The organism is Kitasatospora sp. NPDC023385, assembly GCF_055664045.1.
Genome location: NZ_JBVOOL010000004.1, coordinates 173,015 through 230,685 on the forward strand (window position 1 = coordinate 173,015; position 57,671 = coordinate 230,685).

Below are 57,671 nucleotides of genomic sequence, written 5' to 3' on the forward strand. Positions count from 1 at the left end.
CCTTCCTCGAACTCGCCCTCCACGCGGGCCGCCTGCTCGACTGCGGACAGGTCGACGAGCTGCTGCTGGAGAACCCGCTGCTGCTGCCCGAACAGGGCGGCGTCCAGGTGCAGTTGACGGTCGCCGCACCCGACGACTCGGGCCGCCGCACGGTGCAGGTGTACGCCCGCCCGGACGAGCCGGACGCCTTCGCCGTCGGCGAGCCGTGGACCCGGCACGCCACCGGCGTCCTCGCCCCCGCGGCTCCCATCACCCCCGTGCCGCTGGGCAGCTGGCCGCCCGAGGGCGCAACCGAGCTCGAAGTCGGCGACGTCTACGAGCGCTTCGCGGCGGCCGGATTCGAGTACGGCCCGGCCTTCCGGGGGATCCGGGCGGCCTGGCGCCGCGGCGACGAGGTCTTCGCCGAGGTCGCGCTGCCCGACCAGCTCCGGGCCGGTGCCCAGGGGTTCGGGATCCACCCGGCGCTGCTAGACGCGGTGCTGCAGACCATCCCGCTGGGTGCACTGGCCGGCGCGGACGGCGGCATCGAGCACGGCCGGATGCCGTTCGCCTGGCACGGCGTCTCGCTGCACGCCGCCGGTGCGGCCGCGCTGCGGGTCCGGCTCGCCCCGGCGGGCGAGGAGGCCGTCACGATCCGGGTCGCCGACCAGTCCGGACTGCCGGTGGCGACCGTCAAGTCCCTGGCGCTGCGCCCGGTGAAGACGGAACAGCTCGCGGCGGCGGTGCGACGGGCCGACTCGCTCTTCCGGCTGACCTGGGAGCGGCTCGCCGCCCCCCGGGCCGTGCCGCAGGCGTGGACCGTGCTCGGCCCGGACACCCCGGGCCCGGAGGGTGCCGAACGGCTGGACGGTTTCGCGCAGTTGCGCGCGGCGCTCGATGCGGGCAGCGGTGCGGGAACCGACGTCCCCGCCGACGTCCCCGCCGTCGTGCTGGCCTCGGTCGGGGCGACCGAGGTGCGCGCCGCGGCCGCCGCCGCCCTGGAGCTCCTCCAGGCCTGGCTCGCCGAGCCACGGCTGGCGGGCTCGCGGCTGGTGCTGGTCACCCGGGGCGCCGTCGCGCTCCCCGGCGACCCGGCACCCGACCTCGCCCAGGCCGCCGTGCTGGGCCTGCTCCGTTCCGCCCAGTCGGAGAACCCGGGCCGCTTCACGGTGGTCGACACGGACGGCGACCAGGCCTCGCGCCGGGCGCTGGCCGCGGCCCTGGCGGCCGACGAGCCGCAGCTCGCGCTGCGCAAGGGCGAGCTCCACGCGCCCCGGCTGGCCCGCGCGGCCCGCGCGGAGCCGGCCGGTGCGGCGTTCGCCCCGGACGGCACGGTGCTGGTGACCGGCGGCACCGGCGCGCTGGGCCGCGCCGTCGCCCGCAGCCTGGTCGCCGACCACGGCGTACGGCGGCTGCTGCTGGTCAGCCGGAGCGGGGGAGCGGCCGGCGGGCTCCAGGACGAACTCGCTGCCCTGGGCGCCTCGGTGACCGTCGCCGCCTGCGACGTCGCCGATCGCGAGGCCCTGGCCGCGCTGCTGGACTCCGTCCCGCGGGAGCACCCGCTGACCGGCGTGGTGCACACGGCCGCGGTCCTCGACGACGGGATCGTGCAGTCGCTCACCGCGGAGCAGTTCGACACGGTGCTGCGTCCGAAGGTGGACGCGGCGGTGCACCTGGACGAGCTGACCAGGAGCGCGGATCTCGCGGCCTTCGTGCTCTTCTCCTCGGCCGCCGCCCTGTTCGGCGCCCCGGGGCAGGGCAACTACTCCGCCGCCAACGCCGTCCTGGACGCCCTCGCACAGCGCCGCCGCGCCGAGGGCCGGCCCGCGGTGTCCCTCGCCTGGGGGCTGTGGGCCGAGTCGAGCGGCATGACCGGCCACCTGGACGGCGCGGGCATCGCCCGCATCGAACGGGACGGGCTGCAGGCGCTGTCGACCGCGGAGGGCCTGGAGCTGTTCGCCGGCGCGCTCGGGCACGAGGAGGCGGTGCTCGTACCGTTCCGGGTGGACCTCCGGCAGCTGCGTGCGCAGGCGCCCGGCGGCGTCGTTCCGCACCTGTTCCGGGCGCTGCTCCCGGCGCCGGTGCGCCGTGACGCCGCCGTCGCGGTGGCCGAGGCGTCGCTGCCGCGGCAGCTCGCCGCCGTGCCGGCGGCCGAACGCGGGCGGATCCTGGCCGACCTGGTCCGCACGAACGCCGCCGCGGTGCTAGGCCTGGCCGACGGGCAACTGGTCGACGAGAGCCGCGGGTTCTTCGACCTGGGGCTCGACTCGCTCACCGCGGTGCAGCTGCGCAACCGGCTGGGCGCCGCGGTCGGGGTGACCCTGCCCACCACCCTCGTCTTCGACCACCCGACGCCGACGGCGCTGAGCGACTACCTGCTGGCGGAGCTGGCGATCGAGGAGGCGCCGGTTCCGCTCATCGGCGAGCTGGACGGGATCGAGACGGCGCTGCGGGCCGTGGTCGCGGACGGTGACGAGGAGGTGCGCGGGAAGCTGTACGAGCGCCTCCAGGAGCTCGCGCGGATCTGCGCGGCTCCCGCGGCCACCGGTGCGGACGCCGGCTCCGGCGGGGGCCTGGAGGCGGCCTCGGCGGACGACATCTTCGCGTTCATCCAGCAGGAGTTCGGCAAGGCCTGACCGAGGCCTGCGGGCTGCGGCGGAAATGCGGCAAGGCCGTTGGTCTCCGATCCGGACACCAACGGCCTTGCCGGACAAGCTGTCAGTTCTTGTGCAGGCGCACCGGCAGGCTTTCCAGGCCCTGCATCATGAAGCTCTTCCGCCACTTCAGTTCGGAGTCCGGGACGGCCAGCTCGAGGTCGGGGAACCGGCCCAGCAGGTGGCGGAGGGCGATCTCCATCTCCAGGCGGGCCAGCGGGGCGCCGACGCAGTAGTGGATGCCGTGCCCGAAGCCCAGGTGCCCGGCGGTGGACCGGGTGACGTCGAGCTGGTGGGGACAGCCGAACTGGGCCCCGTCCCGGTTCGCCGCGCCCAGCAGGACGGAGACGTACTCACCGGTGCCGACCGTCACGCCGCCGAGCTCGAACGGCTCGGTGGCGTAGCGCAGCGTCGCGCGGTTGCCGGGGCCCTCGTAGCGGAGGAACTCCTCGTTGGCGGCCGGGATTCCGCTCGGATCGCGGCGCAGGGCCGCGAGCTGCTCCGGGTGGTTGAGCAGGGCCCGCAGACCGTGGCCGATCATGTTGACCGTGGTCTCGTAGCCGGCCACCACGAGCAGGAACACGGTGGAGACCAGCTCGAGGTCGGAGAGCTTGTCCTCCTCGTCCCTGGCGTGGATGAGCGCGCCGACCAGGTCGTCGGCCGGCTGGGCGCGCTTGAGCTGGACCATCTCCCCGATGTGCTGGCCGAACCGGGCCATGTTCGGGCCCGCGTTCTCGTTGTCGTTGGACATGATCGCGGAGGTGAGCCCGACCAGGACCGGGAAGTGCTCCTCGCGGATGCCGAGCAGATGCCCGAGCACCCGGACGGGGAACTGCGCCGTGTACTCCTCGACCAGGTCGACGACGCCGCCCTCGGCGGCGGCCTTCAGCTCGGCGGCGTCCAGGAGTTCGGTGCTGATGGCCTCGATGACCGGCTCGAGCTTCTTCACGCTGCGGGCCGTCAGGGCCCGGTTCACGAGCTTGCGCAGCCGGGTGTGGTCCGGCGGGTCCATGTTGAGCATGTGCCGGCCCACCGAGCTGTGCTCCAGGCGCGGCGTGCCGCCCTCGGACATCTCCCGGTCGAAGTATCCGAGTTGGACCGAGGTGTCGATGTCCTTGGACAGCGCCGGGTGCGAGAGCGCGATGCGCGCCTCCTCGTAGTTGACGACGGCCCAGACCTTCAGGCCGCTCGGTAGCAGCATCCGGTGCACCGACCCCGTGCTCTGCAGGGCGTCATAGGCCGGATACGGGTTGCTCAGAAACTCCTCGTCCATGATCGGCAGGGACACGGAAACTCCTTGAATCAGGGAACTTGTGGATTTCGCAAATGTCCGGTGTGTGATGCGGCCACCGGGAACGATTGGCGAGCGTACAGGTCGGGCGACGGAACTGACAGTGGGTAACGCCGTCGGCCGCTATTTCTGACGTGACGTCATATTTCCCGGTGGGGGTGAGAATACTGGCCGGTGTGACGCTCGCAACAAGGCCATTGATCTGGCCTTCCCTCTCCTATATCGTCGCCGACGAAAGATCATCAGCTCTACGCGATGCTGTACGGGGGAACGCGCTCTAGAGAGCCTTTCTTCGTGCCGTTCCGGAGTCATCGGCCGAGTCGCGTCCTTTCCTGAGTGGGTGTCAGCCGTGCCGGCTATCCCTGTTCGTTCCGTCGCGGATGTCCTCCGGGCGCACGCCAGTGAGCGTGGACATGCCATCGCCTACTCTGACCAGGTGCGCAGCACGACCTACGGGCAACTGGAGGCGTCCACCGGGCGACTGGCCGGCCACCTCGCCGAATTCGGAATCGCCCGGGGCGGACGCGCCGTGGTGTGCCTCGGCAACCGGGTGGAAATGGTCGAGAGCTGCCTCGCACTGACCCGCGCGGAGCTCGTCGTCGTCCCGGTCAATCCGCAGGCGAGCGATAGTGAGCTCGCGCATATTCTGAGCGACTCCGAGGCCGCACTCGTCATCACCGAAGAATCGAACTTCGAGCGGCTACGCCGGCTCGACGGGCTTCGGAATGACCTCCGTTTCGTCATTGTGACGGACGATCAGAAAAGCATCGCCGACGGCGAATACGTGCACGACTACCGGCGAATGAGCGCAGCCGAACCGAGCACATCCGCACCGGACGGCCTACGCCCCGACGACATCGCCTGGATGCTGTACACCTCCGGAACGACCGGCGCCCCCAAGGGCGTTCTCTCCACCCAGCAGGCGGGCATGTGGTCGGCCGTCAACGGCTACGCCGCCGTCCTGGACATCGGACCGGGAGACCGGCTGCTCTGGCCGCTGCCGCTGCACCACAGCTTCGCCTTCAACCTCTGCGTCCTCGGGGTGATGGCGGCCGGCGCGACCGCCCGGATCGCGGCCGACTTCGCCCCGGACGACATCGTCACCGAACTCGGCAGCGCCTCCTACACCCTGATGGCCGCCGTACCCACCATGTGCCACTACCTCCTGGACTCCGTCCCCGAGGGCGAACTCGACCTGAGCGGCCTGCGGGCCTTCCTGGTGGCCGGAGCGCTCACCAGCGCCGCCCTCGGCGCACGGTTCCGGGACACCTTCGGCGTCCAGCTGGTCGACAGCTACGGCAGCACCGAGACCACCGGCGTCATCACCTGCAACCCGCTCGGCGGCCCCCGGGTGCCCGGCTCCTGCGGCCGGCCCGTCCCCGGCGTGACCGTCCGCATCACCGATCCGGAGACCGGCCTCGAAGCGCCCACCGGCCACGAGGGCGAGATCTGGGTGCACAGCCCCAGTCTGATGACGGGCTACCACAACGCCCCGGAGCGGACGGCCGAGGCCTTCCACCAGGGCTGGTACCGCACCGGCGACATGGGCCGCCAGGACGCCGAGGGCTTCGTGAGCATCACCGGGCGCCTCAAGGAACTCATCATCCGAGGCGGGGAGAACATGCACCCCGTCGAGATCGAGGACGCGATCCGCGCGAGCGCCGACGTGGCGGACGTCGCCGTCGTCGGCCGCGAACACAGCGTGCTCGGCGAGGTGCCGGTCGCCTACCTGGTGCCGAAGGCGGACCGGCCGCTGCCGGTGGCCGAACTGGTCGCCCGGCTGCGCGACCGCCTCGCCTACTTCAAGGTCCCGGCCGAGCTGCACCTCACCGACCGGATCCCCCGCACGCCGTCCGGAAAGACCGTCCGCCGACTCGTCGGCGCCGAGGGCTCCCGACTGCTCGCGCACTCCGGCACCCACCACAGCCGGCTGCTCCTGCCTGCCGCCGGTTCCGCCGCAGCCGTTGCTCTGCCGGCCTCCCTGCCGGCGGACGACCGGAGCACCGTGCACGGCAAGCACGTCCTGCTGCTCGCCGACGGCGCGTCCACGCTGCGCGCCGAGGAGTTGGCGGCGCACCTCGTCTCCGCGCACGGCTGCGCCGGGACGGTGGTCGAACGCTGCGAGCCCGCCGACGGCGAGTCGCTGCGGCGCGCCACGGCGGGACGGGACGGGTACGTCCTCGTCCTGCTGGCCGGAGCCGACGAGGCAGGCCCCTTCGATGAGCTGGCGCTCGAACTCACCGGTGCGGGACGGATCGCGGTCTCGCTCGGCGCCGGGGACGAGGTCGGCGCGCAGAGGCTGCGCGACGCACTGGACGCCGCACTGATCGAGAACGCGCCTGTGGTGCGAGTGTCGGCCATCGACGTCCCGGGACCGCTCTGGGGCGTCGCGGCCGAGCCCGCCCCCGAGGTGGCCGCCCACCTGCGCGACAGCCTGCGCGGCTTGAGCGACCGGGACATCGAACTCCGGCTGCTGGCCCTGGTGGCAGCCGAGTGCGCAGCCGTCCTCGGCAACACCACTGCGGCCTCGCTCGACCCGCGCAAGCCCTTCCGCGCGCTGGGCTTCGACTCGGTCGCGTCCGTGGGGCTGCGCGTCCGGCTCCAGAACACGACCGGGCTGAGGCTGCCGGCTTCGCTCGCCTTCGACCACCCGACCCCGCAGGCCGTGGCCCGGTTCCTCCGTGACGGGCTGTTCGGTGCCCGCGAGGCGGCCGAGGTAGCGGTCGTGGGGGCGGGCGCGGTGGCGGACGACACCGATCCGGTGGTCCTCGTGGGCATGGCCTGCCGGTACCCGGGCGGCGTGCGGTCCGCCGAGGACCTGTGGGACCTGGTCACGGCCGGTACGGACGCGGTGGGGCCGTTCCCCGAGGACCGTGGCTGGGACCTGGCCGGGCTGTTCGACGAGGACCCGGACACGGTGGGAACCACGTACGCCTCGCAGGGCGGATTCCTCGACGGCGTGGCCGAGTTCGACGCCGGGTTCTTCGGAATCTCGCCGCGCGAGGCGCTGGCGATGGACCCGCAGCAGCGGCTGCTGCTCCAGACCTCCTGGGAGCTCTTCGAGCAGGCCGGCATCGACCCGGACACGCTGCGCGGCAGCCGAACCGGCGTCTTCGCCGGGCAGATGTACCACGACTACGCGATCCGCCTCACCGACGAGCCCGGGGCGGAGGGCTACCTGAGCACCGGGCTCGCCGGCAGCGTGCTCTCCGGCCGGCTCTCCTACTTCTACGGGTTCGAGGGTCCGGCGCTGACGGTGGACACCGCGTGCTCCTCGTCGCTGGTCGCGCTGCACCTGGCCGCGGACTCGCTGCGGCGGGGCGAGTGCTCGCTCGCGCTCGCGGGCGGTGTCGCGGTGATGGCGACGCCGACGTCGTTCGTCGACTTCAGTCGCCAGCGCGGGTTGTCGGCGGACGGGCGGTGCCGGGCGTTCGCGGCCGGTGCGGACGGTACGGGCTGGGGTGAGGGTGTCGGCCTGCTGCTGCTGGAGCGGCTGTCGGATGCGCGGCGCAACGGGCACCAGGTGCTGGCCGTCATCCGTGGTTCGGCGGTGAACCAGGACGGTGCGTCGAACGGTCTGTCGGCGCCGAACGGTCCGTCGCAGCAGCGGGTGATCCGTGAGGCCCTGGCGGGTGCGCGGCTGACGGCCGAGGACGTCGACGCGGTGGAGGCGCACGGTACGGGTACCCAGCTCGGCGACCCCATCGAGGCGCAGGCGTTGTTGGCGACGTACGGGCAGGGGCGGCCGGCGGACCGTCCGCTGTGGCTGGGGTCGGTGAAGTCGAATCTGGGGCACACGCAGGCGGCGGCGGGTGTGGCGGGTGTGATCAAGATGGTGCAGGCGATGCGGCACGGTGTGCTGCCGCGGACGCTGCACGTGGATGCGCCGTCGCCGCATGTGGACTGGTCGGCGGGTGAGGTGTCGCTGCTGACCGAGGCCCGGGAGTGGCCGGAGACGGGGCGTCCGCGTCGTGCGGGTGTGTCCTCGTTCGGCATCAGCGGCACCAACGCGCACATCATCCTCGAACACGCCCCGCACCACGATGAGCCGAGCACCGAGGCGGGTGCGGCCACGCTGCTTCCGCCGGTCTCGGTGCTGTCCGTGCTCTCCGCGCACAACGACGCGGCGCTGCGGGAGCAGGCCGCGCGCCTGGCCGCCCGGGTCTCTGCGGACAGCTCCCTGACCGTGGCCGACGTGGCGTTCTCGCTCGCGACGACGCGGGCTGTGCTGGATCGCCGGGCGGCGGTGGTGGCGGCGGATCGGGAGGGGTTGCTGCGGGGGCTCGGGGCTCTGGCAGAGGGGCGCCTGTGCCAGGAGGTGGTGGAGTCCGCTGCTTCGGGCGGGAAGCTGGCGTTCCTGTTCACCGGTCAGGGTTCCCAGCGGTTGGGCATGGGCCGGGAGTTGTACGAGGCCTTCCCGGTGTTCGCGGGTGCGTTCGACGCGGTGTGCGCGGAGCTGGACGGGCATCTGGGCGGTTCGGTCCGGGATGTGGTGTTCGGCGCCGATGCCGAGCTGTTGAACCGGACGGTGTGGGCGCAGGCGGGGTTGTTCGCGTTGGAGGTGGCGCTGTTCCGGTTGGTGGAGTCGTGGGGTGTGCGCCCGGACTTCCTGCTGGGCCACTCGATCGGTGAGGTGGCGGCGGCGCATGTGGCGGGGGTGTTCTCGTTGGAGGACGCTGCCGCGTTGGTGGCCGCGCGTGGCCGGCTGATGCAGGCGCTGCCTGCGGGTGGCGCGATGCTGGCGGTGGCTGTCACGCCCGAGACTGCCGCAGTACTCCTCGCCGGCTGCGAGGGCCTGGTCGATGTCGCCGCCGTCAACGGCCCCCGTTCAGTGGTGCTCTCGGGCCAGGCCAGGGCGATCGAGAAGATCGAGTGGGACGCAGTGGCAGCAGGCCACCGGGTCAAGCGCCTGTCGGTGAGCCACGCCTTCCACTCGCCGCTGATGGAGCCGATGCTGGCCGAGTTCGGTGCAGTGGTCAGTCGTCTGGCGGCGGCTGCGCCCCGGATCCCCGTCGTGTCCAACGTGACTGGCGCGCTCGCCACGGCGGAGGAGTTGACGTCCCCGGACTACTGGGTGCGGCATGTCCGTCAGGCGGTGCTCTTCCACGACGGCATCCGCACCGCAGCGGAGCTGGGTGCGACCCGCTTCATGGAGCTCGGCCCGGACGGCGTCCTGACGGCACTCGCCCAGGACTGCCTCACCGACACCGACGCCAACACCGACATCCACGCCTTCACCCCCGTTCTTCGCCGCGACCGCCCCGAGGACCAGGCGGTCGCCGCCGCCCTGGGCGCCCTGTACTGCTGGGGCACCGCCCCCGACTGGCAGGCCGTCTTCGCGACCACCGACGCCCGGCGGGTGGCCCTGCCCAGTTACCCCTTCCAGACCGAGCGCTACTGGCCGGCGACCCCGATGAAGGGCGTGGCCGGACGACCGTCGGAGCCGGGAGACCTGCTCTACCGCGTCAGTTGGGAGCCGCTCGCGCAGGTTCCCGCGCCGGAGCCGGTCGGCACCTGGATCCTGGTCACGGACACCGAGGACGCGCTCACCCAGGACTGCGTGACCGCTCTCGATGCCACGGCCGCCCGGGTGCTGCGCCTGTCGCTCTCCGACGGGGCAGCGGATCGTACGGCCCTCGGCGCCGCCCTCACCCGACTGGCCGCCGAGGCCGCGCCGACCGGGGTGTTCGCGCTGCTGCGCGGTGAACTCGCCCCGCTGAACGCCGTGGTGCTGCTGCAGGCGCTCGGGGACGCCGGTTCCGAGGCCCCCGTGTGGCTGGCGACCCGGGGCGCGGTCGGTGTCGGCGGAGCGGACGGTCCGATCAGTACGCGGCAGGCACAGCTGTGGGGTCTCGGACGCGTGGCCGCACTGGAGGCGGCCGACACCTGGGGCGGACTCGTCGACCTCCCGGAGCGGCTGGACGCCGAGGAGGCACGACGGCTCTCCGCCCTGCTCCTGCGCGCGGTGGCCGAGGACGAGGTCGCCATCCGGCCCGAGGCGGCCTACGCACGCCGCCTCGTCAGGGCGGGCTGGGACGACCAGGCGGCGCCGAGCCGGTGGTCTCCGTCCGGGACGGTCCTCGTCACCGGTGGTACCGGCGCCCTCGGTGCCCAGGTCGCCCGTCGCCTGGCCCAGGCCGGCGCCGAACACCTGCTGCTCACCAGCCGGCGGGGCCACCAGGCCCCGGGCGCCGCCGAGTTGGCGGCCGAACTGGCGGCGCTCGGCGCCCGGGTGACCATCGCCGCCTGCGACATCAGTGACGGGGAGGCGGTGGCCGCCCTGCTCGGCGCGATCCCGGCCGAGCACCCGTTGGACGCTGTCGTGCACACCGCCGGCGTCCTGGACGACGGCGTGCTCGCCGCTCTGACCCCCGACCGCCTCCAGCGCGTGGTCGCCGCCAAGACGGACGGCGCTCTCCACCTGGACCGGCTGACCCGCGATCTTCCCCTCTCCGCCTTCGTGCTGTTCTCCTCACTCGCCGGCGTGGTCGGCGCCGCCGGCCAGGCGAACTACGCCATGGCGAACGCGGCCCTGGACGCACTCGCCGAACAGCGCCGGCAGGCCGGGCTTCCGGCCACCGCCGTCGCCTGGGGCGCCTGGGCGGGCGAGGGCATGGCCGCCACCGACGAGGTGGTGCGCGAGCGGATGCGCCGCACCGGCTTCCGTCCGATGCGCCCCGAAATCGCGCTGCGCGTCCTCGACAGCGCGATCCAGTACGGGGAGACCGCTGTCCTCGCGGCGGACATCGACTGGGAGCGCTACGCGCAGGCCCACGGGGTGTCCGCCCAGCGCCCGCTGCTGCGCGAGCTGGTCGCCGCGCCAGCCGCCGAGCCGACCGGGCCCGCCAGGGCCCTCGCGGGCAGCACGTCCGCTGAGCAGCACTCCGCGCTGGAGCAGCTGATCCGCGGTCATGCCGCCGACCTGCTGATGCACCGGTCCGCCGATGACATCGACCCGCAGAAGTCGTTCCGCGCGCTCGGCTTCGACTCGCTCGCCTCGGTCGAGCTGCGCAACCGACTGGTCGCGGCGACCGGGCTGCGGCTGCCGGCCTCACTCGCCTTCGACTACCCGAGCCCGGCTGGGCTGGCGGACTTCCTCCGTGCGGAGCTGTTCGGCGCCGGCGAGGCGGCCGAGGCCGCCGTGGCGGGGGCGGGCGCGGTGGCGGACGACGCCGATCCGGTGGTCCTCGTGGGCATGGCCTGCCGGTTCCCGGGCGGCGTGCGGTCGGCGGAGGACCTGTGGGACCTGGTCGCGGCCGGAGCGGACGCGGTGGGGCCGTTCCCCGAGGACCGTGGCTGGGACCTGGCGGGGCTGTTCGACGAGGATCCGAGCGTTCCGGGGACGACGTACGCCTCCGGAGGCGCGTTCCTGGACGGCGTGGCCGAGTTCGACGCCGGGTTCTTCGGGATCTCGCCGCGCGAGGCGCTGGCGATGGACCCGCAGCAGCGGCTGCTGCTCCAGACCTCCTGGGAGCTCTTCGAGTCCGCGGGTGTCCTGCCGGGTGCGCTGCGCGGCAGCCGTACCGGTGTCTTCGTGGGATCCAACGGCCAGGACTACACCGCGCTCGTCGCCCAGTCCGCGGAGGACCTGGAGGGGTACCTCGGCACCGGTGGCGCGCTGAGCGTCGCCTCGGGCCGGCTCTCCTACTTCTACGGGTTCGAGGGTCCGGCGCTGACGGTGGACACCGCGTGTTCCTCGTCGCTGGTCGCGCTGCACCTGGCCGCGGACTCGCTGCGGCGGGGCGAGTGCTCGCTCGCGCTCGCGGGCGGCGTCACCGTGATGTCGACGCCGGGTTCGTTCATCGACTTCTCCCGCCAGCGCGGGTTGTCGGCGGACGGGCGGTGCCGGGCGTTCGCGGCCGGTGCGGACGGTACGGGCTGGGGTGAGGGTGTCGGCCTGCTGCTGCTGGAGCGGCTGTCGGACGCGCGGCGCAACGGGCACCGGGTGCTGGCGGTGGTCCGTGGCTCGGCGGTGAACCAGGACGGTGCGTCGAACGGTCTGTCGGCGCCGAACGGTCCGTCGCAGCAGCGGGTGATCCGTGAGGCCCTGGCGGGTGCCCGGCTGACGGCCGAGGACGTCGATGCGGTGGAGGCGCACGGGACGGGGACCTCGTTGGGGGATCCGATCGAGGCGCAGGCGTTGCTGGCGACGTATGGGCAGGGGCGGCCGGCGGAGCGGCCGTTGTGGTTGGGGTCGGTGAAGTCGAATCTGGGGCACACGCAGGCGGCGGCGGGTGTGGCGGGTGTGATCAAGATGGTGCAGGCGATGCGGCACGGTGTGCTGCCGCGGACGCTGCATGTGGATGCTCCGTCGCCGCATGTGGACTGGTCGGCTGGTGAGGTCTCGCTGTTGACGGAGGTCCGGGAGTGGCCGGAGACGGGGCGTCCGCGTCGTGCGGGGGTGTCCTCGTTCGGCATCAGTGGCACCAACGCGCACATCATCCTCGAACAGGCCCCGCAGCACGATGAGTCGGTCGAGTCGGTCGAGCCGACCGGGCCCCGGCCGTCGGCGGTGCCGTGGATCCTCTCCGCGAAGACACCCAAGGCGTTGAGGAGCCGGGCAGAGCGACTGCGCGAGCACCTCGCGGCTCGACCCGAGCTGAGTTCGGTTGCCGTCGCCCGCGCGCTGGCGGTCGGGTTGACCTCCTTCGAACACCGTGCCGTCGTCGTCGCACACGACCGCGCGCAGGCGCTGGCCGAACTGGCCGAGGTGGAGGCCCACGGCGTGGCGGCCGGCGGGAAGCTGGCGTTCCTGTTCACCGGTCAGGGTTCCCAGCGGTTGGGGGTGGGTCGGGAGTTGTACGGCGTGTTCCCGGTGTTCGCGGGTGCGTTCGATGCGGTGTGTGCGGAGTTGGACGGGCATCTGGGCGGTTCGGTCCGGGATGTGGTGTTCGGTGCGGATGCTGGGCTGCTGAATCGGACGGTGTGGGCGCAGGCGGGACTGTTCGCGTTGGAGGTGGCACTGTTCCGGCTGGTGGAGTCGTGGGGTGTTCGCCCGGACGTCCTGCTGGGTCACTCGATCGGTGAGGTGGCGGCGGCGCATGTGGCGGGGGTGTTCTCGTTGGAGGACGCTGCCGCGCTGGTCGCGGCGCGTGGCCGGCTGATGCAGGCGCTGCCTGCGGGTGGCGCGATGCTCGCGGTCGGGATGCCGGCCGAAGAAGCGGGGAAGCTGCTCGTCGGCTGTGAGGGCCTGGTGGATGTGGCCGCCGTCAACGGCCCCCGCTCGGTGGTGCTCTCGGGCGACGCGGAGGCGATCGAGAAGATCGAGCAGGACGCAGTGGCGGCAGGCCACCGGGTCAAGCGCCTGTCGGTGAGCCACGCCTTCCATTCGCCATTGATGGAGCCGATGCTGGCTGAGTTCGGTGCAGTGGTCAGCCGTCTGGCGGCGGCCGAGCCGAGGATCCCGGTCGTGTCCAACGTGACCGGCGCGCTCGCCACCACGGAGGAGCTGACGTCCCCGGACTACTGGGTGCGGCATGTCCGTCAGGCGGTGCTGTTCCACGACGGTGTGCGTACCGCAGCGGAGCTGGGCGTGACCCGTTTCGTGGAGCTCGGCCCGGACGGCGTCCTGACCGCCCTGGCTCAGGACTGCCTCACCGACACCGACGCCCACGCCTTCACCGCCCTCCTGCGCCGCGACCGCCCCGAAGACCAGACGGTCGCCGCCGCCCTGGGCGCCCTGTACTGCTGGGGCACCGCCCCAGACTGGCAGGCCGTCTTCGGGACCGCCGACGTCCAGCGGGTGGCTCTGCCCACGTACCCCTTCCAGACCGAGCGCTACTGGCCGCGCCCGCGTCCGGTCGGCGTGCCGCAGGGGCCGAACGCCCACCCCCTGATCGGGGGAGGCATTCCCCGCGCCGACTCCGAGGAGGTCCTGTACAGCTCGCGGCTGTCGGTCCGTACGCACCCCTGGCTGGCCGACCACGTGGTGAACGGCACGGCGATCCTTCCCGGGACGGCGTTCGTCGACATGGCGTTGCACGCCGGTCGTGCGGCGGGCAGCCCGACCCTTGAGGAACTCACCGTGCAGGCACCGCTCCGGCTGTCCGGCGGCTCGGCGGTGGACGTCCAGGTGGCCGTCCGGCCGCTCGACGAGCCGGGACGCAGGTCGGTGACCGTGTACGGCCGTCCGGTGGACGCGGACGGCGGCTGGACCACGCACGCGGCGGGTGTGCTCACGGAGGAACGCGGCGAGGAGGTCGTCGCCGACCTGACCTGGCCGCCCGTGGGCGCCGAACCGGTCGCGGCCGAGGACGCCTACGAGCGCGCCGTGGACATGGGCTTCGACTACGGTCCGGTCTTCCGGGGCCTGCGGGCCGCCTGGCGGCGCGGCGACGACGTCTTCGCGGAGGTGGCCTTCGCGGAGGCCTCCGTGCAGGAGCCGGAGCGTTTCGTCTTCCACCCGGCGCTGTTCGACGCGGCGCTGCACACCGGCTTCGTCGACTCGCCCGGCTCGTCGGACGCGGCCGGTCGGCTGCCCTTCGTCTGGCAGGGCGTCACGGTGTACCGCCCGGGGGCGGCCGAGGCCCGGGTCCGGCTGCGCCGGATCGGCGAGGACGAACTCGCGCTCCACGTCATGGATCCGGCCGGCCGCACCATCGCGGTGGTCGACTCGCTGACGCTGCGGCGGGTCCGCCCGCAGGATCTGGCGGAGTCCGGGGCCGAGCTGCTGGCCCCGGTCCTGGAGCCGGTCGGTGACGTCGGTACGTTCGCCGGGGTCGTCGCGGTCGTCGGCGAGGACCCGGCCGGTCTCACCCGGGCCCTCGACGGGAGCGGGGTCGCCGCCGAGCACCACGGGGACCTGGCGGCCCTGGAGGACTCGTTCCTGCTGCCGGAGGCCGTCGTGCGCTTCGTGGACCTCTCCGGTCCGCTGGGCACGGACGAGTCGGCCGAGCACGCGGTCGAGGCCGTCTGGCGCACCGCGACCCTGCTGCGGGAGTGGATCGACGGGGGCCTGTACGACGACGCCCGCCTCACCCTGGTGGTGTCCGGGGAACCGGGAACCACGGCCGGCGCCGTACGGGCGATGCTGCGCACCGCGCAGTCCGAGCACCCCGGCAAGTTCCAGGTCGTGGAGCTGGACGGCGACCCGAGGTCGCCGGCCGCGCTGGCCTCGGCGCTGTCGGTCGAGGCGCGCGAAGTGGTGGTGCGCGCAGGACAGTTGCTGACGCCGCGACTCGCCCCCGCCGAGGCCGCCGCCCCCGCCGAAACCGCCGAGCCCCGGACGACCGACGGAGCCGTCCTCATCACGGGCGGCACCGGCGGACTCGGCGCGGTCGTCGCCGAGCACCTGGTACGGCACCGGGGCGTGACCGACCTGGTCCTGCTGAGCAGGCGGGCGGGCGGCCCGGAGCACGGCCGGCTCGCCGACACCCTGCGCGCGCTCGGGGCCCGGGTCACTCTCGCGGCCTGCGACGTCACCGACCGGTCGGCGCTCGCGGAGGTCGTGGCGGGCCTGGGTGCCGACCGGCCGCTGAGGGCGGTGATCCACACGGCGGGCATCGTCGACGACGGCGCGCTCGGCACGCTCACGCGTGAGCAGTTCGCGCGCGTCCTCCGGGTGAAGGCGGAGGGCGTGCTCGCCCTGCACGCCGTCACCGCCGGGCACGACCTGGACGCGTTCGTGCTCTTCTCGTCGGCGGCCGGCGTGCACGGCAGCCCCGCGCAGGCCAACTACGCGGCGGCCAACGGCTTCCTGGACGCCTTCGCCGACCACCGCCGCTCGCTCGGACTGCCCGCCCTCTCGCTGCAGTGGGGCCCCTGGGCGGAGGAGCGCGGCATGGCCGGTCGGATCGGTGCCGAGGCCATCGCCCGGATGGCCCGCCACGGCACCGTCCCGATGACCAACGAGGAGGCGCTGGCGCTGCTCGACCGCGCGCTGGACGGGCCCGGCGCCCGGAACCTGGTGGCGGCCCGGCAGTCGCGGCGGACGGACGGTCCGGTCGCACCGGGGCCGGTGTCCCGGCAGCCGAGGACGGCCGGCGGGCCGTCGTCGGCCGGAAGCCTGGCCGGGAACCCGGCCGAGCGCCTGGCCGAGCGCCTCGCGGGCGCCGACCCGGCGCAGCGTCGGCGGCTGCTCACGGACCTCGTGGCCGCGCAGACGGCGGCCGTGCTGGGGCACCGTGGCGGCGACCAGGTGGCCGGTGAGCGGTCCTTCCGCGAACTCGGCCTGGACTCGCTCGCGGCCGTCGAACTGCGCAACCGGCTCGGCGCCGAGACCGGACTGAAGCTCTCGCCCACGCTGGTCTTCGACTTCCCCACCCCCGCCGCGCTCGCCGGGCACCTCGACGAGGAGCTGGGCGAGACCGAGGACGCCCCGGCGCAGCCGGTGATCCGCGGGCTCGACGAACTGGAGGCACACCTGCGCGCGGCCGAGCCGGACTCGGCGACCGGCCGGTACGCCGAACAACGGCTGCGCGCCCTGCTGGCCCGACTGGGCGGCACCACGAAGACGTCGGACGTCGGTGACGACGTCACCGACGAGGAGCTGTTCGAAATCCTGGACGGGGAGATCGGGATCTGACCGGCCCCGCCGGTCGTAACCCTGAGGAACACTGATGGCCCATATCGCATTTTTCAGTGTGGCCGCGCACGGCCACGTATCGCCGACCTTCGGCATCGTCGCGGAGCTGGTGTCCCGCGGCCACCAGGTCACGTACTTCACCACGAAGGAGTTCGAGGAACGGCTCGTCGGGCTCGGCGCGAGGGTGTGCCGCTACGACGTCGCCACCTCCTCCGGCCACTCGCCGCGCGCCTTCGCCCAGAAGGACCTGAGCGCGCTGCCGCTCTTCTTCCTGTACGGCAGCGCGGACCGGATCGCGCTCGCCGAGGAGCGGTTCGCCGACGGCCGGCCCGACCTGGTCGTGTACGACAACACGGCGCCGTTCGTCGGCCGGGCGCTGGCGCGCCGCTGGGGCTGCCGTTCCGTGCAGTTCTTCCCCAGCATCGCCTCCAGCCGCGGCTTCGCCCTGATGGACGCGATGCTCGCCCGGACCGGCCGCTCCACGGACCACGAGGCCAACGGCGCCGAATTCGACCGCCGGCTCGGGGAGTTCCTGACCGCCGTGGGGCTCGGCGACACCGCCACCGAGGAGTTCATGGACTTCGAGGAGGAGCTCAACCTGGCCTTCCTGCCCCGCGGGTTCCAGCCCGAGCCGGACACCTTCGGCCCGCACTACCGCTTCGTCGGCCCGAGCCTCGGCGACCGGGCGGCGCAGGAGCGGTGGCGGCGCCCCGACGACGGCCGGCCGCTGGTCCTGGTCTCGCTCGGCACCGTGTTCAACCAGGCGACCGGGTTCTACCGCAGCTGCCTGGAGGCCTTCGACGGCACCGAGTTCTCGGTGGTCATGTCGATCGGCGCGCAGACCGACCCGGCCGACCTCGGCCCGCTGCCGCCGAACGTCGAGGTGCACGCGAGCGTGCCCCAGCTGTCCGTGCTCGACCGGGCGTCCGCCTTCGTCACCCACGGCGGCATGGGCAGCACGATGGAGGCGCTGTCCTTCGGGACGCCCATGGTGGTGGTGCCCCAGATGGTCGAGCAGGAGATCATCGCCGACCGGGTCGCCGACCTGGGCCTCGGCCTGCGGCTCGACCCCTCGGCGGTGACCCCCGCCGGTCTGCGCGAAGCGGTGCGCACGGTCGCCACCGATCCCGCGATCACGGCCCGGATGGCCGGGATGCGGCAGCAGGTCCACGACGCGGGCGGCGCGGTGGCCGCCGCGGAGGCGATCGAGCGGCACCTGGGCCGCACGGAAGGAGAGGTGGCGGCGGTATGAGCACTCCCGAGGTCCTCATCGTCGGTGGGGGAGCGGTCGGTTCGCTGCTCGCCTGCGACCTGGTGCAGCAGGGCGTTCCGGTCCGGCTGATCGACAGCAAGCCCTCGCTGGAGGAGAGCGACCCGCACTCGCGGGCCGTCATGATCTGGCCGCGGGTGCTCGAACTCCTGGAGAAGACGGGCATCGCGGAGGTACTGGTCTCCCGGGGACGCCCCGCGACGGACGTCAGCTTCTTCTCCCGCGGCCGCCGGCTCGGCACCGTGCCCATGCACGGCATGGACACCGCCTACCCGTTCGGACTCGGCATCGTCCAGCGCGACCTGGAGGACCTGCTCTGGGCCCGCCTCGCCGAACTCGGCGGCCGGGTCGAGTGCGGTACGGAGCTCCACGCGCTCGACAACTCCGGGCCGCTGCCCCGGGTCACCCTCCGCCACCGGGACGGCACCCTGGAGGACACCGAGCCGCAGTGGCTGATCGGCGCCGACGGCGCCGGCAGCCTCACCCGCCGCCTGCTCGACATCCCGTACCCGGGACTGCCCTTCCCGCTCGGCATCTCGCTCGGCGACTTCCCGATCAGCGGGCCGGCGGTGTCCGGGGTCGAGTACCACTACGGCGAGAGCGGGATGCTGCCGCTGGTCCACCTGCCCGACGGGGTGTGCCGACTGGCCACCGTGGTGCTGCCCGGCGAGCCGGACTGGTCCGACCGGCCGCTCGCCGACTGGCAGGAGATGGTCGGGCAGCGAGCCAGCCTTCCGTACGAACTCGGTGAACCGCTGTGGAAGCGCACCTACTTCCCGCGGCCCGGCGTGGCCGAACGGTTCCGCGACGGGCGGGTGATCCTGGTCGGGGACGCCGCGCACAGCGTGGTGCCGCTCGGCGGGCAGGGGCTCAACCTCGGCCTCCAGGACGCCGTCAACCTCGGCTGGAAGCTGGCCGGCGTGGTGCGCGGCGGGTGGGGCGACGCCGTGCTCGACAGCTACGACAGCGAGCGCCGGCAGGCGGTCGAGCACGTCCGCACCGTCATCCGTACCGAGATGGAGCTGTCGGCGCCGCAGACCCCCGAGGACGCCGCGCGCCGCGACGAGGCCGTCGCCGCCGCCGAGCGCTCCGGCTTCCTGCGGAAGGTGGCCGCACCGCTGATGAGCCAGCTCGGACTGAGCTATGCTCCCCTCGAAGAACCTTTGTGGCGCTCGCAGTTGAAGCGCCGACTGACCGTCGGCGACCGGGTGCCGTTCTTCCACGCCTCCCGCAGCGAGCCCGGCTCCCCGGTGCTCGACCAGAGCGCGCACATCGCCCTGCTGTGGCCGGGCGACGGCCTCCCGGAGGACTGGACCTCCGTCGCCGAGCGGGCCCGCGCCGCGTTCGGCGAGCGGATCGCCGTGCACGACCTCGCCCGGCTCACCGACGACGGACGCGCCCGACTGCGGGCCGGCTTCGGCCCGCTCCCGCTGATCGCCCTGGCGCGCCCCGACGGCCACCTCGCCCAGCTCGCCCCGGCCGACCGGCCGCAGGACTGCCTTGCCCATCTGGACCGGCTCACCGGCCGCTCCACTCCTCCAGCGCGAAGTGAATGAGACCGTGCGGACGCTGCTGATAGACAACTACGACTCGTACACCTACAACCTGTTCCACCTCCTCGGGCAGGTGAACGGCGAGGAGCCCGTCGTCGTCACCAACGACGCGGCCGAACTCCCCGACCTGGACGGGTTCGACAACATCGTGATCTCCCCCGGCCCGGGCCATCCGGCCCGCCCCCGCGACTTCGGCATCTCGCTCGACGTGCTGCACCGGGCGAGCGCCCCGGTGCTCGGCGTCTGCCTCGGCCACCAGGGCCTCGCGGTGTCCGAGGGCGGCCGGGTGGTGCCGGCGCCGGAGGCCCGCCACGGGCACGTGGAGCGGGTCACCCACCAGGGCGACGAGTTCTTCGCCGGGATCCCCCGGGAGTTCGGCGCCGTCCGCTACCACTCGCTGTGCGTCGCCGAACCGCTGCCGGACGACCTCGAACCCATCGCCCGGGCCGAGGACGGGGTGGTCATGGCGCTGCGGCACCGGCGGCTGCCCCGCTGGGGCGTGCAGTTCCACCCGGAGTCCATCGAGACCGAGTTCGGGCTGCGGATGATGGCGAACTTCCGCGACCTCACCAGGGCCGCCGGGGCCCGCAGGTCCTTCGCCGCCCCGTCCGCCGCCCCCTCCGTGATGACGTCCGCGGTGACCTCCGCGGCGGCGGCGCCGGACCGTGAGCAGGCCCCGGCGGGGCAGCAGCGGTACAGCGTGCATCTGCGCGAGCTGGACCGGGCCGTCGACACCGAAGCGGCGTTCGACGCGCTCTACGCCGGCTCCACGAACGCCTTCTGGCTCGACAGCGCCCGCGTCGAGCGGGGCCTGTCCCGGTTCTCCTTCCTCGGGGACGCCGCCGGCCCGCTCGCCGAGACGGTGCACTACCGCCTCGCCGAACGCGCCGTCGTGGTCGACGGGCCGGCCCCGGCCGTCCACGCCGGGACCGTCTTCGACTACCTCCAGCGGGAGTCGGAGCGGCGGGTGGTCGACGCGCCGCCGCTGCCCTTCGACTTCACCGGCGGGTACGTCGGCTACTTCGGCTACGAGCTCAAGGCCGACTGCGGCTCCAAGAACCGCCACACCGCCGAAACACCCGACGCCGTCTGGCTGTTCGCCGACCGCTTCCTCGCCGTCGACCACGAGCAGGACCGCACCTACCTGCTGGCGCTCGGCAACGACGAGCCCACCCGGGTGGCGGCGGAGGACTGGCTCACCGCGACCGCGAACGTGCTGGAAGGCCTCCAGGGCCTCCCGGAACCCGCCGTCGTCCCCTCCGCCTCCGTCGAGCCGTTCCTCGCCAAGCAGCGCGCGGACTACGTCGCGGACGTCAGGGCCAGCCAGGAGTACCTGCTCCAGGGCGAGAGCTACGAGATCTGCCTCACCAACGTCGCCGAGGTGCCCGCGACCGACGGCGGCTGGGAGACCTACCGGCGGCTGCGCCGGCTCAACCCGGCCCCGTACGCCGCCTACCTGCACTTCGACGGCATCGACGTGGCCTGCTCCTCGCCCGAGCGCTTCCTCAGGATCACCACCGACCGGGTGGCCGAGGCCAAGCCCATCAAGGGCACCGCCCCCCGCGGCGCCACCCCGGCCGAGGACGAGGCCGCCCGCGCGGAGCTCGTCTCCAGCGCCAAGACGCGCGCCGAGAACCTGATGATCGTCGACCTGCTGCGCAACGACCTCGGACGGGTCTGCGAACTCGGCAGCGTCGAGGTCCCGGTCCTGATGGCGGCCGAGAGCTACGCCACCGTCCACCAGCTGGTGTCCACCATCCGCGGCACCCTCAGGGCGGACGCCGACACCATGGACTGCGTGCGCGCCTGCTTCCCCGGCGGCTCGATGACGGGCGCGCCCAAGCTGCGCACCCTCGACATCATCGAGTCCCTGGAACAGCGGGCCCGCGGCATCTACTCCGGCTCCATCGGCTACCTCGCCTGCAACGGCAGCGCCGACCTCAACATCGTCATCCGCACGATGGTCCGCACCGGCGGGCACTGGCAGTTGGGCGCGGGCGGGGCCATCGTCCTCGACTCCGGCCCCGACGACGAGTACGACGAGATGCTCCTCAAGGCCGGCGCGTCCGCCCGTGCCCTGCGCGCGCCCGAACCCGAGGCGACCGTGTCGGCCACCGTGCCGGCCGCCGCCCCCCGCCGACAGCAACGGAAGTGAACTCGCATGACCACCCAGACGCCCGTCGACAGCCCCGCCGACAGCCCCGTCGACGTCCACGCCCTGATCGCCCGGATGACCCTGGAGGAGAAGCTCTCCTTCGTCCACGGTTCCGACGACCCCGAGCAGCTCGGCCAGTCGGGATACATCCCGGGCGTGCCGCGGCTCGGCATCCCGCCGCTGCGGATGACCGACGGCCCCGCCGGTGTGCGGATGAAGCGCAGGACCACCACCGCGCTGCCCGCGCCGATCGCGCTCTCCTGCGCCTTCGACGACGAACTCGCCGCCCGCTACGGCGAGTTCCTGGGCCACGAGGCCCTCGCGAAGCGCCAGGACGTCCTCATCGGCCCCATGCTCAACGTGCTGCGCCAGCCGTACGGCGGCCGCAACTTCGAGCTGTACGGCGAGGACCCGCTGCTGGTCACCGCGATCGGCACGGCCGTGGTGGCCGGCATCCAGTCCCAGGGCGTCATCGCCATGCCGAAGCACTTCGCAGCGAACAACCAGGAGGAGAACCGGATGGTCGTCGACGTGCGCGTCGACGAGCGGACCCTCCGGGAGATCGAACTCCCCGCCTTCCAGTCGGTGGTGGAGGCCGGCGCCGGCGCCCTGATGGGCGCCACCAACAGCGTCAACGGCGAGTTCAGCTGCCAGAACGGGCCGCTGCTCGACACCCTGCTGCGCGAGGAGTGGGGCTTCGAGGGCTGGGTGATGTCCGACTGGGACGCCGTGCACGACACCGCGGCCATCGAGCGCGGGCTCGACCAGGAGATGCCCGACGGCAAGCACCTCGGCGCACCGCTGGCCGCGGCGATCGCCGAGGGCCGGATCGACGAGAAGGTCCTCGACCGCTCCGTCGCCCGCATCCTCGGCCAGATGGCCCGCTTCGGCCTGCTCGACCCCGCCGGGCGCCCCGCCGTCGAGCGGGACGCGGAGCGCGGCCGCGCCCTGGCCCTGGAGGTCGCCCAGGCCGGCTCGGTCCTGCTGCACAACCCGCGCGGCGTCCTCCCGCTGAGCGAGGACCGGCTGCGCGAGAAGGGCCTCGCGGTCATCGGGCTGGCCGCGGCCGTGCCCAAGACCGCCGGTGTCGGCAGCGCGCTCGTCGTGCCCGAGGTCGCGAGCACCCCGCTGGACGTGCTGCGCGAGCGCCTCGGCGAGGACCGGGTCGCGTTCCGCATCGGCGAGGACCCGGCCGGCCGGCCGATCCCCGACTCCGCGCTGCAGCCGCCGTTCCGCGAGGGCGAGGTGCCCGCGGGTCCGTCCACCGAGCCGAACTACTTCTACGAGGGCCGGCTCACCATCGAGACGCCCGGCCGGTACCGCATCGCCGTCACCGCGCTCGGCGGCTACGCGGCGATCGACCTGGAGGGCCAGCCGCGGGTCTTCGCCGGCAGCTCCTTCGGCGACACCGCGGGCATGACCCTCGACCTGGAACCGGGCAGCTACAAGCTGGTGCTGTCGGCCCTGCCGGTGCCCGGCAACCCGGTCAAGCTCACCCTCGGCTGGGTCACCCCGCAGCAGGCCCGCGCCGACATCGAGGAGGCGGCGGACGCCGCCCGCAACGCCGAGGCCGCGCTGGTCTTCGTCTACGACGAGCTCGCCGAACTGATCGACCGTCCGGAACTCGGCCTGCCCGGGCTCCAGGACGAGCTCGTCACCGCGGTGGCCGAGGCCAACCCGAACACCGTGGTCGTCCTGAACACCGGCTCGTCCGTGCCGATGCCCTGGCAGGACCTCGTCGCCGGCGTCCTGGACGTCTGGTACCCCGGCGAGATGGGCGCCGAGGCGACCGACGCCCTGCTGTTCGGCGACGTCAACCCGAGCGGCAAGCTCACCCAGACCTTCCCGACCGACGCCGACCACACCTCCGTCTCCGGCGACCCGCTGCGCTACCCGGGCGCCGACGGCCGCGTCGAGTACAGCGAGGGCCGGTACGTCGGCTACCGCTGGCACGACCAGCACGGCGACGAACCGCTCTTCCCGTTCGGCCACGGCCTCAGCTACACCACCTTCGCCTACGAGGACCTCGAACTGACCGCCGAGGGCCGCACGCTGCGGGTCGGGTTCACGCTCCGCAACACCGGTGCGCGGGCCGGGCGGGAGATCGCCCAGGTCTACCTCGGCGCCAGTGCCGAGGCCGGCGTCGACCAGGCGCCCAGGGCCCTCGCCGGATACACCTCGGCCGTGCTGGAGCCGGGCGAGTCGGCCCGCGTGCAGGTCGAGGTGGCCGCCCGGTGTTTCGAGTACTGGGACACCGACGCCCGCGCCTGGACCGTCGGCGCCGGCCGCCGCACCATCCAGGTCGGCGCCTCCTCCGCGGACGTCCGGCTCACCGCCGACGTGCGGGTCGCGGACTCGGGCGAGGTCGGGAAGTGACCTCGCCGGGTCGAACGCGGCACACCCCCGTCTGCATCATCGGGGCCGGGCCCTCGGGCCTGCTGCTCGCCCGGCTGCTCCGGCTGAACGGCATCGACTCCGTCGTCCTGGAGCGGCGCACCCGCGCCCACGTGGAGAAGCGGGTCCGCGCCGGGCTGCTGGAACAGGGGACCGTCGAGGTCCTGCGCGACGCCGGGGTCGGCGAACGGCTCGACCGCGAAGCGCTCGTACACGAGGGCTTCGAGTGGCGCCTCGACGGTGCCGTGCACCGGATGCCGTTCACCGAGCTCTGCGGTGCGTCGGTGTGGATGTACGGTCAGCAGGAGGTCGTCAAGGACCTGCTGGACGCCCACGACGCCCACGACCCGCACGGCGACGAGCCCGGCCTGCACTTCGGCGTCGAGGACGTGCGGATCGCGTCGGTCACCGCGGACGGCGCGCGCGTCGTCTGCACGATCGACGGTCAACTCACCGAACTCACCTGCGACTTCATCGCTGGCTGCGACGGGTTCCACGGGGTCAGCCGGCCGGCGGTGCCCGGTACGGAGCTGGTCGGCCACGAGCTGACCCACCCCTTCGCCTGGCTCGGGGTGCTGGCCGCCGCTCCGCCGTTGTCGGCCGAGTTGATCTACGCTGTCGGCGACCGCGGTTTCGCGCTCCAGAGCATGCGCTCGCAGCAGGTCAGCAGGCTGTACCTGTCGGTGCCGCCCGGCGAAGGCGTCGACGACCGCAGCGACGAGGAGATCTGGCGCGAGCTGGACCTCCGGCTCACCGGCGGCCAGGGCACCCTGCCGACCGGGGAGATCCTGGAGCGGGTCATGGTGCCGCTGCGCAGCTACGTGGCCGAGCCCTTCCAGTACCGCCGGCTCTTCCTCGTCGGCGACGCCGCGCACATCGTCCCGCCGAGCGCCGCCAAGGGGCTCAACATGGCCGTCGCCGACGCCCGGCACCTCGCCGAGGCGCTCACCGGCTGGTACGCGCACGGCCGGCGGGAGGCCCTGGACGGCTACTCGGCCACCGCCGTGCCCCGGGCGTGGCAGGGCCAGCAGTTCTCGGCCTCGATGACCACCCTGATGCACGCCGCACCGGACGAGTCGGTGTTCGACCGCCGGCTGCGCAGGGCGCGGTTCGAGCGCCTGCTGTCATCCACCGCCGAGGCGACGGCCTTCGCCGAGCAGTACACGGGTATCGCACGCCGCTGACGTTCACGGGGGCGCCAGCCGCCCCCGTGAACGGTGTCACTCTCTTGATCGACTGGAGTCCGGACGTCATGACCAACGAAGAGAAGCTGCTCGACCACCTCCGCTGGGTGACCGCCGAACTGCACCAGACCAAGAAGCGGCTGCACGACGCCGAGACGGCCGAGCCGATCGCGATCGTCGCGATGAGCTGCCGCTACCCCGGGGGCGTGACCAGCCCCGAGGACCTGTGGCAGCTCGTCCTCGACGGCCGCGACGCGGTCGGCCCCTTCCCCGACGACCGCGGCTGGGACACCGCGGCCGTCTACCACCCCGACCCGGACCAGCAGGGCACCACCTACGTCCGGGACGGCGGATTCCTCGACCGCGCCGACGAGTTCGACGCCGGCTTCTTCGGGATCTCGCCGCGCGAGGCCCTGGCCATGGACCCGCAGCAGCGGCTGCTGCTGGAGACCTCCTGGGAGGCCTTCGAGCGGGCCGGCATCGACCCGTCGTCCGTGCGCGGCAGCCGCACCGGCGTCTACGTCGGCGTCATGCACCACGACTACGCGTCTCGCCTGGACACCCTCCCGGAGGGCGTCGAGGTGTACGCCGGCAGCGGCAACGCGGGCAGCGTGGCCTCCGGCCGCATCTCCTACACCCTCGGCCTGGAGGGACCGGCCGTGACGGTGGACACGGCCTGCTCCTCCTCGCTGGTCACCCTGCACCTGGCCGCCCAGGCCCTGCGCCAGGGCGAGTGCACCCTGGCCCTGGCCGGCGGCGTCACGGTGATGTCGACGCTCGACCTGTTCGTCGACTTCAGCCAGCAGCGCGGCCTCGCCGCCGACGGCCGCTGCAAGCCCTTCGCCGCCGCCGCGGACGGCACCGGCTGGGGCGAGGGCGTCGGCCTGTTCCTGCTGGAACGGCTGTCGGACGCCCAGGCCAACGGGCACCCCGTGCTAGCCGTGCTCCGCGGCTCCGCCGTCAACCAGGACGGTGCGAGCAGCGGGCTGACCGTCCCCAACGGCCCCTCGCAGCAGCGGGTGATCCGGCAGGCCCTGGAGCAGGCCGGGCTGACGGCCGGCGAGGTCGACGCCGTCGAGGCGCACGGCACCGGCACGATGCTCGGCGACCCGATCGAGGCCCACGCGCTGCTCGCCACCTACGGGCGGGAACGCCCCGACGGCCGCCCGCTGTGGCTCGGTTCGGTCAAGTCCAACCTCGGGCACACCCAGGCCGCCGCGGGCGCGGCCGGCGTCATCAAGATGGTGATGGCGCTGCGCAACGGCGTGCTCCCCAAGACCCTGCACGTGGACGAGCCGAGCCCGCAGGTCGACTGGACCGCCGGCGACGTCCGGCTGCTGTCCGAGCGGACCGACTGGCCGCAGACCGGCCGTCCGCGCCGGGCGGGCGTGTCCTCCTTCGGGATCAGCGGGACCAACGCCCACGTCGTCCTCGAACAGGCCCCGGTCGAGGAGACCGAGTCCACCGAGCCCACCGAGCCCGCCGGGCCCACTGGCCGGCCCGAACTGCCGCTGGCAGCACTCCCGTTGGCGGCCCGCAGCACCGCGGCCGTACGGGAGCAGGCCGCCGCCCTCGCCGCCCGGCTCACCGGGACCGAGACCACCGCGGACCTCTCCGACCTCGGCTACTCGCTCGCCACCACCCGTACCGCCTTCGACCACCGGGCCGTCGTCCTCGGCGCCGACGCCACCGAGATCCGCGACGGGCTCCTCGCCCTCGCCGCCGGCACCCCCTCCGCAGCGGTCGTGCAGGGCAGCACGGGCAGCGGCGGGCGGACCGCCTTCCTGTTCACCGGGCAGGGCTCCCAGCGGGCCGGCACGGGACGGGCCCTGTACGGCGCCTACCCCGTGTTCGCCGAGGCCTTCGACGCGGCCTGCCGTGAACTCGACCGCTACTTCGACACCCCCGTCCGCGACGTCGCCTTCGCGGCGGAGGACAGCGCGAACGCCCGACTGCTCCACCGCACCGAGTACACCCAGGCCGGCCTCTTCGCCCTCGAAGTCGCGCTCTTCCGGCTGACCGAGAGCTGGGGCATCCGCCCCGACGTGCTGCTCGGCCACTCCATCGGCGAGCTCGTGGCGGCGCACGTCGCCGGCCTGCTGACGCTGCCGCAGGCCTGCGCCCTCGTCGCCGCGCGCGGCAGGCTCATGCAGTCGCTGCCCGAGGGCGGCGCCATGCTCTCCGTCGAGGCGGCGGAGGACGACGTCCGCCCGCTGCTCGCCGGCTTCGAGGGCCGCGCGGACATCGCGGCCGTCAACGGCCCCGCCGCCGTGGTCCTCTCGGGCGACGAGGACGCCATCGACGCCCTCGCCCGGCTGCTCACCGGCCGCCGCACCAAGCGGCTGCGGGTCAGCCACGCCTTCCACTCGCCGCGCATGGAGCCGATGCTCGACCGCTTCCGCAGCGTCGTCGAACGACTGGACTTCCGCCCCCCGACCATCCCGATCGTCTCCAACGTCACCGGCCGGATCGCCACGGCCGAGGAGCTCAGCACACCCGAGTACTGGGTGCGCCACGTCCGCGAGGCGGTGCGCTTCCACGACGGCGTACGGGCCCTCGACGCCCACGGCGTCACCACGTACCTGGAGCTCGGCCCCGACGGCGTGCTGAGCGCCATGGGACAGCTCTGCCTCGCCGACACCCCGCGGGACGCCCGCTGGAGCTCCGTGCTGCGCCGCGGCACGGACGAGGTGCGCAGCCTCGGCCGCGCCGTCGCCGAGGTCCACACCCACGGCACGGGCGTCGACTGGGCGGCCGTCCTTCCGGGCGCCGCGCGGGTCGACCTGCCGACCTACCCGTTCCAGCGGGAGCGGTACTGGCTGGAGGCCGGCGCCGACGCCGGCGACGTGGCCTCGGCCGGTGTGGAGGCCGTCGGCCACCCGCTGCTCGGCGCGATGGTGGTGCTGGCGGGGTCCGACGGCTTCGTGTTCACCGGCCGGCTGTCGCTGCGCTCCCAGGCGTGGCTGGCCGACCACACCGTGCACGGCGTCGTGCTGCTGCCCGGAACCGCCCTGGTGGAACTGGCCGTTCGGGCCGGGGACCAGGTCGGCTGCGGCCGGCTGGAGGAGCTGACGCTCGAAGCGCCGCTCGTCCTGCCGGAGCACGGCGAACTCCAGCTCCAGGTCGCCGTGGACGCGGCCGACGGCACCGACCGGCGGACCGTCACCGTCTACGCCCGAGGGGCGGACGGCGAGTGGACCCGGCACGCCAAGGGCGTCGTCGCCCGGGAGGCCGCGGGCCGGAGCGAGGCGGTCCCGGCCGCGGCGGAGACCTGGCCGCCTGTCGGCGCCGAGCCGCTCGACCTCGCGGACTTCTACCCCCGACGGGCGGCGGCCGGCTTCGGCTACGGCCCGGCCTTCCAGGGCCTGCGGGCGGCCTGGCGGCGCGGTGCGGAGGTGTTCGCGGAGGTCCGGCTGGACCAGGAGCAGCAGGAGGCGGCCCGGTTCGGCCTGCACCCGGCGCTGCTCGACGCCGCCCTCCAGGCGATGGGCGTCGGGGCCCTGCTGCCCGAGGACGGCGCCGCCCGGCTGCCGTTCGCGTGGAGCGGCGTCACGCTCCACGCCGCCGGCGCCGCGGCCCTGCGGGTGCGGCTGGTCTCCGCGGGCGACGAAGCCGTGTCGCTGACCGCGACGGACGAGCGGGGCCTGCCGGTCGTGACCGTCGACTCGCTCACCCTGCGGCAGCTGGCCGCAGGACAGCTCGCCCCGACCGGTGACGCCCTCTTCCGGCTGGACTGGGTGGCGCTCGGCAACCCGTCGAAGGAGGGGGGTTGGTCCGGGTCGGTGGAGTTGGTGGAGGTGGATACCTCTGGGGGTGTGCGGGCTGTGGTGCACGGGGTGTTGGCCTTGGTGCAGGGGGTGTTGGCCGGGGATGACGCTTCGCGTCGGTTGGTGTTCGTGACGCGTGGTGCGGTGTCGGGTTCGGCCGGGGACGGGTTGGTGGATCCGGCGGCTGCGGCGGTGTGGGGTCTGGTGCGGTCGGCGCAGTCGGAGCATCCGGGTCGGTTCGTGCTGGTGGATGTGGATGGTTCGCCGGAGTCGTCGGCGCTGGTGGGTGTTGTGGCGGTGGGGGTGGAGTCGCAGGTCGCGGTGCGTGCGGGTGTGGTGTCGGTGCCTCGGCTGGTGCGTGCGGGGCTGGACTCGTCGGGCGGTGGTGTGGGGTTCGCGCCTGGTGGGACGGTGTTGGTCACGGGTGGTCTGGGGGTGTTGGGTCGGTTGGTGGCCCGGCACTTGGTGGAGGTTCACGGGGTCCGTCATCTGGTGTTGACGGGTCGTCGCGGTCTGGCGTCGGAGGGTGCTGCGGAGTTCGTGGCGGAGTTGGCCGGGTTGGGTGCGTCGGCGTGTGTGGTGGCGTGTGATGCGGCGGACCGTGCGGCGTTGGCGGAGCTGTTGGACGGTGTCCCGGCCGGTCGGCCGTTGACTGCGGTGGTCCATGCGGCGGGTGTGTTGGACGACGGTGTGGTGGAGTCGTTGACGCCTGCGCGGGTGGACGGGGTGTTGCGTCCGAAGGTGGATGCGGTGGTGAGCCTGCATGAGTTGACGGCGGGTCTGGGGTTGTCGGCGTTCGTGGTGTTCTCGTCGGCGTCGGGGGTCCTGGGGGCTCCTGGGCAGGGGAGTTACGCGGCGGCGAACGCGTTCCTGGACGGGTTCGCGCAGTACCGTCGTGGTCTTGGTCTGCCCGCCACGTCGTTGGCGTGGGGTCTGTGGGCTGAGCGCAGTGGGATGACGGCGGGTCTGGGTGCGGTGGAGGTGGGGCGGATCTCGCGGGGCGGGATGCTGCCGCTGTCCACGCAGGAGGGTCTTGCGCTCTTCGACGCCGGCCTCATCCACGACCACCCCGTGCTGTACCCGATGCGCCTGGACCGCGCCTCGCTGCGCACCGCGAGCGAACTGCCGCCCGTCCTGCGCGGACTGGTGACGGCCCCGGTCCGGAGGAACGCCGCCGCGACGGCCGACACCGGCCCGACCGACGGCAACCGCCTCGCCCGCAGCCTCGCCAACCTCCCCGAGGCCCAGCAGGAGCGGGTGCTGCTCGACCTGGTGGCCACCGAGGTGGCAGCCGTGCTGGGCCTGGCGGCCAACGAACCGCTCGACCCCACCCGGGTGTTCAAGGACCTCGGCTTCGACTCCCTCACCGCCGTCGAGCTGCGCAACCGGCTCGGCGCCGCCACCGGACTGCGCCTGCCCGCGACCCTCGCCTTCGACCAGCCCAGCCCGTCGGCCCTCGCCGGCCACCTCCGGACCCGACTGCTCGAAGGCCGCACCGCCCTCCCGACGGCGGGCGCGACCACGGCCGCGCCGGTCGACGAGCCGATCGCCATCGTCGGCATGAGCTGCCGCTTCCCCGGCGGTGTCCGTACCCCCGAGGACCTCTGGGACCTCGTGGCGAACGGCGGCGACGCGATCAGCGGCTTCCCCGACGACCGCGGCTGGGACCTGGACGCCCTGTTCGACCCGGACCCCGAGCGCCAGGGAACCTCGTACGTCCGGGAGGGCGGATTCCTCGACGGGGCAGCCGACTTCGACCCGGTCTTCTTCGGGATCTCGCCCCGCGAGGCCCTGGCGATGGACCCGCAGCAGCGGCTCCTCCTGGAGGCCGCGTGGGAGACCTTCGAGCGGGCCGGGATCGCCCCGGCCTCGGTCCGAGGCAGCCAGACCGGCGTCTTCACCGGCGTGATGTACCACGACTACGTCAACCTGGTGCAGCACCAGGAGGGCCTGGAGGGCTACGCCGGCAACGGCAGCGCGGGCAGCATCGCCTCGGGCCGGATCGCCTACAGCCTCGGCCTCGAAGGGCCGGCCGTGACGATCGACACCGCCTGCTCCTCCTCGCTGGTCGCGATGCACCTGGCCAGCCAGGCGCTGCGCGAGGGCGAGTGCTCGCTGGCGCTCGCCGGCGGCGTCACCGTGATGTCCAGCCCGAACACCTTCGTCGAGTTCTCCCGTCAGCGCGGCCTCGCCGCCGACGGCCGCTGCAAGCCGTTCGCCGCCGGCGCCGACGGCACCTCCTGGTCGGAGGGCATCGGGCTGGTGCTGCTGGAGCGGCTGTCGGACGCGCGGCGCAACGGGCACCAGGTGCTGGCCGTGATCCGTAGCTCGGCGGTGAACCAGGACGGCGCCTCGAACGGGATGACCGCGCCCAACGGGCCCTCGCAGCAGCGCGTCATCACCATGGCGCTCCAGAAGTCGCGGCTGACGGCCGAGGACGTCGACGCGGTGGAGGCGCACGGGACGGGGACCTCGTTGGGGGATCCGATCGAGGCGCAGGCGTTGTTGGCGACGTACGGGCAGGGTCGTTCGGCGGACCGTCCGCTGTGGCTGGGGTCGGTGAAGTCGAATCTGGGGCACACGCAGGCGGCGGCGGGTGTGGCGGGTGTGATCAAGATGGTGCAGGCGATGCGGCACGGTGTGCTGCCGCGGACGCTGCATGTGGATGCGCCGTCGCCGCAGGTGGACTGGTCGGCGGGTGAGGTCGCGCTGTTGACGGAGGTCCGGGAGTGGCCGGAGACGGGGCGTCCGCGTCGTGCGGGGGTGTCCTCGTTCGGCATCAGCGGCACCAACGCGCACGTCGTCCTCGAACAGGCCCCGCAGAGTGCGGAGCCGGCTGCTCCGGCGGGCCCGGTGGCGGTTCCGCCGGTCGCCGTGCTCTCCGCGCGCAACGACGCCGCGCTCCGGGAGCAGGCCGCGCGACTGGCCGCCCGGGTCTCTGCGGACAACTCCCTGACCGTGGCCGACGTGGCCTTCTCCCTCGCGACGACCCGATCCCCGCTCGCCCGCCGGGCCGCGGTGGTGGCGGCGGACCGGGACGGGTTGCTGCGGGGGCTTGCGGCTCTGGCCGGGGGACGTCAGGCCAAGGAGCTGGTGGACGTCGCCGCTTCCGGCGGCAAGACGGTGTTCCTGTTCACCGGTCAGGGCTCCCAGAAGCCGGGCATGGGACGGGAGTTGTACGAGGCCTTCCCGGTGTTCGCGGCTGCGTTCGACGCGGTGTGCGCGGAGCTGGACAAGCACCTGGACGGTTCCGTCCGGGATGTCGTGTTCGGCGCGGATGCGGAGCTGCTGAACCGGACGGTGTGGGCCCAGGCGGGGCTGTTCGCCCTGGAGGTGGCGCTGTTCCGCCTGCTGGAGTCCTGGGGCATCTCGTCCGACCTCCTGCTCGGGCACTCGATCGGTGAGGTCGTCGCCGCCCATGTGGCGGGGGTGTTCTCGCTGGAGGACGCGGCCGCGCTGGTGGCCGCGCGCGGTCGGCTGATGCAGGCCCTGCCTGCCGGTGGCGCGATGCTGGCTGTCGGGGTGCCGGTCGAGGAGTCGGCGGAGCTGCTCGCCGGGTTCGCCGGCCGGGTCGACGTGGCCGCCGTGAACGGTCCGCGATCCGTGGTGTTCTCCGGTGCGGAGGAGGCCGTCGAGGAGCTGGCCGGACTGGTGCGCTCGGCGGGGCTGCGGGTGAAGCGCCTGTCGGTCAGCCACGCCTTCCACTCGCCGCTGATGGAGCCGATGCTGGCCGAGTTCGGCGCGGTCGTCAGCCGTCTGGCCGCGACCGAGCCCCGGATCCCGATCGTCTCCAACGTCACCGGCGCCCTCGCCACGACGGAGGAGCTGACCTCCCCCGACTACTGGGTCCGGCACGTCCGCCAGGCCGTGCTGTTCCACAACGGTGTCCGCACCGCAGCCCAGCTCGGCGCGGCCAGGTTCGTGGAGCTCGGTCCGGACGCCGTCCTGACGGCGCTCGCCCAGGACTGCCTCACCGGCACCGACTCCGCGACCGACTCCGCGACCGACGCTCACGTCTTCGCCTCCCTCCTGCGCCTCGACCGCCCCGAGGACCAGGCGGTCGCCGCCGCCCTGGGCGCGCTGCACTGCTGGGGCACCACCCCCGACTGGCGGGCCGTGTACGAGGGTTCGGGCGCGCACCGCGTCGACCTGCCCACGTACCCCTTCCAGCGTCAGCGCTACTGGCCCGACACCGCCCCGGCCGAGGTGCGCCGGACGCCGTCGCAGCAGCCGGCCGCCCCGGCGGAGAACGCCGCCGCGTCCTCCCCGACGCACGGGTTCGACTCGGCCGAGGACCCGGGTCGCGCCCTGCTCGACCTGGTCCGGGAGACCGTCGTCGCCGTGCTCGGGCACGACGCGCAGGAGACCGAGGACGTCGAACGCGCCTTCCGTGACCTCGGCTTCGACTCCATGACGGCCGTCGAGTTCCGCAACCGTCTGAACCGGGCGACCGGACTGAGCCTGCCCACGACCCTGGTCTTCGACCACCCCACCCCCGCCGCACTGGTCCGGCACCTGCGGGCCGAACTGCTCGGGGGCGACGACCGGGCGCAGGTCGCGCACCGCACGGTCGGCAGCGACGAACCGATCGCGATCATCGGTATGAGCTGCCGCTTCCCGGGCGGGGCGAACTCCCCGGAGGAGCTGTGGCGGCTGGTCGACGGCGAGGTCGACGCCATCACGCCGTTCCCGGCCGACCGGGGATGGAACCTCGACGCCCTCCACGACCCCGACGCCGACCGGATCGGCACGACCTACACCCGGGGCGGTGGATTCCTGCACGACGCCGCCGAGTTCGACGCCGGCTTCTTCGGGATCTCGCCGCGCGAGGCGCTGGCGATGGACCCGCAGCAGCGGCTCCTGCTCGAAACGAGCTGGGAGGCGTTCGAGCGGGCCGGTGTGACGCCCGAGTCGGTTCGCGGCAGCGGCACCGGCGTGTTCGTCGGCACCAACGGCCAGGACTACACGGCGCTCGTCTCGGCGTCCGCGGAGAACCTGGAGGGGTACCTCGGCACGGGTGGTGCCGGGAGTGTCGCCTCCGGCCGGATCGCGTACACGCTCGGCCTCGAAGGACCGGCGCTGACGGTGGACACCGCCTGTTCCTCGTCGCTGGTCGCACTGCACCTGGCCGCCGAGGCGCTGCGGCGCGGGGAGTGCTCGCTCGCGCTGGCCGGCGGGGTGACCGTCATGTCCACCCCGGTGTCGTTCATCGAGTTCAGCCGCCAGCGCGGCCTGTCGCCGGACGGCCGCTGCAAGCCGTTCGCCGCCGCGGCCGACGGCACGGGCTGGTCGGAGGGCGCGGGCATGCTGCTCGTGGAGCGGCTCTCGGACGCCCGGCGCAACGGGCACCGGGTGCTGGCCGTGATCCGTGGCTCGGCCGTCAACCAGGACGGCGCGTCGAACGGCCTGACCGCGCCCAACGGCCCGTCCCAGCAGCGGGTGATCCGCCAGGCCCTCGCCAACGCGGGTCTGACCGGCGCCGACGTCGACGCCGTGGAGGCGCACGGCACGGGCACGGCCCTCGGCGACCCGATCGAGGCGCAGGCGCTGCTCGCCACCTACGGCCGCGGGCGCCCCGACGACCGACCGCTGTGGCTCGGTTCGATCAAGTCCAACATCGGGCACACCCAGGCCGCGGCCGGCGTGGCGGGCGTGATCAAGACGGTCATGGCGATGCGCAACGGCGTGCTGCCGAGGTCGCTGAACCTGGACGAGCCGACTCCGCACGTCGACTGGACCTCCGGCGCCGTGGCGCTGCTGACGGAACGCCAGGAGTGGCCGGAGGCGGGCCGGCCGCGTCGGGCCGCCGTGTCCTCGTTCGGCATGAGCGGCACCAATGCGCACCTCGTGCTCGAACAGGCCCCGGCGGAGGCCGAGACGGCCCCGGCCGCCCCACTGTCGTCCACCCTCCCGGTGGTGTGGCCGCTGTCGGCCAAGACGGCGGAGGCGCTGCGCGCCCAGGCCGAGCGGCTGGGCTCGTACCTCGCCTCCCGTCCGGATGCGGACCTCGGCGCGATCGGGCGCGAGCTCGCGGTGGCCCGTACGGCCTTCGCCCGCCGCGCCGTGCTGACCGCTGCCGACCGCGTGGAACTCCTCGGCGCGCTGCAGGGCCTGGCGGGCGGTGCGGGGGAGATCCAACTCGCCCGGGAAAGCGGGAAGTTGGCGTTCCTGTTCACCGGTCAGGGTTCCCAGCGGTTGGGGATGGGTCGGGAGTTGTACGGGGCGTTCCCGGTGTTCGCGGGTGCGTTCGATGCGGTGTGTGCGGAGTTGGACGGGCACCTGGACGGTTCGGTCCGGGATGTGGTGTTCGGTGCGGATGCCGGGTTGCTGAACCGGACGGTGTGGGCGCAGGCGGGGTTGTTCGCGTTGGAGGTGGCGCTGTTCCGGTTGGTGGAGTCGTGGGGTGTGCGCCCGGACGTCCTGCTGGGGCATTCGATCGGTGAGGTGGCGGCGGCGCATGTGGCGGGGGTGTTCTCGTTGGAGGACGCTGCCGCGCTGGTGGCGGCGCGGGGGCGGCTGATGCAGGCGCTGCCTGCGGGTGGCGCGATGCTCGCGGTGGCTGTGACGCCCGAGGTTGCGGCAGAACTCCTGGCCGGTTGTGAGGGCTTGGTCGATGTGGCCGCGGTCAACGGTCCCCGGTCGGTGGTGCTTTCGGGCGACGCGGAGGCGATCGAGAAGATCGAGCAGGACGCAGTGGCAGCCGGTCACCGGGCGAAGCGCCTGTCGGTGAGCCACGCCTTCCACTCGCCGTTGATGGAGCCGATGCTGGCCGAGTTCGGTGCAGTGGTCAGCCGTCTGGCGGCGGCTGCGCCCCGGATCCCGGTGGTCTCCAACGTGACCGGCGCGCTCGCTACCGCGGAGGAGTTGACGTCCCCGGACTACTGGGTGCGGCATGTCCGCCAGGCGGTGCTGTTCCACGACGGCATCCGCACCACCTCGGAACTGGGCGCGACCCGTTTCGTGGAGCTCGGCCCGGACGGCGTGCTCTCCGCGATGGTGCAGGGCATCCTCACCGGCCCGGAGAACGGAGCGGCGCCCGAGGCCGTGACGATTCCGCTGCTGCGCAAGGGCAGGCCCGAGCCGCGGAGCTTCATCGACGCGCTCGGACGGGCGCACGCCGCCGGTGTGCCGGTCGACCGGTCGGCGCTCTTCGGTACGACCGCGGCCTCCGCCCCCGACCTTCCGACGTACGCCTTCCAGCGTGAGCGGTACTGGCCGACCCCGGCCGAGCGGGCCGAGCTGCCCGCGTGGCTGGGCGGCGCCGCGGGCGCGTCCACGCTGGACGAGCTGCTGTACCGCGTCACGTGGGCGCCGCTCGCCGGACAGGTGCCGGCTGTGTTGGCGGGGCGGTGGTTGGTGGTGTCGGCGGATGGGTGTGCCGATGTGGCGGCGGTGTTGGGTGCGGCGGGTGCCGAGGTCGTGGAGTGTGCGGCGGGGGAGGTGCCGGAGGCGCTGGCGGGTGGTGCGTTGAGTGGTGTGGTGTCGTGCCTGGAGTCGTCGGGTGCGGTGTTGTCGCTGGTGCGGGTGTTGGGTGAGTCGGGTGTGTCGGCGCCGTTGTGGTGTGTGACGCGGGGTGCGGTGTCGGTGGGCGACGCTGATGTCGCGCCGGTTGCCTCGCTGGCTCAGGTCTGGGGGCTGGGGCGGGTGGTGGCGCTGGAGCGGTCCCAGGTGTGGGGTGGTCTGGTGGACGTCCCGGGTGTGTTGGACGCCGAGGCCGGTTCATGGCTGGTGCGGGTGGTGTCCGGTGCGGTGGGTGAGGACCAGGTGGCGGTCCGCGCAGGCGGTGCGTACGGCCGCCGACTGGTGCGCGAATCCTCCGGCGCCAGCGCCGCACCGTCCGGTGCGGAGTGGCGGGCCCCCGGCTCGGTGCTGGTCACCGGTGGCACCGGAGCGCTGGGCGCGCACGTCGCGCGCTGGCTGGCCGGCCGCGGCGCCGAGCGGCTGGTGCTCACCGGCCGGCGGGGCATCGAGGCCCCCGGTGCGCGCGAACTGGCGGACGAGCTGGAGCAGTTGGGAACGGCGGTGACGGTGGCGGCGTGCGATGTCGCCGATCGGGAGTCCCTGGCGGCCCTGCTCGCCGAGCACCCGGTCGGCGCGGTGTTCCACGCGGCGGGCGTCCTGGACGACGGCGTGGTGGAGTCGCTGACCGAGGAGCGGCTGGCCCGGGTGCTGCGGCCGAAGGCCGACGCGGCCGATCACCTCGACGAGCTGACCAGGGGCCTGGACCTCTCGGCGTTCGTGCTGTTCTCCTCCGTCGCCGGTTCGGTCGGCGGTGCGGGGCAGGGCAACTACGCGGCGGCCAACGCCCACCTGGACGCCCTGGCCGAGCGCCGCCGCGCCCAGGGACTCCCGGCCACCTCCATCGCCTGGGGCCCCTGGGCCGCCGGCGGCATGGCGACCGACCCGGCCGTCGCGGCCCGGATGCGGCTCGCCGGGATGTCGCCCCTGCGCCCCGACACCGCGTTCTCGGCGCTCGAACGGCTCCTCGCCGACGGGCGGCCCACGGCGACGGTCGTCGACATCGACTGGGCACGGTTCGCGCCCGGCTTCACCTCGGCCCGTCCGAGCCCGCTGCTCGACGCGATCCCCGAGGCCGTGCGCACCGCGCCCCAGGACGGCCCGGCCGCCGCCGGCTCCGGCTTCGCCGAGCGGTTGGCCGCCCTGCCGGCGGCCGAGCGGCCGGATGCCGTACTGGAGCTGGTGCGCACCCACGTGGCCGGTGTGCTCGGGCACGGGACGGCCGGGCGCATCGATGCCGAACAGGCCTTCAAGGACCTGGGGTTCGACTCGCTGACGGCGGTCGAACTGCGCAACCGGCTCGGTGCGGCCACCGGCCTCGCCCTGCCCGCCACCCTGGTCTTCGACCACCCGGCGCCGTCCGCGCTCGCCGACCACCTGCTGGCCGAGCTCACCGGCGGCCCGGGCGGCACCGATCCGGAGGAGACGAGGATCCGGCAGGCGCTCGCCACCCTGCCGTTCTCCCGGATCCGGGAGGCCGGACTGATGGACGTCCTGCTGAAGCTCGCCGGCCTCGACGAGACGTCCTCGGCGCCGGCCGGGGACGCCCCGGCCGCCATCGACGAGATGGACGCCGACGCGCTGATTCAGCTGGCCCTGGGCAACAACGGATCCTGAGCGACCCGCCGGAAAGTGTGGAACTGAGAAATGGTTGCATCGAACGACAAGCTGCTGGAAGCGCTGCGGACCTCGCTCAAGGAGGCCGAGCGGCTGCGGGAGCAGAACCGCCGTCTCGCCGACGCCGCCCGTGAGCCCGTCGCGATCGTCGCGATGAGCTGTCGCTTCCCCGGCGGCGCGGACACCCCGCAGAAACTGTGGGAGACGCTCGTCGCGGGCCGGGACGCCGTGTCCCCCTTCCCTACCGACCGGGGCTGGGACCTGGAGGCCCTGTTCGACGAGGATCCGGACGCGGCGGGCCGCTCGTACGTCCGGGAGGGCGCGTTCCTCCACGAGGCGGGCGAGTTCGACGCGGGTTTCTTCGGGATCTCGCCGCGTGAGGCGCTGGCCATGGATCCGCAGCAGCGGCTGCTGCTGGAGACCTCCTGGGAGGCCTTCGAGCGGGCCGGCCTCGACCCGTCGGCCGTGCGCGGCAGCCGGACCGGCGTCTTCGTCGGCTCCAACGGCGGCGACTACGGCACCGTCCTGGTCGCCGGGCCCGAGGAGGTCGACGGCTACCTCGCCACCGGCAACGCGGGCAGCGTGCTGTCCGGCCGGATCTCCTACGCCCTCGGCCTGGAGGGACCGGCCGTCACGGTCGACACCGCCTGCTCCTCCTCCCTGGTGGCCCTCCACCTGGCCGCGCAGGCGCTGCGCAAGGAGGAGTGTTCGCTCGCCCTGGCCGGCGGGGTCACCGTGATGGCCAGCCCGACCACCTTCACCGAGTTCTCCCGGCAGCGCGGGCTGGCCTCGGACGGCCGCTGCAAGCCGTTCGCCGCGGCGGCGGACGGTACCGGCTGGGGGGAGGGCGTCGGCCTGCTGCTCCTGGAGCGGCTGTCGGATGCGCGGCGCAACGGGCACCGGGTGCTGGCCGTGATCCGCGGCTCGGCCGTCAACCAGGACGGCGCGTCCAACGGTCTGACGGCGCCCAACGGCCCCGCCCAGCAGCGGGTGATCCGCCAGGCCCTGTCCGACGCCCGGCTCGCGCCCGAGCAGGTCGACGCCGTCGAGGCGCACGGCACCGGCACCATGCTGGGAGACCCGATCGAGGCGCAGGCGCTGCTCGCCACCTACGGCCGGGAGCGCCCGGAGGACCGGCCGCTGTGGCTCGGTTCGATCAAGTCGAACATCGGGCACACCCAGGCCGCGGCCGGCGTGGCGGGCGTCATCAAGATGGTGCTGGCGATGCGCAACCGGCTCCTGCCCAGGACCCTGCACGTGGACGAGCCCACACCGCAGGTCGACTGGTCCGCGGGCGCGGTGTCGCTGCTGACCGAGGCCCGGCCCTGGGACGGGACGGGCGAGCCCCGGCGTGCGGCCGTGTCCTCGTTCGGCATGAGCGGCACCAACGCGCACGTGATCCTGGAGGAGAGCGAGGAGTTCGAGCAGACCGAGCCGGCTGAACCGGAAACCCAGACCCCGGTCGACGCTGAACTGCCCTGGATCCTCTCCGCGAAGTCCGAGGAGGCGCTGCGCGCCCAGGCCCGCGAACTGGTCGCCTTCCTCGGGTCCGTCCCCGGTCCGGCGCTCGCCGACGCTGCCTGCTCGCTCGCCACCGCGCGCGCCCGCTTCGAACACCGCGCCGTCGTCGTCGCCGCCGGACAGGACGGTGTCCGCGAGGCGCTGTCGGCCCTCGCCGCGGGCGAGCCGGCCGGCCGGCTCGTCGAAGGCCGGGCGCCCCACGCCGTGAAGCCGGTGTTCGTGTTCCCGGGGCAGGGGTCTCAGTGGGTCGGGATGGCGGTGGAGTTGGCGCGGGTGTCGCCGGTGTTCGCGGCGCGGTTGGCGGAGTGCGGGGAGGCGTTGTCGGGGTTCGTGGACTGGTCGCTCGATGAGGTGCTGGGTGATGAGGCGGCGCTGGCGCGGGTGGATGTGGTGCAGCCCGTGTTGTGGGCGGTGATGGTGTCGCTGGCTTCGTTGTGGCGTTCCTTCGGTGTGGTGCCGGCTGCGGTGGTGGGTCATTCGCAGGGGGAGATCGCGGCTGCGTGTGTGTCCGGGGCGTTGAGTTTGGTGGACGGGGCGCGGGTGGTGGCGTTGCGTTCGCGGGCGTTGCTGGCGTTGTCGGGGCGTGGCGGGATGGTGGCGGTGCCGGTGGGCCGGGCCGAGGCTGAGGCGCTGTTGGTGGACGGGTTGTCGGTGGCGGCGGTGAACGGGCCGCGTTCGGTGGTGGTCTCGGGTGCGGTGGGGCCGTTGGAGGAGTTGTTGGCGCGGGTGGAGGGTGCGCGTCGGGTTCCGGTGGACTACGCGTCGCATTCGGCGCAGGTGGAGGGGCTTGAGGGGGAGTTGCTGGAGGTGTTGGCGGGTCTTCGGCCGGGGAAGGCGGAGGTGCCGTTCCTGTCGACGGTGACGGGTGAGTGGTTGGAGGGGGGTGAGCTGGATGCGGGGTACTGGTACCGCAATCTGCGCCAGACCGTGCGTTTTGAGGAGGCCGCCGGTCAACTGGCCGCGCAGGGCCACGTGTTCATCGAGGTCAGCCCCCACCCGGTCCTGGTCCCGGGTCTGGACGCCCCGGCCCTCGGCACCCTGCGACGCCAGGACGGCGGCCTGAGCCGCTTCCTGCTCTCCGCGGCCGACGCACACGTCCGCGGCGTGCCCGTCGACTGGTCTCCCGTCCTCGACGGCGCCGGCCGGACCGAACTGCCCACCTACCCCTTCCAGCGGCAGCGGTACTGGCCGCGCCCCGGCACCGTGGTGCCGGTCGGCCAGGATCCCGCGGACGCCGCGTTCTGGGCCGCCGTCGAGCGGTCCGACCTGCCCGCGATCGCCGACGAACTCGGCGCCGGGGCCGACGAGTTGACGGGCCTGGCGGATGCCCTGCCGGTGCTGTCGTCCTGGCGCCGGACGCGCCGCGAGCAGGCCGACGCCGACTCCTGGCGCTACCGCGTCACGTGGGCGCCGCTCGCCGGCCAGGTGCCGGCTGTGTTGGCGGGGCGGTGGTTGGTGGTGTCGGCGGATGGGTGTGCCGATGTGGCGGCGGTGTTGGGTGCGGCGGGTGCCGAGGTCGTGGAGTGTGCGGCGGGGGAGGTGCCGGAGGCGCTGGCGGGTGGTGCGTTGAGTGGTGTGGTGTCGTGCCTGGAGTCTTCGGGTGCGGTGTTGTCGCTGGTGCGGGTGCTGGGTGAGTCGGGTGTGTCGGCGCCGTTGTGGTGTGTGACGCGGGGTGCGGTGTCGGTGGGCGACGCTGATGTCGCGCCGGTTGCCTCGCTGGCTCAGGTCTGGGGGCTGGGGCGGGTGGTGGCGCTGGAGCGGTCCCAGGTGTGGGGTGGTCTGGTGGACGTCCCGGGTGTGTTGGACGCCGAGGCCGGTTCGTGGCTGGTGCGGGTGGTGTCCGGTGCGGTGGGTGAGGACCAGGTGGCGGTCCGCGCAGGCGGCGCCTACGGCCGCCGACTGGTGCGCGACGGGCGGGGCGCCCGCAGCGGGCCGGCGCCGGCCGCGTCCCTGGACGTCTCCGGCACGACACTGATCACCGGTGGCACCGGAGCGCTGGGCGCGCACGTCGCGCGCTGGCTGGCCGGCCGCGGCGCCGAGCGGCTGCTGCTCACCGGCCGACGGGGCCCGGATGCCCCGGGCGCCCGCGAACTGGCCGCGGAACTGGAGCAGTTGGGCACGAAGGTCACGCTGGCCGCCTGTGACGCGGGTGACCGCGAGGCACTCGCCCGGCTGCTCGCCGAGCACCCGGTCGGTGCGGTGTTCCACGCGGCGGGCGTCCTGGACGACGGCGTGGTGGAGTCGCTGACCGAGGAGCGGCTGGCCCGGGTGCTGCGGCCGAAGGCCGACGCGGCCGATCACCTCGACGAGCTGACCAGGGGCTCGGACCTCTCGGCGTTCGTGCTCTTCTCCTCCTTCGCCGGCGCCGTGGGCGGCGCCGGGCAGGGCAACTACGCGGCGGCCAACGCTCACCTGGACGCCCTGGCCGAGCGCCGCCGCGCCCAGGGCCTCCCGGCCACCTCCATCGCCTGGGGCTCCTGGGGCGGTTCGGGCCTCGCCACGGAGACCGAGGTCGTCACCGAGCGGCTCCGGCGCGGCGGCATGCTGCCGATGGCACCGGAGTCGGCGATCGCCGCCCTCGAACAGGCACTGCTCCGGGACGAGACCCATCTGGTCGTCGCCGCGGTGGACTGGGAGCGCTTCGGACCCGCCTTCGTCACCGGCCGGCCGAGCCCGCTGCTGTCCCGGCTCCCCGAGGTGCAGTCGCTCGCCGGGGCGGCCGAGGACGCGACGACGACCGGCGGCGCCCTGCGGGACTCGCTGCGCGGCAAGGACGCCGCCGAGCGGGAGGACGCACTCCTCGCGCTCGTCCGCGGCCATGTCGCGGCCGTCCTCGGCCACGGCTCGCTCGAAGCGGTCGCCGTCACCCGCGCGTTCAAGGAAGCCGGATTCGACTCGCTGACCGCCGTCGAACTGCGCAACCGCCTCGCCGCCTCCACCGGGCTGACCCTGCCGGCCACCCTGGTCTTCGACCACCCGACCCCCGCGGCACTCGCCGCCCACCTGGGCGCCGAACTCGCCGAGGACGGCCCCGCCGGGGGCGGCTCGCCACAGGAGGGCCTCGACCGGCTGGAACACGCCCTGGAACGGCTCGGCTCCGGCTCGCCCGAACACACCCGGATCATGCTCCGCATGCAGGCCCTCGTCTCCCGGTGGCGGGACTCCGACGAGGAGCGACCCGCGGAGTCCGAGGACTTCGACTCCGTCTCCGACGACGACCTCTTCGGCCTCATCGGCGAGAAGTTCGGCATCGCATGAACCGGCATCCCGGCACCACGACGCCGATGAACGACCCCCATCCCGCACCAGGCACTTCCCCGACGGAGAACCAGCCCGTGTCCAACGAAGAAAAGCTCCGGTACTTCCTCAAGCGAGTGTCGACAGAGCTGGAGCAGACGCAGGAGCGCCTCCGGGACAGCGAGAGCCGGGACCACGAGCCCCTCGCGGTCATCGCGATGGGCTGCCGGTTCCCCGGCGGGGCGAACAGCCCCGAGGAGCTGTGGCGGCTGCTCGTCTCGGGCGGCGACGCCATGACCGGCTTCCCCACCGACCGGGGCTGGGACCTCCCGGCCCTGCTCGCGCCCGCCGCCGAGGGCGGCTCGCACGCGCGCCAGGCCGGCTTCCTGCCGGACGCGGCCGACTTCGACGCCGGGTTCTTCGGGATCTCCCCGCGCGAGGCCCTGGCCATGGACCCGCAGCAGCGGCTGCTGCTGGAGACCTCCTGGGAGGCCTTCGAGCGGGCCGGCATCGACCCCGGCTCGCTGCGGGGCGGCCGAACGGGAGTGTTCGTCGGAACCAACGGCCAGGACTACGCCCCGGTGGCGATCAACTCCACCGACGACCTCGCCGGACACATCATGACCGGCAACGCCGCGAGCGTGCTCTCCGGGCGCCTGTCCTACGTGTACGGGCTGGAAGGGCCCGCCGTGACGGTCGACACCGCCTGCTCGGCCTCGCTGGTCGCGCTCCACCTCGCCGCCCAGTCCCTGCGGCGCCGGGAGTGCGGGCTCGCCCTCGTCGGCGGCGCCACCGTGATGTCCATGCCCACGCTCTTCACCGAGTTCAGCCGCCAGGGCGGCCTCGCCCGCGACGGCCGCTGCAAGGCTTTCTCGGCCACGGCGGACGGCACCGGCTGGGGCGAAGGAGCAGGCATCCTGCTGCTGGAGCGGCTCTCGGACGCCCGGCGCAACGGCCACCAGGTGCTGGCCGTGCTCCGCGGCTCCGCCGTCAACCAGGACGGCGCCTCGAACGGGATCACCGCGCCCAACGGGCCCGCGCAGCAGCGGGTCATCGAACAGGCCCTCGGCAACGCCCGACTGACGGCCGACCAGGTCGACGCCGTGGAGGCGCACGGTACGGGCACCCAGCTCGGCGACCCCATCGAGGCGCAGGCACTGATCGCCACGTACGGGCGGAAGCGGCCGGCGGACCGTCCGCTGTGGCTGGGCTCGGTGAAGTCCAACCTGGGGCACACCCAGGCGGCCGCGGGCGTGGCCGGGGTCATCAAGATGGTGCTGGCGCTGCGGCACGGTGTGCTGCCGCAGACCCTGCACGTCGAGGAGCCGACCCCCCAGGTCGACTGGTCGGCCGGCACCGTACGGGTCCTCACCGAGAACGTCGACTGGCCGCGGACCGACCAGCCGCGCCGCGCGGGCGTCTCGTCCTTCGGCATCAGCGGGACCAACGCCCATGTGATCCTGGAGGAGGCGCCCCCGGTCGAGCGGCCGGACTCCTCGTCCACGGCCGCGGCGTCCCCGGCGTCGGTGTCGGGCCGTGCGGTGCCGATGGTGCTGTCCGCGCCGGACGAGGCCGGGCTCCGAGCCCAGGCGGGCTCGCTGCGGACCTTCCTCGCGGACCGTCCCGAGCTGCCCCTCCCGGCCGTGGGCCACTCCCTGGCGACGACGCGGGCCGTGCTGGATCGCCGGGCGGCGGTGGTGGTGGCGGACCGGGAGGGGTTGCTGCGAGGGCTTGCGGCTCTGGCAGAGGGGCGCTCGTGCCAGGAGGTGGTGGAGTCCGCTGCTTCGGGCGGGAAGCTGGCGTTCCTGTTCACCGGTCAGGGTTCCCAGCGGTTGGGGATGGGTCGGGAGTTGTACGGGGCGCTCCCGGTGTTCGCGGGTGCGTTCGATGCGGTGTGTGCGGAGTTGGACGGGCATCTGGGCGGTTCGGTCCGGGATGTGGTGTTCGGTGCGGATGCCGGGCTGTTGAACCGGACGGTGTGGGCGCAGGCGGGGTTGTTCGCGTTGGAGGTGGCGCTGTTCCGTTTGGTGGAGTCGTGGGGTGTGCGCCCGGACGTCCTGCTGGGGCATTCGATCGGTGAGGTGGCGGCGGCGCATGTGGCGGGGGTGTTCTCGTTGGAGGACGCTGCTGCGTTGGTGGCGGCGCGGGGTCGGCTGATGCAGGCACTGCCTGCGGGTGGCGCGATGCTCGCGGTCGGGATGCCGGCCGAAGAAGCGGGGAAGCTGCTCGTCGGCTGTGAGGGCCTGGTGGATGTGGCCGCCGTCAACGGCCCCCGCTCGGTGGTGCTCTCGGGCGACGCGGAGGCGATCGAGAAGATCGAGCAGGACGCAGTGGCGGCAGGCCACCGGGTCAAGCGCCTGTCGGTGAGCCACGCCTTCCACTCGCCGTTGATGGAGCCGATGCTGGCCGAGTTCGGTGCAGTGGTCAGCCGTCTGGCGGCGGCCGAGCCGAGGATCCCGGTCGTGTCCAACGTGACCGGCGCGCTCGCCACCACGGAGGAGCTGACGTCCCCGGACTACTGGGTGCGGCACGTCCGCCAGGCGGTGCTGTTCCACGACGGCATCCGCACCACCTCGGAACTGGGCGCGACCCGTTTCGTGGAGCTCGGCCCGGACGGCGTCCTGACGGCACTCGCCCAGGACTGCCTCACCGACACCGACAGCAACACCGACGCGCATGCCTTCGCCCCCCTCCTGCGCCGTGACCGCCCCGAAGACCAGACGGTCGCCGCCGCCCTGGGCGCGCTGCACTGCTGGGGCACCGCCCCCGACTGGCAGGCCGTGTACGAGGGTTCGGGCGCGCACCGCGTCGACCTGCCCACGTACCCCTTCCAGCGTCAGCGCTACTGGCCCCGGACGGCCCCCGCCGCAGGGGCGGTCGCGTCGGCTGCCCCGTCCTCGGCCGATCTGCAGTACCGGGCCGTCTGGCAGCCCGTCGGCGACCCCGGGGCCGCCACGCTCGACGGCACCTGGCTGGTGCTCGGGGCCGAGCGCGGCGCGGTGGGCGCTGCCCTGGCGGACCGCGGCGCCACGGTGATCGGCGCGGACCTGGCCGACGCGGCCCCGACCCGCCGGGACCTGGCCGTACGGCTGCGCGAAGTCGTCGGCGAAGACGAGGAGTTGGCCGGTGTCCTGCGGCTGCCGTCGGCCACTGGCGAGTCCGGGCTGACCGAGGTGCTGCTCCTGCAGCAGGCGCTGGGCGACGCCGGGATCGACGCGCCGCTGTGGTGCGTGACCAGGGGCGCCGTGGCCGTGGGCCCGGCCGAGCGGCTCGCCGACCCTGCGCAGGCCCAGGTCTGGGGACTCGGCCGGGCGGCGGCGCTGGAGGCCCCGGACCGCTGGGGCGGGCTGATCGACGTGCCGCAGACCTTCGACGAGGCCTCGCTGGCCCGGCTGTGCGGCGCCCTCGCCGGAGCCGGCGGCGAGGACCAACTGGCCGTCCGCGGCGACGGTCTGTACGTCCGCCGGCTGGTGCGCGCCCAGCGGGCGGCCGCGCCGGTCACCGCGTGGCGGCCGTCCGGTACGGTCCTGGTCACCGGCGGCACCGGGGCGCTCGGCGGGCACCTCGCCCGTCGGCTCGCCGACCTCGGCGTCGACCACCTGCTGCTGACCAGCCGCCGGGGCGCCGAGGCCGCCGGGGCCGCCGCGCTCGTGGCGGACCTGGAGGAGCGGGGCGCCCGGGTCACCGTCGCCGCCTGCGACGTGGCCGACCGCGGACAGCTCGCCGCCCTGCTCGCGACCGTCCCGGAGGAGTTCCCGCTCACCGCGGTGATGCACACGGCCGGCGTGCTCGACGACGGCGTGCTCGACTCGCTCACCCCGGACCGGCTCGCCACCGTGCTGCGGCCCAAGGTGGCGGCGACCCTCAACCTGCACGAGCTGACCCTGGCGAAGGAGCTGAGCGCGTTCGTGCTCTACTCCTCCTTCTCCGGCGCGGTCGGCGGCTCCGGCCAGGCCAACTACGCCGCCGCCAACGCCTTCCTGGACGCCTTCGCCGAGCAGCGCCGCGCCGACGGACTGCCCGCGACCGCCATCGCCTGGGGCGCCTGGGACGGCGGTGGCATGGCCGCCGGGGAGGCGGCCGTGAGCGACCGGCTCAGTCGGCACGGCGTGCGCGCCATGGCACCCGGGCGCGCACTCGACGGGCTGCAGCAGGCACTCGACCACGGCGACGCCTGCCTGGCGGTCGTCGACATCGACTGGAGCCGCTTCGCCCCGGGGTTCACCGCCGTCCGGCCGAGCCCGCTGCTGTCCGCGATACCCGAGGCGGTGCCGCGGGCCGCGGACGGCCCGGGACCGCGCGAGACGCTCACGACCCTGCCCGACGAGGAGCGGCTGCCGGCGCTGCTCGACCTGGTCCGCGCCCAGGCGGCCGCGGTGCTCGGCCACGGCGGCGCGGACAAGGTGGACGCCACCCGGCCGTTCCGCGACCTCGGCTTCGACTCCCTGATGGCGGTCGACCTGCGCAACGTGCTCGGCGCCGCCACCGGTCTCGCCCTGCCCGCGACCGTCGTGTTCGACCATCCGAACCCGCAGGCGCTGGCCAGGTTCCTGGACACCGAACTCGGCGGCACCGCCGTCACCCGGCTGCTCGCCGACCTCGGCCGGCTGGAGAGCGCCCTGCTCCGCCTCGACCCCGACGCGCTCCACACCGAGGTGCTGGGCCGTCTGGAAGCCCTCCTCGCGGTCGCCCGCGCCGCCGCCGTGGCCCATGGTCCCCATGGCTCCCACGGCTCCCATGAAACCGACGAATCCGCCGAGAGCCCCGCGCTGGACAGCGCGGACGACCTCTTCGCCTACATCGACCAGAAGTACGGAACCCGCTGAACATGAGCAACGAACAAAAGCTTCTCCAGTACCTCAAGCGGGTCACGGCCGACCTCGACGACGCCAACCGGCGCCTGCGGGACACCGAGGACCGCAGCCACGAGCCGATCGCGATCGTCGGCATCGGCTGCCGCTTCCCCGGCGGTGTGCGCTCGGCCGAGCAGATGTGGGACATGCTGGCGGCGGGGACCGACACCCTGGTGCCGTTCCCCGAGGACCGCGGCTGGGACCTCGCCGCCCTCTACGACGCCGACCCGGACAAGGCCGGCACCAGCTACGTCCGCGAGGGCGGATTCCTCGACGGGGCAGCCGACTTCGACCCCGCGTTCTTCGGCATCAGCCCCCGTGAGGCGCGGGCCATGGACCCGCAGCAGCGGGTGATGCTCGAAGTCGCCTGGGAGACCCTCGAAGGCGCGGGCCTCGACCCGACGGCCCTGCGCGAGAGCCGCACCGGCGTGTTCATGGGCACCAATGGCCAGGACTACGGCTCCCTGTTCGGCGGGCAGCCCCCCGAGAACGGGCTGGAGGGCTACATCGGCACCGGCAACGCCGCGAGCGTCCTGTCCGGCCGCCTCTCCTACGTGCTCGGCCTCGAAGGGCCCGCCGTCACGGTCGACACCGCCTGCTCCGCCTCCCTGGTCTCCCTGCACCTGGCCGCCGAGGCACTGCGCCGGGGCGAGTGCAGCCTGGCGCTGGCCGGCGGCGTCACGGTGATGTCCACTCCGCGCGTCTTCGTCGAGTTCAGCCGCCAGCGCGGGCTCGCCTCGGACGGCCGCTGCAAGCCCTTCGCGGCCGCCGCGGACGGCACCGGCTGGGGCGAGGGCGCGGGCCTGCTCCTGCTGGAGCGGCTCTCCGACGCCAAGCGCAACGGACACCGGGTGCTGGCCGTCATCCGCGGCTCCGCCGTCAACCAGGACGGCGCCTCCAACGGTCTGACCGCCCCCAACGGCCCCGCGCAGCAGCGCGTCATCCGCCAGGCCCTCGCCAACGCGCGGCTGACCGCCGACCAGATCGACGCGGTCGAGGCCCACGGCACCGGCACCAGGCTCGGCGACCCGATCGAGGCGCAGGCGCTGCTCGCCACCTACGGCCGCGGGCGGTCCGAGGAGCGGCCGCTGTGGCTGGGCTCGGTGAAGTCCAACATCGGGCACACCCAGGCCGCGGCGGGTGTGGCCGGCGTGATCAAGATGGTCCTGGCGATGCGCAACGGCCTGCTGCCGCGGACGCTGCACGTCGACGAGCCGACCCCGCACGTGGACTGGTCGGCCGGTGCGGTCCAGCTGTTGGCCGAGGCCAACCCGTGGCCGAGCACCGACGCGCCGCGCCGGGCCGGCATCTCCGCCTTCGGCGTCAGCGGCACCAACGCCCACCTGATCCTCGAACAGGCCCCGCTTGACGAGGAGTCGAGCGAGCCGGCCGAGCCGACCGGGCCCGCCGGGCCCCGGCCGTCGGTGGTGCCGTGGATCCTCTCCGCGAAGACACCCGAGGCCCTGCGCGCGCGGGCGGAGCAACTGCGCGCCCACGCGGAGGCCAACCCCGAGCTGGCCGTCGCGGACATCGCCCACTCGCTCACCCTGGCACCGCTGTTCGAGCAGCGGGCCGCCGTCACCGCGACCACGCGCGAAGAGCTCCTGGCGGGGCTGGCCGCCCTCCCGGACCGCGCGACTGCGGTGTCCGGCAAGACGGCGTTCCTGTTCACTGGTCAGGGTTCCCAGCGGTTGGGGATGGGCCGGGAGTTGTGCGACGTGTTCCCGGTGTTCGCGGGTGCGTTCGATGCGGTGTGTGCGGAACTGGACAGGCATCTGGACGGTTCGGTCCGGGATGTGGTGTTCGGCACCGATGCCGGGCTGTTGAACCGGACGGTGTGGGCGCAGGCGGGGTTGTTCGCGTTGGAGGTGGCGCTGTTCCGTTTGGTGGAGTCGTGGGGTGTTCGCCCGGACGTCCTGCTGGGTCACTCGATCGGTGAGGTGGCGGCGGCGCATGTGGCGGGGGTGTTCTCGTTGGAGGACGCTGCCGCGTTGGTGGCGGCGCGGGGGCGACTGATGCAGGCGCTGCCTGCGGGTGGCGCGATGCTCGCGGTGGCTGTGACGCCCGAGGCTGCGGCAGAACTCCTGGCCGGCTGTGAGGGCCTGGTCGATGTCGCGGCCGTCAACGGCCCCCGGTCGGTGGTGCTTTCGGGCGCCGCGGAGGCGATCGAGAAGATCGAGCAGGACGCAGTGGCAGCCGGTCACCGGGTCAAGCGCCTGTCGGTGAGCCACGCCTTCCATTCGCCGCTGATGGAGCCGATGCTGGCCGAGTTCGGTGCAGTGGTCAGCCGTCTGGCGGCCGGTGAGCCCCGGATCCCGGTGGTCTCCAACGTGACCGGCGCGCTCGCTACCGCGGAGGAGTTGACGTCCCCGGACTACTGGGTGCGGCATGTCCGCCAGGCGGTGCTGTTCCACAACGGTGTGCGCACCGCAGCGGAGCTGGGCGTGACCCGTTTCGTGGAACTCGGCCCGGACGGCGTCCTGACCGCCCTGGCACAGGACTGCCTCACCGACACCGACGCCAACACCGACGTCCACGCCTTCACCCCCCTCCTGCGCCGCGACCGTGAGGAGTCCCTCGCGGCGATGTCCGCGCTCGGCGAGCTCTTCACCCACGGAGTCGTCCCCGACTGGCGGGCGGTGTTCTCCGGCCGCCGCGTCGACCTTCCGACGTACCCGTTCCAGCGCCAGCGCTACTGGACGACCGTCGACCGCGTGGGCGACGTCGCCTCCGCGGGCGTGCTCCCGGTCGGACACCCGCTGCTCGGCGCGATGGTGGTGCTGGCGGACGACGACCAGGTCCTGTTCACCGGGCGGCTGTCGGTGAGCACCCACCCCTGGCTGGCGGACCACGCCATCGCCGGCACCGTCTTCGTGCCCGGAACCGCCTACGTGGAGCTGGCCGTTCGCGCCGGTGACCAGGTGGGCTGCGACCGCATCGACGAGCTCACCATCGAGGCCCCGCTCGTCCTGCCCGAGCAGGACTCCGTCCAGCTCCAGGTCAGCGTCGGCCGCCCCGACGCGCAGGGGTCTCGCCCGCTCAGCTTCCACTCCCGCCGCGGGGACGAGCCCTGGGCCCGGCACGCGACCGGCCGCTTGGGCCTCGCCACGCCCACCCGCCCCACCGGAACCACCGGGACGACCGCCACCACCGCCACCACCGTCTGGCCCCCGCAGGACGCGGAGGAGGTGTCGATCGAGGGACTCTACCCGCACCTGGCCGAGGCCGGCTTCGGCTACGGCCCGGCCTTCCGGGGGCTGCGCGCGGTGTGGCGGCGCGGCCAGGAGGTGTTCGCGGAGGTCGAGCTGCCTCAGGAGCAGGATGCCGGCCGTTTCGCCCTGCACCCGGCGCTGCTCGACTCGGCCCTGCACGCCGTGGGACTGGGCGAGTTCGTCACCGACAACAGGCCCAGCCTTCCGTTCTCCTGGTCCGGAGTCACCCTCCACGCGACCGGTGCGTCGGCTCTGCGGGTCCGGCTGTCCCCGGCGGGCCCCGACGCCGTCGCCCTGGACGTCGCGGACGGGACGGGCGCGCCCGTCGCCACCGTCGAGGAGCTGGCGCTGCGCCCGGTGGCCGGGCAGCAGCAGCGGCAGCGGAGCGACTCGCTGTTCCGCGTCGACTGGGCGGCCCAGCCGCTCCCCGACGCCGCCGAGTCGGTGCAGTGCCGGGTCGGTTCGGTCGAGGAGCTGCTGGCCCTCGACCCGGTGCCGGCCACCGTCCTGGTGTCCTGCGACCGGGTGGACGCGGCGGCGGGCGGGCTCGTCGCCGACGTCCACGGCACGACCCACGGCGCCCTCGCCCTCCTGCACGCCTGGCTGGCCGACTCCCGCCACCAGTCCTCCCAGCTGGTCTTCGTCACCCGCGCCGCCCTGGCCGTCCGCCCCGGCGAGCAGGTGAACGGCCTGGAGCAGGCGCCGGTCTGGGGCCTCGTCCGGTCGGCCCAGGCCGAGAACCCCGGCTGCTTCCGCCTCGTCGACCTGGACGGCGACGCCGCCTCCGAGGCCGCCCTGGCGGCCGCCCTGACCCTCGACGAGCCCCAGCTGGCGCTGCGCGGCGGCCAGGTGCTCGCCCCCCGACTGGCCCGGGCGACGGGCGCGCCGGACCAGGCGTCCCCCTGGGACGGTGACGGCACCGTCCTGATCACCGGTGGCACCGGCGGGCTCGGCGGCCTGCTGGCCCGCCACCTGGCCCGGGAGCACGGGGTCCGGCAGCTGCTGCTGACCAGCCGCCGCGGGCCGGCCGCCGAGGGCTCCGCCGAACTCGTCCAGGAGCTCGCGGCCCTCGGCGCCTCGGCCCGGGTCGTGTCCTGCGACGTCACCGACCGTACGGCGCTGGCCGAGCTGCTGGACGGCATCCCGGCCGAGCAGCCCCTGGTGGGCGTGGTCCACACGGCGGGCGTGCTGGACGACGGGGTGATCGGCTCGCTCACCCCGGAGCGGGTCGACACGGTGCTGCGCCCGAAGGCGGACGCCGCCTGGCACCTGCACGAGCTCACCAAGGACCGCGGGCTCGCCGCCTTCGTCCTGTTCTCCTCCGCCTCCGGCGTCTTCGGCGCCCCCGGCCAGGGCAGCTACTCCGCGGGCAACGTCTTCCTGGACGCCCTCGCCCAGTACCGCCGCGGCCTCGGCCTGCCCGCCACCTCGCTGGCCTGGGGCCTGTGGGCCGAGGGCAGTGGCATGGGCGGCCGGCTCGCGAGCGGCGACCGGGAGCGGATCACCGGATCCGGCCTCGCCGCGCTCTCCGCGACGGAGGGCCTGCGGCTGTTCGACCTGGCGCTGGGCACGGACGAGGCGCTGCTGGTGCCGACGCCCCTCGACCTCCGGTCACCGGGCGGCCCGGTGGCGGTGCCCGCGCTGCTGCGCGGCCTGGTGCGGGTTCCCCTCCGCCGTACCGCCGCCGCTTCGGTGGCCGCGGCGAACCGTACCGACTGGTCGGAGCGGACCCTGCTGGACCTGGTGCACACCCAGGTGGCCGCGGTCCTCGGCCACGCCGCGGCGGACGCGGTGGCCGTCGACCGGGCCTTCACGGAGCTCGGTTTCGACTCGCTCACCGCGGTCGAGCTGCGCAACCGCCTCACCACCGAGACCGGCCTGCGCCTGCCCGCCACCCTGATCTTCGACCACCCCAGTCCGGCGGCCCTGGTCCGGCACCTGTGCGCCGAACTCGTGGGGGAGCCCGGCCTGGACGCCGCGGCCGAGCAGCCCGCCGTCCCCGCCGTCCCGGGCGGCTCGGCCGACGACGACCCGATCGCAGTCGTCGGCATGGCCTGCCGCTACCCGGGCGGGGTGCGCTCGCCCGAGGACCTCTGGGACCTGGTGGCGGCCGGCCGCGACGGCATCGGCGCCTTCCCCGAGGACCGTGGCTGGGACCTGGCGGCCCTGTTCGGCGAGGCTCGGTTCGACCAGGACCTGCACGCTCCGGGCCGCTCGTACGTCCGGGAGGGCGGCTTCCTCCACGAGGCGGGCGAGTTCGACGCGGGCTTCTTCGGGATCTCGCCGCGTGAGGCGCTGGCCATGGACCCGCAGCAGCGGCTGCTGCTGGAGACCGCCTGGGAGACCTTCGAGCGGGCCGGGGTGGACCCGTCCTCCGTCCGGGGCAGCAGCACCGGCGTCTTCGCCGGCGTCATGTACCACGACTACGCGAGCGGGCTCGGCGAGGTGCCCGAGGGCGTGGACGGCTACCTCAGCACCGGCAATGCGGGCAGCGTGCTGTCCGGCCGGATCTCCTACGCCCTCGGCCTGGAGGGCCCGGCCGTCACGGTCGACACCGCCTGCTCCTCCTCCCTGGTCACCGTGCACCTCGCGGCACAGGCCCTGCGCCAGGGCGAGTGCTCGCTGGCGCTCGCCGGAGGTGTGACCGTCATGGCGACGCCCACCACCTTCGTGGAGTTCTCCCTCCAGCGCGGGCTGGCCTCGGACGGCCGCTGCAAGTCCTTCGCCGCCGCGGCGGACGGCACCGGCTGGGGCGAGGGCGTCGGCCTGCTGCTCCTGGAGCGGCTCTCCGACGCGCGGCGCAACGGCCACCGGGTGCTGGCCGTGATCCGCGGCTCGGCCGTCAACCAGGACGGTGCGTCCAACGGTCTGACGGCGCCCAACGGCCCCGCCCAGCAGCGGGTGATCCGCCAGGCCCTCGCGCAGGCGAGGCTGACCTCCGACCAGATCGACCTGGTCGAGGCGCACGGCACCGGGACCAAGCTGGGAGACCCGATCGAGGCGCAGGCGCTGCTCGCCACTTACGGCCGGGAGCGCCCGGAGGGCCGGCCGCTGTGGCTGGGCTCCCTCAAGTCGAACATCGGGCACACCCAGGCCGCGGCCGGCGTCGGCGGCATCATCAAGTCGGTGATGGCCATCCGGGGCGGCCTGATGCCCAGGACCCTGCACGTCGACGAGCCGAGCCCGCACATCGACTGGTCCGCGGGCGCGGTGTCGCTGCTGACCGAGGCCCGGCCCTGGCCGGAGACCTCGAGGCCCCGCCGGGCCGCGGTGTCCTCCTTCGGGATCAGCGGCACCAACGCCCACGTCATCGTGGAGCAGGCGCCCGAGGGCCCGGCGGCCGAGCCGGCTGCCGGGCCGGTGGCCCAGGCCCCGGTGATGGTCGACCCGGTGCTGCCCTGGATCCTCTCCGCGAAGTCCGCCGGGGCGCTGCGCGCCCAGGCCCGCGAGCTTGCCGCCCACCTGGAGGCACACCCCGAGCGGTCCGCCGCGGACGTCGGACTGTCCCTGGCGACGGCCCGCACCGCCTTCGAGCACCGGGCCGCCGTGGTGGCGGCCGACCGGGACGGATTCCGCCACGGCCTGGCCGCGCTGGTCGCCTCGGAGCCCGTCGAGCACGTCGTCACGGGGAGCGCGCGTACGGCTGCCAAGCCGGTGTTCGTGTTCCCGGGGCAGGGGTCTCAGTGGGTCGGGATGGCGGTGGAGTTGGCGCGGGTGTCGCCGGTGTTCGCGGCGCGGTTGGCGGAGTGCGGGGAGGCGTTGTCGGGGTTCGTGGACTGGTCGCTCGATGAGGTGCTGGCTGATGAGGCGGCGCTGGCGCGGGTGGATGTGGTGCAGCCCGTGTTGTGGGCGGTGATGGTGTCGCTGGCTTCGTTGTGGCGCTCGTTCGGTGTGGTGCCGGCTGCGGTGGTGGGTCATTCGCAGGGGGAGATCGCGGCTGCGTGTGTGTCCGGGGCGTTGAGTCTGGTGGACGGGGCGCGGGTGGTGGCGTTGCGGTCTCGGGCGCTGTTGGCGTTGTCGGGGCGTGGCGGGATGGTGGCGGTGCCGGTGGGCCGGGCCGAGGCTGAGGCGCTGTTGGTGGACGGGTTGTCGGTGGCGGCGGTGAACGGGCCGCGTTCGGTGGTGGTCTCGGGTGCGGTGGGGCCGTTGGAGGAGTTGTTGGCGCGGGTGGAGGGTGCGCGTCGGGTTCCGGTGGACTACGCGTCGCATTCGGCGCAGGTGGAGGGGCTTGAGGGGGAGTTGTTGGAGGTGTTGGCGGGTCTTCGGCCGGTGGCGGCGGAGGTGCCGTTCCTGTCGACGGTGACGGGTGAGTGGTTGGAGGGGGGTGAGCTGGATGCGGGGTACTGGTACCGCAATCTGCGCCAGACCGTGCGTTTCGAGGAGGCCGCCGGTCAACTGGCCGCGCAGGGCCACGTGTTCATCGAGGTCAGCCCCCACCCGGTCCTGGTCCCGGGTCTGGACGCCCCGGCCCTCGGCACCCTGCGACGCCAGGACGGCGGCGCACAGCGCTTCACGACCGCGCTCGCGGAGGCGTTCGTCCACGGCGTCGACGTGGACTGGAGCCTGGTGTACCCGGGTGCTGCGCAGGTGGACCTGCCGACCTACGCCTTCCAGCGGGAGCGCTACTGGCTGGAGTCCGGCACCGGCACGGGCGATGTCGCCTCGGCCGGCGTGCAGGCCGTCGGCCACCCGCTGCTCGGCGCGGCGGTCGCTCTCGCGGGCTCGGAGGGCACCGTCCTCACCGGCCGCCTGTCGCTGCGTTCGCACCGCTGGCTGGCCGACCACGCCGTGAACGGCGTCGTGCTGCTGCCCGGCACCGCCTTCGTCGAACTGGCGCTCCAGGCAGGTGAACAGGCCGGCTGCGAGCGGGTCGAGGAACTCACCCTGGAAGCCCCCCTCGTACTGCCCGCCTCCGGTGCGGTGCAGCTGCAACTGGCGCTCGACCCGGCCGACGCCCGCGGCCGGCGCGCACTCGCCGTGTACGCGCGCGGCGCGGACGAACCCGGGCAGCCCTGGGTCCGGCACGCCTCCGGTGTCCTCTCGGACGCCGGGGCGCCCGCACCGGCCGTACGGGAGGTCTGGCCGCCGGAGCACGCCGAGAGCATCGCGCTCGACGGGTTCTACCAGGGCCTGGCCGACGCCGGCCTCGCCTACGGTCCCGCTTTCCAGGGCCTGCGGGCGGCCTGGCGGCGTGGGGCGGAGGTGTTCGCGGAGGTCCGGCTGGACCAGGAGCAGCAGGCGGGCCGGTTCGGCCTGCACCCGGCGCTGCTCGACGCCGCCCTGCACGCCGTCGGTCTCGGCTCCTTCCTCGACGGGGGCGGGATCCGCCTCCCCTTCTCCTGGAACGGGGTCACGCTGCACACCGCGGGCGCCTCGACCCTGCGGGTCAGGATCGCCCCGGCCGGCGCGGACACGGTCGCGCTGACCGTCCACGACGGGACGGGCGCCCTGGTCGCCGAGGTCGACTCGCTGCTGCTGCGCCCGCTGGCCAAGGACCGGCTCGCTGCCCGGGACGCCCTGTTCCGCGTCGAGTGGAAGCAGGTGAACCCGTCGAAGGAGGGGGGTTGGTCCGGGTCGGTGGAGTTGGTGGAGGTGGATACCTCTGGGGGTGTGCGGGCTGCGGTGCACGGGGTGTTGGCCTTGGTGCAGGGGGTGTTGGCCGGGGATGACGCTTCGCGTCGGTTGGTGTTCGTGACGCGTGGTGCGGTGTCGGGTTCGGCCGGGGACGGGTTGGTGGATCCGGCGGCTGCGGCGGTGTGGGGTCTGGTGCGGTCGGCGCAGTCGGAGCATCCGGGTCGGTTCGTGCTGGTGGATGTGGATGGTTCGCCGGAGTCGTCGGCGCTGTTGGGCGTTGTGGCGGTGGGGGTGGAGTCGCAGGTCGCGGTGCGTGCGGGTGTGGTGTCGGTGCCTCGGCTGGTGCGTGCGGGGCTGGACTCGTCGGGCGGTGGTGTGGGGTTCGCGCCTGGTGGGACGGTGTTGGTCACGGGTGGTCTTGGGGTGTTGGGCCGGTTGGTGGCCCGGCACTTGGTGGAGGTTCACGGGGTCCGTCATCTGGTGTTGACGGGTCGTCGTGGCCTGGCGTCGGAGGGTGCTGCGGAGTTCGTGGCGGAGTTGGCCGGGTTGGGTGCGTCGGCGTGTGTGGTGGCGTGTGATGCGGCGGACCGTGCGGCGTTGGCGGAGCTGTTGGACGGTGTCCCGGCCGGTCGGCCGTTGACTGCGGTGGTCCATGCGGCGGGTGTGTTGGACGACGGTGTGGTGGAGTCGTTGACGCCTGCGCGGGTGGACGGGGTGTTGCGTCCGAAGGTGGATGCGGTGGTGAACCTGCATGAGTTGACGGCGGGTCTGGGGTTGTCGGCGTTCGTGGTGTTCTCGTCGGCGTCGGGGGTCCTGGGGGCTCCTGGGCAGGGGAGTTACGCGGCGGCGAACGCGTTCCTGGACGCGTTCGCGCAGTACCGTCGTGGTCTTGGTCTGCCCGCCACGTCGTTGGCGTGGGGTCTGTGGGCTGAGCGCAGTGGGATGACGGCGGGTCTGGGTGCGGTGGAGGTGGGGCGGATCTCGCGGGGCGGGATGCTGCCGCTGTCCACGCAGGAGGGTCTTGCGCTCTTCGACGCCGGCCTCACCCACGACCACCCCGTGCTGGTGCCCGCCCGGATCGACCTTCCCGCCCTGCGGGCCCAGGCCCGTGAGGAGGGGCTGCCGCCCCTGCTCCACGACCTGGTGCCCGTGGCGCCGAAGCGCGGCTCCCGGGTCGCCCCGCCCGCCGCGGACCTGACCGACCCGCTCGCCCTGGTCCGCGCCCAGGCGGCCGCGGTCCTCGGGTATGCCGATCCCGACCAGGTCGACCCCGACCGGAAGTTCCTGGAGATGGGCTTCGACTCGCTGACCTCGGTCCGCCTGCGGAACCGGCTGAACACGGCGGCCGGACTGACGCTCAGTGCCATGG

11 protein-coding genes and 1 pseudogene (2 of these 12 running past the window's edge) are annotated in these 57,671 nt (G+C 73.8%); 11 read left to right on the forward strand and 1 reads right to left on the reverse strand.

From position 1 onward, the window contains the following. Positions 1–2,615 (forward strand): annotated as a pseudogene (locus tag AC0B61_RS08870) (type I polyketide synthase); its annotated part reaches 2,947 nt to the left of the window's first position; the annotation flags it as partial. An 82-nt stretch (positions 2,616–2,697) separates the two neighbouring features. Here the strand turns inward: AC0B61_RS08870 and AC0B61_RS08875 are convergent. Continuing rightward, positions 2,698–3,921, reverse strand: coding sequence for a cytochrome P450 family protein (locus AC0B61_RS08875; protein WP_471739923.1), 1,224 nt, complete (start codon positions 3,919–3,921; stop codon positions 2,698–2,700). 352 nt (positions 3,922–4,273) lie between these two features. Here AC0B61_RS08875 and AC0B61_RS08880 point away from each other — a divergent pair, with 352 nt between their 5' ends. The 10 genes from AC0B61_RS08880 to AC0B61_RS08925 form a co-directional block, all read left to right on the forward strand. After that, entirely contained in the window at positions 4,274–16,447 is a 12,174-nt protein-coding gene (locus AC0B61_RS08880; protein WP_471739924.1) for an SDR family NAD(P)-dependent oxidoreductase, read from the forward strand. Between the two features lie 34 nt (positions 16,448–16,481). Beyond that, complete coding sequence (locus AC0B61_RS08885; RefSeq protein ID WP_471739925.1) at positions 16,482–17,699, forward strand: macrolide family glycosyltransferase; 1,218 nt, start codon at positions 16,482–16,484, stop codon at positions 17,697–17,699. Continuing rightward, complete coding sequence (locus AC0B61_RS08890) at positions 17,696–19,273, forward strand: FAD-dependent oxidoreductase (protein WP_471739926.1); 1,578 nt, start codon at positions 17,696–17,698, stop codon at positions 19,271–19,273. The genes AC0B61_RS08885 and AC0B61_RS08890 overlap by 4 nt, the downstream gene beginning before the upstream one ends. Beyond that, positions 19,266–21,425 (forward strand): aminodeoxychorismate synthase, encoded by a 2,160-nt coding sequence (gene pabB, locus AC0B61_RS08895; protein WP_471739927.1) that lies wholly within the window; start codon positions 19,266–19,268, stop codon positions 21,423–21,425. Before AC0B61_RS08890 ends, pabB begins: the two co-directional genes overlap by 8 nt. Before the next feature lie 6 nt (positions 21,426–21,431). Then, the gene (locus AC0B61_RS08900; protein WP_471739928.1) at positions 21,432–23,801 is read left to right on the forward strand and encodes a glycoside hydrolase family 3 protein; all 2,370 of its coding nucleotides are present in this window, start codon (positions 21,432–21,434) and stop codon (positions 23,799–23,801) included. Further along, positions 23,798–25,003 (forward strand): 4-hydroxybenzoate 3-monooxygenase, encoded by a 1,206-nt coding sequence (locus AC0B61_RS08905; RefSeq protein ID WP_471739929.1) that lies wholly within the window; start codon positions 23,798–23,800, stop codon positions 25,001–25,003. Before AC0B61_RS08900 ends, AC0B61_RS08905 begins: the two co-directional genes overlap by 4 nt. A gap of 68 nt (positions 25,004–25,071) precedes the next feature. Continuing rightward, positions 25,072–37,905, forward strand: a complete 12,834-nt coding sequence (locus tag AC0B61_RS08910; RefSeq protein WP_471739930.1) for an SDR family NAD(P)-dependent oxidoreductase — start codon at positions 25,072–25,074, stop codon at positions 37,903–37,905. Positions 37,906–37,935: 30 nt separating this feature from the next. After that, positions 37,936–42,684 carry a type I polyketide synthase gene (locus AC0B61_RS08915; protein WP_471739931.1) on the forward strand — a complete coding sequence of 1,583 codons (4,749 nt, stop codon included), beginning with the start codon at positions 37,936–37,938 and terminating at the stop codon, positions 42,682–42,684. A 77-nt stretch (positions 42,685–42,761) separates the two neighbouring features. Then, complete coding sequence (locus AC0B61_RS08920) at positions 42,762–47,489, forward strand: type I polyketide synthase (RefSeq protein WP_471739932.1); 4,728 nt, start codon at positions 42,762–42,764, stop codon at positions 47,487–47,489. Between the two features lie 2 nt (positions 47,490–47,491). Continuing rightward, positions 47,492–57,671 carry the 5' portion of a type I polyketide synthase gene (locus AC0B61_RS08925; protein ID WP_471739933.1) on the forward strand. Its footprint extends 944 nt past the window's final position, so the window shows 10,180 of its 11,124 coding nt (coding positions 1–10,180); its start codon is at positions 47,492–47,494; its stop codon lies off the right edge, out of view.

Coding starts and splice junctions, on each gene's coding strand:
- AC0B61_RS08885 (WP_471739925.1), top strand. CDS start 16,482: ATGGCCCATATCGCATTTTTCAGTGTGGCCGCGCACGGCCACGTATCG.
- AC0B61_RS08890 (WP_471739926.1), top strand. CDS start 17,696: ATGAGCACTCCCGAGGTCCTCATCGTCGGTGGGGGAGCGGTCGGTTCG.
- AC0B61_RS08900 (WP_471739928.1), top strand. CDS start 21,432: ATGACCACCCAGACGCCCGTCGACAGCCCCGCCGACAGCCCCGTCGAC.
- AC0B61_RS08910 (WP_471739930.1), top strand. CDS start 25,072: ATGACCAACGAAGAGAAGCTGCTCGACCACCTCCGCTGGGTGACCGCC.
- AC0B61_RS08915 (WP_471739931.1), top strand. CDS start 37,936: ATGGTTGCATCGAACGACAAGCTGCTGGAAGCGCTGCGGACCTCGCTC.